The sequence below is a fragment of the Desulfobulbus alkaliphilus genome (genome assembly GCF_016918545.1).
Classification (GTDB): domain Bacteria; phylum Desulfobacterota; class Desulfobulbia; order Desulfobulbales; family Desulfobulbaceae; genus Desulfobulbus; species Desulfobulbus alkaliphilus.
The window spans coordinates 1-54,776 of the sequence record NZ_JAFFQC010000026.1; the positions used below are offsets into that span (position 1 = coordinate 1).

Annotated in this window: 42 protein-coding genes; 17 read left to right on the plus strand and 25 right to left on the minus strand. The window is 52.8% G+C overall.

What is annotated here, in order from left to right:
* Positions 1–421, plus strand: a 421-nt coding sequence (locus tag JWG43_RS13070) for a hypothetical protein (protein ID WP_205243388.1), incomplete at its 5' end; no start/stop codon positions are given.
* 92 nt (positions 422–513) lie between these two features.
* Positions 514–1,533, plus strand: a complete 1,020-nt coding sequence (locus tag JWG43_RS13075) for a site-specific integrase (protein WP_205243389.1) — start codon at positions 514–516, stop codon at positions 1,531–1,533.
* A gap of 129 nt (positions 1,534–1,662) precedes the next feature.
* Here JWG43_RS13075 and JWG43_RS13080 read toward each other — a convergent pair whose 3' ends face one another.
* Positions 1,663–5,028: a transglycosylase domain-containing protein gene (locus JWG43_RS13080; protein WP_205243390.1), complete on the minus strand. Its 3,366-nt coding sequence runs from the start codon at positions 5,026–5,028 to the stop codon at positions 1,663–1,665.
* Between the two features lie 733 nt (positions 5,029–5,761).
* Here JWG43_RS13080 and JWG43_RS13085 point away from each other — a divergent pair.
* The 4 genes from JWG43_RS13085 (at position 5,762) to yhbY (ending at position 12,114) form a co-directional block, all read left to right on the plus strand.
* Positions 5,762–7,504 (plus strand): LysM peptidoglycan-binding domain-containing protein, encoded by a 1,743-nt coding sequence (locus JWG43_RS13085; protein WP_205243391.1) that lies wholly within the window; start codon positions 5,762–5,764, stop codon positions 7,502–7,504.
* Positions 7,505–8,413: 909 nt separating this feature from the next.
* A complete protein-coding gene (locus JWG43_RS13090) occupies positions 8,414–9,880 on the plus strand; it encodes an SDR family oxidoreductase (protein ID WP_205243392.1) in 1,467 nt (488 codons plus the stop codon).
* 520 nt (positions 9,881–10,400) lie between these two features.
* Positions 10,401–11,597 (plus strand): TraB/GumN family protein, encoded by a 1,197-nt coding sequence (locus JWG43_RS13095; RefSeq protein ID WP_205243393.1) that lies wholly within the window; start codon positions 10,401–10,403, stop codon positions 11,595–11,597.
* A gap of 190 nt (positions 11,598–11,787) precedes the next feature.
* Positions 11,788–12,114: a ribosome assembly RNA-binding protein YhbY gene (yhbY, locus tag JWG43_RS13100; protein ID WP_205243394.1), complete on the plus strand. Its 327-nt coding sequence runs from the start codon at positions 11,788–11,790 to the stop codon at positions 12,112–12,114.
* A gap of 248 nt (positions 12,115–12,362) precedes the next feature.
* Here yhbY and JWG43_RS13105 read toward each other — a convergent pair whose 3' ends face one another.
* Positions 12,363–12,803 (minus strand): gamma-glutamylcyclotransferase family protein, encoded by a 441-nt coding sequence (locus tag JWG43_RS13105; RefSeq protein ID WP_205243395.1) that lies wholly within the window; start codon positions 12,801–12,803, stop codon positions 12,363–12,365.
* A 1,286-nt stretch (positions 12,804–14,089) separates the two neighbouring features.
* Here JWG43_RS13105 and glyA point away from each other — a divergent pair.
* Positions 14,090–15,340, plus strand: a complete 1,251-nt coding sequence (glyA, locus tag JWG43_RS13110) for a serine hydroxymethyltransferase (RefSeq protein WP_205243396.1) — start codon at positions 14,090–14,092, stop codon at positions 15,338–15,340.
* 298 nt (positions 15,341–15,638) lie between these two features.
* Here glyA and JWG43_RS13115 read toward each other — a convergent pair whose 3' ends face one another.
* The 13 genes from JWG43_RS13115 to JWG43_RS13175 form a co-directional block, all read right to left on the minus strand.
* Entirely contained in the window at positions 15,639–17,054 is a 1,416-nt protein-coding gene (locus tag JWG43_RS13115; RefSeq protein WP_205243397.1) for an NADH-quinone oxidoreductase subunit N, read from the minus strand.
* Positions 17,055–17,146: 92 nt separating this feature from the next.
* A complete protein-coding gene (locus JWG43_RS13120) occupies positions 17,147–18,664 on the minus strand; it encodes a complex I subunit 4 family protein (protein ID WP_205243398.1) in 1,518 nt (505 codons plus the stop codon).
* A 13-nt stretch (positions 18,665–18,677) separates the two neighbouring features.
* Positions 18,678–20,468, minus strand: a complete 1,791-nt coding sequence (locus tag JWG43_RS13125; protein WP_205243399.1) for a Na(+)/H(+) antiporter subunit D — start codon at positions 20,466–20,468, stop codon at positions 18,678–18,680.
* Positions 20,465–20,743, minus strand: coding sequence for a hypothetical protein (locus tag JWG43_RS13130; protein WP_205243400.1), 279 nt, complete (start codon positions 20,741–20,743; stop codon positions 20,465–20,467). The genes JWG43_RS13125 and JWG43_RS13130 overlap by 4 nt, the downstream gene beginning before the upstream one ends.
* A complete protein-coding gene (locus JWG43_RS13135) occupies positions 20,740–22,233 on the minus strand; it encodes a monovalent cation/H+ antiporter subunit D family protein (protein WP_205243401.1) in 1,494 nt (497 codons plus the stop codon). Before JWG43_RS13135 ends, JWG43_RS13130 begins: the two co-directional genes overlap by 4 nt.
* 15 nt (positions 22,234–22,248) lie before the next feature.
* Entirely contained in the window at positions 22,249–22,575 is a 327-nt protein-coding gene (gene nuoK, locus JWG43_RS13140) for an NADH-quinone oxidoreductase subunit NuoK (RefSeq protein ID WP_205243402.1), read from the minus strand.
* Positions 22,576–22,578: 3 nt separating this feature from the next.
* A complete protein-coding gene (locus JWG43_RS13145; protein ID WP_205243403.1) occupies positions 22,579–23,151 on the minus strand; it encodes an NADH-quinone oxidoreductase subunit J family protein in 573 nt (190 codons plus the stop codon).
* The gene (locus JWG43_RS13150) at positions 23,139–23,591 is read right to left on the minus strand and encodes a 4Fe-4S binding protein (RefSeq protein ID WP_205243404.1); all 453 of its coding nucleotides are present in this window, start codon (positions 23,589–23,591) and stop codon (positions 23,139–23,141) included. The genes JWG43_RS13145 and JWG43_RS13150 overlap by 13 nt, the downstream gene beginning before the upstream one ends.
* Position 23,592: 1 nt before the next feature.
* Positions 23,593–24,585, minus strand: a complete 993-nt coding sequence (nuoH, locus tag JWG43_RS13155; RefSeq protein WP_205243405.1) for an NADH-quinone oxidoreductase subunit NuoH — start codon at positions 24,583–24,585, stop codon at positions 23,593–23,595.
* Between the two features lie 18 nt (positions 24,586–24,603).
* The gene (locus JWG43_RS13160; protein ID WP_205243406.1) at positions 24,604–25,722 is read right to left on the minus strand and encodes an NADH-quinone oxidoreductase subunit D; all 1,119 of its coding nucleotides are present in this window, start codon (positions 25,720–25,722) and stop codon (positions 24,604–24,606) included.
* A complete protein-coding gene (locus JWG43_RS13165) occupies positions 25,719–26,234 on the minus strand; it encodes an NADH-quinone oxidoreductase subunit C (RefSeq protein ID WP_205243407.1) in 516 nt (171 codons plus the stop codon). The genes JWG43_RS13160 and JWG43_RS13165 overlap by 4 nt, the downstream gene beginning before the upstream one ends.
* A 13-nt stretch (positions 26,235–26,247) precedes the next feature.
* On the minus strand, positions 26,248–26,745 hold the full coding sequence (locus JWG43_RS13170) for an NADH-quinone oxidoreductase subunit B (RefSeq protein WP_338033269.1): 498 nt from the start codon (positions 26,743–26,745) through the stop codon (positions 26,248–26,250).
* Positions 26,715–27,122, minus strand: a complete 408-nt coding sequence (locus tag JWG43_RS13175) for an NADH-quinone oxidoreductase subunit A (protein WP_205243408.1) — start codon at positions 27,120–27,122, stop codon at positions 26,715–26,717. The genes JWG43_RS13170 and JWG43_RS13175 overlap by 31 nt, the downstream gene beginning before the upstream one ends.
* Positions 27,123–27,382: 260 nt before the next feature.
* Between JWG43_RS13175 and JWG43_RS13180 the strand changes: the two genes are divergently transcribed.
* Positions 27,383–28,363, plus strand: a complete 981-nt coding sequence (locus JWG43_RS13180; RefSeq protein WP_205243409.1) for a LysR substrate-binding domain-containing protein — start codon at positions 27,383–27,385, stop codon at positions 28,361–28,363.
* 316 nt (positions 28,364–28,679) lie between these two features.
* Here the strand turns inward: JWG43_RS13180 and JWG43_RS13185 are convergent, their stop codons facing one another.
* From JWG43_RS13185 to lon, 6 genes are all read right to left on the minus strand, one after another.
* Positions 28,680–29,888: a pyridoxal phosphate-dependent aminotransferase gene (locus JWG43_RS13185; protein ID WP_205243410.1), complete on the minus strand. Its 1,209-nt coding sequence runs from the start codon at positions 29,886–29,888 to the stop codon at positions 28,680–28,682.
* A gap of 252 nt (positions 29,889–30,140) precedes the next feature.
* A complete protein-coding gene (locus JWG43_RS13190; protein ID WP_205243411.1) occupies positions 30,141–31,913 on the minus strand; it encodes a hypothetical protein in 1,773 nt (590 codons plus the stop codon).
* Between the two features lie 114 nt (positions 31,914–32,027).
* Positions 32,028–33,653: an NAD+ synthase gene (locus JWG43_RS13195; RefSeq protein ID WP_205243412.1), complete on the minus strand. Its 1,626-nt coding sequence runs from the start codon at positions 33,651–33,653 to the stop codon at positions 32,028–32,030.
* A gap of 207 nt (positions 33,654–33,860) precedes the next feature.
* The gene (locus JWG43_RS13200; protein WP_205243413.1) at positions 33,861–34,061 is read right to left on the minus strand and encodes a cold-shock protein; all 201 of its coding nucleotides are present in this window, start codon (positions 34,059–34,061) and stop codon (positions 33,861–33,863) included.
* 479 nt (positions 34,062–34,540) lie between these two features.
* Positions 34,541–35,530, minus strand: coding sequence for an endolytic transglycosylase MltG (gene mltG / locus JWG43_RS13205; RefSeq protein WP_205243414.1), 990 nt, complete (start codon positions 35,528–35,530; stop codon positions 34,541–34,543).
* A gap of 341 nt (positions 35,531–35,871) precedes the next feature.
* Positions 35,872–38,301 (minus strand): endopeptidase La, encoded by a 2,430-nt coding sequence (gene lon / locus JWG43_RS13210; RefSeq protein ID WP_205243415.1) that lies wholly within the window; start codon positions 38,299–38,301, stop codon positions 35,872–35,874.
* A gap of 196 nt (positions 38,302–38,497) precedes the next feature.
* Here lon and JWG43_RS13215 point away from each other — a divergent pair, with 196 nt between their 5' ends.
* The gene (locus JWG43_RS13215; protein WP_205243416.1) at positions 38,498–39,298 is read left to right on the plus strand and encodes an LbetaH domain-containing protein; all 801 of its coding nucleotides are present in this window, start codon (positions 38,498–38,500) and stop codon (positions 39,296–39,298) included.
* A gap of 439 nt (positions 39,299–39,737) precedes the next feature.
* Here JWG43_RS13215 and JWG43_RS13220 read toward each other — a convergent pair whose 3' ends face one another.
* Positions 39,738–40,037 carry a hypothetical protein gene (locus JWG43_RS13220; protein ID WP_205243417.1) on the minus strand — a complete coding sequence of 100 codons (300 nt, stop codon included), beginning with the start codon at positions 40,035–40,037 and terminating at the stop codon, positions 39,738–39,740.
* On the opposite strand from JWG43_RS13220, the gene JWG43_RS13225 reads away from it, so the two are divergent.
* The gene (locus JWG43_RS13225; RefSeq protein ID WP_205243418.1) at positions 40,038–41,129 is read left to right on the plus strand and encodes a hypothetical protein; all 1,092 of its coding nucleotides are present in this window, start codon (positions 40,038–40,040) and stop codon (positions 41,127–41,129) included.
* Between the two features lie 189 nt (positions 41,130–41,318).
* On the opposite strand, the gene JWG43_RS13230 is transcribed toward JWG43_RS13225, so the two are convergent.
* Both JWG43_RS13230 and JWG43_RS13235 read right to left on the minus strand, forming a co-directional pair.
* Complete coding sequence (locus JWG43_RS13230) at positions 41,319–41,684, minus strand: hypothetical protein (protein ID WP_205243419.1); 366 nt, start codon at positions 41,682–41,684, stop codon at positions 41,319–41,321.
* 129 nt (positions 41,685–41,813) lie between these two features.
* Positions 41,814–42,299 (minus strand): universal stress protein, encoded by a 486-nt coding sequence (locus JWG43_RS13235; RefSeq protein ID WP_205243420.1) that lies wholly within the window; start codon positions 42,297–42,299, stop codon positions 41,814–41,816.
* A 620-nt stretch (positions 42,300–42,919) separates the two neighbouring features.
* On the opposite strand from JWG43_RS13235, the gene JWG43_RS13240 reads away from it, so the two are divergent.
* The 7 genes from JWG43_RS13240 (at position 42,920) to JWG43_RS13270 (ending at position 52,410) form a co-directional block, all read left to right on the plus strand.
* Positions 42,920–43,972 carry a radical SAM/SPASM domain-containing protein gene (locus JWG43_RS13240; protein ID WP_205243421.1) on the plus strand — a complete coding sequence of 351 codons (1,053 nt, stop codon included), beginning with the start codon at positions 42,920–42,922 and terminating at the stop codon, positions 43,970–43,972.
* 110 nt (positions 43,973–44,082) lie between these two features.
* Positions 44,083–45,105: a uroporphyrinogen decarboxylase gene (gene hemE / locus JWG43_RS13245; RefSeq protein WP_205243422.1), complete on the plus strand. Its 1,023-nt coding sequence runs from the start codon at positions 44,083–44,085 to the stop codon at positions 45,103–45,105.
* Positions 45,106–45,544: 439 nt separating this feature from the next.
* Positions 45,545–46,153: an HDIG domain-containing metalloprotein gene (locus JWG43_RS13250; protein ID WP_205243423.1), complete on the plus strand. Its 609-nt coding sequence runs from the start codon at positions 45,545–45,547 to the stop codon at positions 46,151–46,153.
* Between the two features lie 141 nt (positions 46,154–46,294).
* Positions 46,295–47,377 carry an OmpA family protein gene (locus JWG43_RS13255; RefSeq protein ID WP_205243424.1) on the plus strand — a complete coding sequence of 361 codons (1,083 nt, stop codon included), beginning with the start codon at positions 46,295–46,297 and terminating at the stop codon, positions 47,375–47,377.
* Between the two features lie 286 nt (positions 47,378–47,663).
* Complete coding sequence (locus JWG43_RS13260) at positions 47,664–49,052, plus strand: MBL fold metallo-hydrolase (RefSeq protein WP_205243425.1); 1,389 nt, start codon at positions 47,664–47,666, stop codon at positions 49,050–49,052.
* Positions 49,053–49,346: 294 nt separating this feature from the next.
* Positions 49,347–50,087, plus strand: a complete 741-nt coding sequence (locus tag JWG43_RS13265; protein ID WP_205243426.1) for a protein-L-isoaspartate(D-aspartate) O-methyltransferase — start codon at positions 49,347–49,349, stop codon at positions 50,085–50,087.
* A gap of 10 nt (positions 50,088–50,097) precedes the next feature.
* The gene (locus JWG43_RS13270) at positions 50,098–52,410 is read left to right on the plus strand and encodes a spermidine synthase family protein (RefSeq protein WP_205243427.1); all 2,313 of its coding nucleotides are present in this window, start codon (positions 50,098–50,100) and stop codon (positions 52,408–52,410) included.
* Positions 52,411–52,535: 125 nt separating this feature from the next.
* On the opposite strand, the gene JWG43_RS13275 is transcribed toward JWG43_RS13270, so the two are convergent.
* Positions 52,536–54,104 carry a serine hydrolase gene (locus tag JWG43_RS13275; RefSeq protein WP_205243428.1) on the minus strand — a complete coding sequence of 523 codons (1,569 nt, stop codon included), beginning with the start codon at positions 54,102–54,104 and terminating at the stop codon, positions 52,536–52,538.
* Positions 54,105–54,776: the final 672 nt, after the last annotated feature.

Consider the following 54,776-nt stretch of genomic DNA (forward strand, 5'->3'; position numbering starts at 1 on the left):
CGGCGCGGTGGAGTGCGGTTGCAAGGAGTTCAAAAACGTCTTCTACACCCAGTGGGAATCACGTCCGGCAACTGCGGCGGATAAAGAAAAAAATCTGCTTGAACAGGCCATCGAGGTGGCGGCGACCACCGTCCACCTCCTCAATGAGGTCATCCCCAGGCCGGCGCTGGGAGGGGTGACGCCAGCCGATGTGCAGCGGGGTGAAGAGGAAAGCCGCCGACGGGAAATAGAGCGGTATCGCCAGGAGGAAGAGGACAAACCGCAGCCACCCCCTCCATCAAGGCCCATCTGGGAGGTGGTCAAACAGGCAGTGAAGGCAGAGGCGATGAGCACCAAGGAAGTGCTCACCAGACTCGCCTTCTTCGGCATGCGGCCCCTGCGAAGGGTCGCTCAACTTAACCGGGAGGTGTGGGGGAATTAAGGTGTTTTTTTGTCCGATTTATCTTGCGCCACTGCAATTAGCACCGTCTTGGATCAAACGTGCGCACATGTGATACCGGAGGTGGTATGGGAATGAAACCAACTGATTTTGCTTACCATCTGACAACCTATCTTTCCAAATATCTTCCGGGAGTAACCGGTGCCAGCCACAATACCATCTGTTCGTACCGTGATACGTTCTCGCTTCTGTTGCGTTTTTGCTCCGAAGTGAAGGCCATGAAGGTTGAGAAAATTACGCTTGAAACCTTGCAGAAACCCCTCATTGACGAATTTATGACCTGGATTGAGACCGGGCGTGGCTGTTCTATTTCTACTCGAAACCAGAGACTTGCGGCCATTCACGCGTTCTTTCGATATGTACAACTGGAAGAGCCTGGTTGCCTGTTTCTGTGCCAGCAAATCCTGGCGATACCGATGAAACGCTCAGCCAGCAAAAGCATCCACTATCTGACACTGGAAGCCATAAAAACGATCCTTAAAGCTCCTGACACAACTCGTTTTATTGGCCGGAGAGATATTGTTTTGCTCAGCCTGATGTACGATACGGGGGCCAGAGTACAAGAGATTGCCGATTTGACTGTAGCGGATGCCCGTTTGAATTCTCCACCAACCATCAAAATAACGGGAAAGGGGAACAAAAGCAGACTGGTCCCCCTGATGACTCCAACAGCCAAGTTGCTTGACCAGTATATATCTGAACATGATTTGCAATCAGTTGCCTGTGGTTCCTATCCTCTTTTTCAAAACAGATCTCGCAGGAAATTGACGCGCGCCGGTATTGCTTACATTCTTGATAAATATGTAGAGGAAGCCAGACGTGTCCATCCGGAACTCATCCCGAAAGTAGTCTCGCCGCATACTTTTCGCCACTCGAAGGCGATGCATTTGTTACAGTCCGGAGTAAATCTGATTTACATTCGAGATTTGTTAGGACATGTAAGCATTAAAACAACGGAAGTTTATGCAAGGGTGGATAGTATGATGAAGCGCATGGCACTGGAAAATGCGTACCAAGCCACATCACCCGAAGAGCTACCTGTTTGGCAGCAAAACCGGGACTTACTGAAATGGCTGCAGGATTTGGGGCGCTAAGGAACGACCCTTATGTAAAGTTATTCATTTGAAATGCCGCTACTGATAAACATCGTGCCTTACAACTTTACATAACGACTACCTTTGCATAACCGCGTTTATGTGAACCTTCACATAAACGCGGAAAGGTCAGCGGTTTTTCCAGTATGGCTGAAACCATCGCTCCGGTTCGAAATGACCTGACTCGCCCAAACTACCAAAACCGAGAATGGATGGACCAGCGGGCGGAACATCCTGGCGAAAAAGTTGACCGGCAGGTATCGCCGCCCCTCCCTGTTGAGGGGCCGCCGGGATAAACACCTGCTCCATCCCGGGATATTGCAGGGATAAGCCGTTGAAGGTCAGATCCACCATATCCAGACGTTCTCCGAGTTCTTCCATGTCCACCAGGGCCTGGGCAATATCGGACCACACCGGCAGTGCGCCTTGGGAGCCGGTAATCCGGGTCCCGGTTCGCACCATGGGGTGATTAAAATCATACCCAGTATATACCCCCACGGTATACCCATCCTCAAGGGCCAGAAGAGAATGGCTCTCCTTTGCCGGGACCGGAACATAGCCGACGAAAGCTGCGTTGCGGTATCGATTGGCTGTACCGGTTTTCCCCAGAAGAGGCACCGGCAGGTTCAGCGCGTCCAGTGACTTCTGCCGGGCGGCATCCCTGCTGTGAAGGCGAACAGTATCCCTGGCATATCGGCCGGTCCCATGGGAGACCGCATTTTCAAGAATATGGGCGAGCACCGCTGAGCTTTTCGGGTCAAAAACCGCTGTCTGATGAACCTGACGGGAATACACTACGCGTCCTTCCGGCGTTTCGATCCGTTCGATAATCGCCGCTCCATCCTGATCGACCGGCCCCTCAAGGGCCATTACGGCAAGTGTAGCCGCGTCAATGGAATCATGCCGTTTGCCGGTGACCAGCGTTTCGTACATGCGGGTTATTTCGGCCAGGGTGACCACATTTGAGCCCAGCGGAAGCGAAAGCACCGGTTCAAAGGGACTGTTCACCCCGCATTCCCGAGCCAAGTGGATAAGGTATTGTAAACCGAGCATGAGGCGAAAATCCCGAACCTCTCCCAGAATGTCGAGGGTGTAGGGCCGGGCCACCAGAAACCTGGTCTGTTCGCTGCGGATCTGGTCTTCAACCAGGTCCAGGGTTGCAGCGGTGAGAACCCCCTCGATGGACACCTGTCGCCAGAAGGCTTCAATCTGTCCGGGGCTCAGGAAGGCAAGATACCCGCGCACATCTCCGGGAGCGATGGGTATCCAATTGGGGGGCAGCGTCGGCTTCAGGGTGAAAATAAAACCGCCTGCCGTGTCCCGGACCATTCTGCCTGCCGGCGATGCGATCGGCTGGTTGTTGAAAACCCGATCAGGGTCAGCCGGCATAGACCAATCTTCCACATGCTGCCTGTAGGTATGAAAACGATTCAGGACAGAACGTAATTGCAGATAATTGGGCTGAAACAGGGAAACGTCACGATCGCGATCAGCCCGTGCACCACCGTCCCGACCGGAAAGAATATCCGCGGCGAATCGTTCAAAATGCAGGCCGTATTTCAATCGTTCAAGCTTCGCATACTCGGCGGTCCGATTGTCAAAAAGAAAATCGGCTTTCAACATCCTGACAGCGCTGGCAAAAGCCGCCTCCTCAAGCACATCGCGTGTCAACACTATACCGAAATCATCGCGGATACGTTCCATGTACTGCTGATACCCCTCCGTCCGTCCGCCTATCTCCCGCGGCGCCATATCCAGCCTGGCGGCCAGGTCCCGCAATCTCGGCGGTGTCAGATGATCAGTGAGGTGGTACAGCAGCCAGACCGTTGCCAGATTTTCAGAGGTGACCCCGGCCCAGCTCATGGAAACGGCCTCAAAAGGGCTGTCATGTATGGGTTGAGGGAAATACGGCCGATTCATGAAAATAAAAACATCGCGCTGGTTACGCAGCATGTCCACCGGACTCCAGCCGAGCTGCAGGGCAGCACCATACAGAAAAGGCTTGACCGCTGAACCCATCAACCGTTTGGCACTGGTGGCCCGGTTGAAGTAAATGTTGGCCATCCCGCCGCTCATGGCCCGTATTGCCCCTTGCTGCAGGACAAGGGCCGCACCCTCGACCTGGGGATACCGCTCAAGATCAAGGAGCATCTCTCCCTGATCGTTGACAGACCTGATGTGCACATAAACCCTGTCCTCAGGCTGCAGCGCACCAATGAGCTCCCTGCGGTCTGCCGCCCCGGGTGTGGTCCAGGCATTCCGCTTATATTTGGCCACAGCCTCCACCAGACGCTCGATGCCTTTATCGTCGATGATGCCTTCTGCCTGACCGCGATGAAAACTCACCCGCACCTGTAAACCGCTGTCGCGGGTATCGGTGACCTCCTCCACGGTTCCGAATACAAAGGCTCCGGGAAGGAGGTCTCGATCTCCGTGATAATCAAGTTCCCCATACTCTGCCTGCACTTTGTCGCGCTGGTACCCCCTGAGTCGAACATCAAGCAAAGATAAATGTTTGCGAAGGGCCAGGACGGTTTTCTCCTGCACATCCCTGTCCAGGGTGGTGATGATCCGGGCACCGGATGTTGAAATGTTCGATATACCATTCCTTTCCAGGATATCTACGATAAACCTCGCCTCCAACCCTTCTTTGACCAGGTCCATACCGGTGTTGTGGGAAAAAGTTGTTCTGCCTTGGGTAAACACCAGCTCATCGAGATTGATGGCAGCGTACTCTTCCTCACTGATCGTCCCGGCTTTGCGCATCTGGCCAAGGACATAGCGCACACGTCGTTCAATCCGCGCCCTGACCTGTTCGCTGTTCTCGACATTTCTTCGCAAAAAAGGGTTGTAAAAATTAGGCCGTTGGACACTGCCGGCAATGAAAGCACACTCCAACAATGTCAGTTCATCAGGTTGCTTGTCGAAATAATAGCGGGCCGCCACCCCGAGGCCATGGCCGTTGCCGCTGACAAAAAACTGGTTGCTGTAAAATTCAAAGATTTTTTCCTTGCTGTACCGGTGTTCAAGACGAAGCGCAAACAGCAGTTCTTTGAGTTTTTCTCGAAAACTTCTTGATTCCCTTTTGAAAAGGTTTTTTGCCGTCTGCTGGGTGATGGTACTACCACCCTGGACAATTCGACCAGCTCTGAGATTGGCAATCGCCGCCCGGGTGATGCCGAATATATCCACTCCGAAATGTTGAAAAAAACGGTCATCCTCCGAGGCGATCATAGCGTGGACAAAGGATTCCGGTATTTGATCAAAGCTGATGTACTGCCTGTGAATACCTTCGAACAACACACCGAGCCTGGTTTCTCCATCCCGATACAATACCGGACTTTCCCGACCAAGAATTTCATTGATGTACGATTCTTCTATTTCCGGCCCGGGCTCAACAACCACCAGGTAGTAGAGACCTCCGGCAAGAACCGCTACAGTGAGAAGAGTGAAAAAAAACAGGGAAATGAAAATGTAGGCAATGAATCTCAACATAATATCCAGGTCAAAACCGGTTGCCCGGCTCTGAACACCGTTCTCTGAACAAGCACCATTTAGAAGGTGGGTTTAAAAAAAGATTAAGGAATATACAGGATCGACAAAACAATCAAATCATCGGTCCCCAAAAACAGACTCCCGTAATCGATAGGCTGTGTCCACCAGGAACTAGTATTATCAGGTAATTCTTCGTTGTGTTATCCCTTCAGGCCCAAGGAGATAACAGACCTGAATCCGTGACGGCTGGACGCGTGCTTTGGATATATCTTGCTTTCATCTAATTATAATTGCAACGGAATCCTTGATAATACCCTTCACCGGTTGTCCTTTGGGGCGTCTTGCTTCAGAGCAAAATACCTTGAGCCTGGATGGTTACCGGGCAACAAAGAGCCTGGCTTGGTATCAATGGCGTCATCGACTAAACATATATTGTACTGATCATACCAGGAACAAACCAGAAAAAAACAACCGTCCGCAACACCGGTCCGATCCTAGGATGGTGATGATCGTTATCTGAACAACCGATCGATACGGAACTACCACGGGAACATTCATCGAGGACCTCTTAAAAAAAAACAACAGATTCAGATAGTTTTCCTTGTCACGGGTTTTGATTTAATGGTAATTATAGCAGGTTTATTGATTACTCAATATTCCATCGATTCCGTTGATTGCAGAAAACAAGAGCATTTCAATGCGATATCACCTCACAACAGCTTAAAAATCCCTCATGAAACGCATATTCACTCTGCTGGCTCATGCCTGTGTAGCCATTGTCCTGCTTTCCCTTACGGCATGCGCACCTCAGCTCGACCAATCGACCCTGGATCAACATGCGGCCCGGCACCATGTGCAAGACAGCGAAACCTGCACCGACGAAGGAAATTTTTCACTCTCGATGGACCCGGACCAATGGGCCTTGGAGGACCTTGCCGTCCTCAACGATCCTGATTTCTGGGAATTCGAGACCTCCGGGGAGCAAAGCGCATCACCGGTGCAAACCGGATTTGATCTTTCCTCCTACGATTTTCCCATCACCATCAACAAACAGGTTCTCTACTTTCTCGAACTTTTCCAGGGCAGACACAGAAATACCTTCAGCCAATGGCTGGCCCGGTCCACTATATACCTTCCCTCTATTCAATCTGAATTGAAACAAGCCGGCCTGCCCCTTGATCTGGCCTATCTGGCGATGATTGAATCCGGCTACAATCCCTCGGCTTACTCACATGCCCACGCAGCCGGCCTCTGGCAGTTTATTCCCGGAACAGGGCGCGACTATGGTCTACGTATCGATTCCTGGGTCGATGAGCGCCGTGAACCGGAAAAAGCGACCAAAGCCGCCATCCAATACCTGTCCCGCCTGTACCGTGATTTCGACGACTGGTATCTTGCGGTGGCTGCCTACAATGGCGGAGAAAACAGAGTGGAACGAGCTATTCAAACCTACAACACTCGATGTTTTTGGGAACTGGCCGGCACCAAGGGTATTTACCTGGAAACCAAACAGTATGTTCCAAAACTGATCGCCGCCATTCTTATTGCCCGGCAACCTGAAAAATTCGGTTTCACCGACATCCAATACCAAAAACCGGTTCAATATGACCTGATCAACGTCCCCGGCGGGACGGATCTGGAAGCCGTGGCGGTCTCCGCCAGCACCACGGTCAAACTCTTACGCACCCTCAACAACGAACTGAACAGAAACCAGACACCGCCGAGACTAGACCAGTATACTTTGCGGATACCCGCGGGTTCACGCAACCTGGTTGCAGCCAACCTCGAAAAACTGGTTCCGGTCACGACCACGACCTTCGTCACCCACACCGTAAAAAGTGGCGACACTCTGACATCTATCTGTAATTACTATAATATCAACAAGACCACCCTGCTCAAGGCCAATAATCTCCGCACCGCCTCCTTGAGAAGAGGTCACCGCCTGCAGATCCCCACCACGACGACCAGGTATGTACTCCTGAAAGATGGTGAAAGTATGGAAACACTTCTGGCCAGCGGTGGATCCGGCAACCGACACATGGTGCTGCACCAGATTAAACCCGGTGACACCTTGTCAAAAATTGCTCTCCAGTATCAGGTTCCCACCCAAACGATCATGCTATGGAACAACATTTCCAACCCGCGTACCATCAGAGCTGGTCAGCAAATCGCCCTGTACCTTGATCGACCCGCCCCTGAAGCAATGACAGTCATTGCCGATGCGGCTAAAATGATCGTGACACCCGTGGCCAGTGCCCCGGCCACCACCGATCTGCTCACCCTCAGCGACACGAAAAAACGAAGCGCCCAGGCCCCTGAGCCACAGCAGTTGGCCTGGTATGTGGTCCAAAGAGGTGACTCACTGTGGACCATTGCCAGGAAATTCCAGGTCTCCACCCAGGACCTGCGCCAATGGAACAACCTCAACAGTACTCATCTGCAGGTCGGCAACAGGCTGATCGTCAGAAAGGGATGATACCCCTCTGGATCAGTGAGCGTTCGTCCGTGCGTCAGTTTTATTGTCTGTGACCGTTCTATTAAAATCCACTTTATCGGACGGGTACGGGCCAGGAGGATGGTGTGCGGCCAGACTCCCCAAAGGGCGGCTGGTGAAAGGTACTGTCAAGGATTCGCCTGCAATTAATACCTGATCACAGCAAGATATATGTAAAACAAGCACCCAGCGGTCACGGATTCACGCAACCATGAGCGATCGCCGGCCCCCTCTCTTTGCACGGTCCGGATCCTACCTGGAGGATTGGAGCAGGCAGCCACGTCCGGGAAAATCCGGACATCAGCGACTGTTGTCTACAACGGTCACTGCGAACAGAGAAAAACTGCCCAGCGGAGAAATGAAGCCGTTTACCAACCTCTTGATTGGTCAGGATTAATCCGCAGCGGTGGAATACTTCGCCTGTTTTCCGATACAACCGCAACTCCCGGGTCACGGCCAGTGTGTTCTTCAGCTGGCAAACGGTTTCTTTTTCCAGATCATGCCGTCCCCTCTGTACCCTAACGAACGGGTACGCCAAGAAGCGCGACCCCCCTGGAAGGCATCTTCAGCCTATGACACTCTACATCTATCCATCGGTAGTTTCTTCGTCACCATGCATTCGTTCTCCGGCTCTCGCCGATCAGTCTATTCTGAACAGACGCAACCTGTGCCTGGCGCGGCACCTGCTTTTTCGCCCATGGGACCCTGTTCAACGGCGGCAGGGTAACGAAACCATACGGGCACCTCGCGGTGACAGGTTCCACTGCAAATACCGGCCACCACCATTGTTCACCTGCATCAATATTCGTCTACTATCTGCCATTACCTTGCTTTACCAGTGAATAATCAATATAGTATAGGCTTACTACCCATTGGAGGTCGACCCTACCCATGCACAATGTCCTACTCACCGGAGCCACCGGTTACATTGGCAGACGCCTGGAAAAAGTACTCAGGGAGCGAGAAGACCTGCGCTTGCGTCTGTTGGTCCGTAATACGCGTAAACTGACGGAAAAAACCCGCCAGCACGCCGAAATCATCGAGGGCGACAGTTTCAGCCCCGAAACGCTCCGGCAAGCGCTTTTTGAGGTTGACACTGCTGTCTACCTGATCCACTCCATGGGGGCTGAGCGCGATTTCAGTCAACTCGACCGGGAGAGCGCGGAGAAATTTTACAATGCCTGTCTGGAACAAGGCGTAAAAAGAATTGTATATCTCGGCGGCCTGGGCCTGCGAGAGTCAGCCTCACCCCATCTGGCCAGCCGCCTGGAAACCGGAGACATTCTTTCAAGTCGCCCCGACCGTATCCGCACCATCTGGTTGCGGGCCGGCGTGATCATCGGTTCAGGGAGTACCAGCTTTGAAATTATTCGTCACCTGGTGGAAAAGCTGCCGGTCATGACCACGCCCAAGTGGGTCAACACCATGACCCAGCCCATCGGTATCGAGGATGTCGTAGCTTATCTGAGCGCCGCCATCAGCCTTGATCCACCCGATAATGTGGTGGTCGATATCGGCGTTGCACCCATTTCTTTTCAGGAGATGTTGCAACAGACAGCCGAGGTCATGCGCCTGCGCCGATGGATTGTTCCGGTGCCCGTCCTTACACCCAGGCTGAGCTCCTACTGGTTGACACTCATGACACCGGTCCCTTATCGGATCGGTGCAGCTCTCGTTGAAGGGCTTAAATCAGAGACACTGGTCCAGAATGACCATGCGCAACGTTTCTTTCCACAAATTCAACCGCAACCGTTCCGCGAAACAGTACAACAGGCCCTCAATGAGCTGGAACAGGACTTGGTGATCAGTCGCTGGTGCGATTCCAGTGGAGGGGCTGTCTGCGATATCAGCGATGCTGCTTCCCCGGCGGACTCGGTTTACCGAGATGTCCGCATCGCCCCGCTCCAGGGTATTCCAGCAGAGCATGTCTTTGCCGCCATCACCAGCCTTGGCGGAAAAACCGGCTGGTTCTCCCATTCTCTCCTCTGGCGGACGCGCGGTCTGATCGATAAGGCTGTGGGTGGGTACGGATTGAATCGTGGCCGCAGAATGCACGGAGAACTACGGATCGGAGACGCGCTTGATTTCTGGAAAGTTGTTGACCTTGTCCCCGGCAAACGCCTGCTCCTTGTTGCCCAGATGCGAGTTCCCGGAAAAGCCTGGCTGGAATTTGACCTTCAGAACGACACCCTGGTACAGACCGCTCACTTCATCCCGCACGGCCTGTACGGTCGACTGTACTGGTATGCACTTATTCCTTTTCATTATTTTATCTTTCCTGGCCTGATTAAAAAAATCCTGGCCAAGGCCGGTGAAATGGAGCAAGAAGCACGCCATACCCAATCACGGGAGGTGTAACTGGTTGGGCCGTCATGCCTCTGCACCGTACTCGGTCAAAGGTGCTGGAAAGTACACGACAAGGAAGTTCGACTCGTCCCTCCAGGCAGACAGCCGAAACCGTATCAAGACTGCGCGCCAATGATTGCCCAGGAGAGATCGACCGGACGTTGACCAAGGCCGCCTGATCGAGAGCCCTGGTATCGCGGGCCCTTAAAACCACCAAGGGTATCAGCCTGCACAGAAACCGTTCATCGGCTGTTTGAACACAAGTTCCCGGCCGGCACCTGGCAGACCGTTTTTCACCAGATCCTGAATCCGTGATGGTTGGACGCTTGTTTTGGATATATCTTGCTGTCATCATATTATAATTGCAGTGGAATCCTTGACGCTCACCTTCACCAGCCGCCCTTCAGGACCTTGGTCCGCACGCCATCTTCATGGTCCGTGATTGCCCGATCAAGTCTCCATTAATCGAACGGTCACAGACAATATTGCTGACGCGTGGACGAACGCTCACGGGTCCAGACAGATAAAAATCATGATCGACACCTGTTTTCCAAAACATCAATATTCCGAAGACGTAACCGTACTCACCGCAGCCGACAAGACTATCCTCCTTATCGGCACGGCACATATCTCTCAACAGTCCGCTGAACTGGTGCAACAGGTCATCGAACAGGAGCTGCCCGATGCGGTCTGCGTCGAACTGGACGAAAAGCGCTTTGCCGCCCTTTCCAAACGGAGCAACTGGGAGAACCTCGACCTCAAGCAGCTGGTACGCAACAGACAGTTGGCCACTCTTCTGGTCAACCTGATCCTGGCCACATATCAGAAAAAACTCGGAGGACAATTAGGAGTCCTACCCGGAGCCGAATTACTGGCCGCCGCCCGCACCGCGGAGCGACTGGGAATTCCGGTGCAACTCTGCGACCGGGATGTCAGGATCACACTTCGCCGCGCCTGGAGCGCGACCCCTTTCCATAAAAAAGGGCACCTTGTTTTTTCCCTGCTTGCCTCGCTGTTTGATAAAACCGATCTCACCGAGGAAAAACTGGCAGCCATGCGGCGCAAGGACTCCTTGTCTGAATTGATCAGTGAACTGGGAACGGCGCTGCCCCACACCAAGAGAGTACTCATTGATGAGCGCGACATCTACATGGCCGAAAGGATAAAATCCGCGCCCGGGCAAAAGATCGTGGCTGTAGTCGGCGCCGGTCACATGGAAGGTATCGCCAGGGTGATCAAATATGACAATCGCAACCAGCTCACTCCCATCAGTACGGTGGACCCCGTCTCTTCTTTCTGGAAATTCTTGGGGTGGGTCATTCCCGTTCTGATCATTTCGGCCTTGGTCCTCATCGGCCTCCGCCATGGTGCCACGGAATTCTCAGCCAACGCCCTGTATTGGATTCTGGCCAATGGTATTCCCTCGGCTGTCGGCGCTGCTCTCGCCTTTGCTCACCCGGCCACTATTGTTTCCGCCTTTGCCGCTGCTCCCTTTACCAGTTTGACACCAGTCATCGGTGCAGGATACGTCTGTGCTTTTATCCAGGTCATGACCTGCCCGCCTCTGGTGCGGGAACTGGAAAACGCAGGCCGTGATATCTCTACAGTGTCCGGCTGGTGGAAAAATAAATTGCTCAGAATTTTTCTGGTGTTCCTGTTCACCTCCCTGGGCTCGGGGGTTGGCACCTGGTTGGGCGGCTACCGAATTGTCACGACCCTGTTCAGCTGAACCAAGGTCATCGTTGCTGTGCACCCACGCACAATGAAGAGTCTTCGGACCCGGTATCAGCAAGACTTCTGGTATCGAGAAGGATGAGCATAATGCATGCAGCTGAGAAACAATTGCACAACGTCAAGGGATACTTGAAGAAGAGAGACCACCGGGTACAGCGGAATTGATTATAGCAGAGGAAATGTCCATGACCGAATCAACAGAGACAGAAGAGGTGGTATTGAGCAGTGGTCAAAAAAGAGCCCTGCGCAGCATGGGCCATCATCTTGAACCGACAGTTTATGTCGGCAGGGAGGGTTTATCGCCGCCCCTGATCAAGTCGGCGGATGCAGCGCTCAGAGCGCATGAACTGATTAAAATAAAATTGGGAAGGAACTGCCCGTTGGAGCGAAATGAGGCGGCAGGAGAACTGGCACGGACCACGGGATCATTGCTGGTGCAGGTCATCGGGCGTATGATCCTGCTCTATCGGGCTAACCCCGACCTGGCCGCGGGGAAGCGGATTACAGTTTAACATTGAACAGACTGCGCTGAGATGTCTCCCTTTTCCTTGGAAAGTCAGCTGTACTCGGGAGACATGACTTTTGCCTTAACGTCACCTGGCGTCACCCGGCGTCACCCGGCGGCACGCGGCAGAACTGCTCGACAGTCACCCGAAAACATGTCGCCCTGATATTCTGCTCCCACGGAACAGGGCGGCATCATGGCCGAAAAACCTTGTCCAAACAAGTAATTCCAACCATAAAGAATTGATTGTTGGCTTTACAAATCACCACGATCAAACAAATCGCGGCGATCCTCAACAAACCAGTGGATGAATTTTTCCAGCCCATTCTGCATGAACCGGTCAAAATCCCAGGGATCCTTGGAAAGAAACTGTTGGCAATCTTCTTTGATTGCATAAACATACGCGTCTTCATACGATCCGTCAGCCTTGGCGACCTGGACAATAACTCTCTCGTACTTGTCTCCTTCAAAGGCATCCAGCTTTTTCATGGCCTCATCACTCAGCCCCCAGTACAATTTTCCCGAAACGAGGGAATCCTGCTGGGGTATGATGCCGGGATATTCCGAGTCACGAACGCGAAATCGTGCCCAATTGTTCAATGTCGCTTCCTGGCCGGAAAACTCCTGGCCGGTGACGGCCTTCATGACCAGGGACGACTGTAGTGTTCCATAACAAAACAACGCGATTTTCTCCATTATCCTTCCTGCCTGGTGATTCACGAACTTTTCAAAAATGCCTCATATCTTGTTCCTGTTCGAACATGAACTGGGGGTGAGAGCAATAAAAGCGTTTCGCTCCCGGCAGCACGCTGAAAAGGGCTATAGCGGCCTACCGGGTCTGCAAAATCTGGAGTTCCCGTGGCCGCTTACTGTACAGGTGCATGGTACGCCAGGCAGTTACACTCCCAGTAACCGGTTATATGCCTATCGGCAATCCAGTATTGTGACGCATTTGCCAAGAGCACCCAAGACAACGCATTCCACTGGATACATTGAATAGTAGAATGTACCAGACCACAGTCATTTTTCCAAGAGCAGAAGCATTGGACCAGCGAAAAAGACCTCAGCTCAACGGAAACAGGAAACTCTAAAAAAACATGAATTCATATAGATAGCCTGGACCAGCAAGCATTCTTCGGCGCGTCAGCTTCGTTGTCCGTAACCGTTTGCATAAAGTACACTTTATCGGACGGTTACAGGCATTTCAGACAATAAAAATGACGTGCGGAGGGACCCCCGAAGGACAACGGCTGAAAGGTACTACCTGCCAAGGATCTATATGCAAAAACAACCTGAGTACAGAAAATAAAACTCGGCAGAATGGACCCACTGTGAACGAGATGATCGGCTGATCCTGTTTTTCTGCTGTTCAACTCCTGTTCGGTTGATTACTATGTGCAACACTCGACAACTGGCAGGTTCATTGGAAGGGACTTCTTTATTATTGCGTTCTGAAGACCGGGGCTGCACTGTTCGACCCTGATCCGCTATAACCTGTCACTTGAATTCTTACAGGGTTCCCATCTGTGCCCGGTCGTGACCACCTGCATAGGGGGGTATTACCTGAACCTGAATCCGTGACGGCTGGATGCTTGCTCTGGATATATATAATTATAATTACTTTGTAATTGCGAATAAATCCTTGGCAATAACTTTTACCAGCCGCCATTTGTGGCTTCCATCCGCAGGCCATCTACATTGCTCTACCGTCCGATAAAGTATCCATTAATCGAACGGTCACAGACAATAAAGCTGACATACGGACAAACGCTTACGGATCCAGGCTGAAGACAAGCTTGGTACCCATACAGAGCACTTGGAAGACCGTGCGCAATAGAGGAGTGCGTTATACAACTCACTACCTCCCCTTGGCTGTTTACTACGTCACTGCGGATCACCCGTCAGGAGACACTCACAATCCTTTGCCGGTTCAACTCTCTTTTTCAGCCTGCCGGGATTTTTATCACATTTAAGGAGTCAATATGAACAGTTTGGAACAACACGATCCGGAGATCCTCGACCTGATCCGACAGGAAGAAGTACGCCAGAAAAACAAAGTTCGTCTTATCGCTTCGGAGAATTATGTTTCTGCAGCGGTTATGGCTGCCACCGGTTCAGTCCTTACCAACAAATATTCGGAAGGGTATCCCGGCAAACGCTATTATGAGGGACAACAATTTATAGATCAGGTTGAAAACCTGGCCATTCATCGGGCCAAGGAACTGTTCGGAGCTGAACACGTCAATGTCCAGCCTTATTCAGGTTCACCCGCCAATCTGGCGGTGTATTTTGCTTTTCTCAACCCCGGCGACACTATCCTCGGCATGGCACTCCCCCATGGAGGGCATCTCACCCATGGAGCCAAGGTCTCCATTTCGGGCAAATTTTTTCAAGCCGAATCCTATTCCCTGGATGAAAAAACCGGCCTGCTCAACTATGACAGTATCCACGAGAAAGCTTTGTCCTGCCGCCCGAGAATTCTCATTGCCGGTCACTCTGCTTATCCGCGAATTCTCGATTTCGCCCGCTTCCGTGAGATAGCAGACGCCTGTGGCTCCCTGTTGCTGGTGGACATGGCCCATTTTTCCGGCCTGGTGGCCGGTGGCGCCCATCCATCGCCTGTTCCTTATGCGGATGTGATCACCACCACCACCCATAAATCCCTGCGTGGCCCTCGTGGCGCCATGATTTTCTGCAAGCAGGAGCATGCAGCAGCCATTGATAAAGCTGTTTTCCCTGGTCTTCAAGGCGGCCCGCATAACAACACCACCGCTGCGATTGCCGTGGCCCTGAAAGAGGCGGCCACCAGCGAGTTCAAACAATATGCGGCTCAAATCGTCAAGAACGCCCAGGTCCTTGCCGCGGCCCTCACGGACCAGGGGTTCAACCTGGTCACCGGTGGCACGGAAAACCATCTTATGCTCATCGATCTCACCAACAAAGGCGTCACCGGAAAAATTGCAGCCAAGGCCCTGGATCAGGCCGGCATTGTCCTCAATTACAACGCCGTTCCTTTCGATCCTCGCAAGCCCTTCGACCCCAGCGGCATCCGTCTAGGAACAGCAGCGGTGACCTCACGGGGATTTGGCGCAGAGGAAATGGTCCGGATTGGTGAGTGGATCGGGAAGGTTGTCGCTGCCCCTGATGACAACAGCCTGCAAACCCGGATCAGAGAGGATGTCGCAACCCTCTGTGCCGCTTTCCCCGCTCCAGGCCTGGAGCACCTGCACTGAAAACATCCCCAATCACCTCTCCGAGGTGGGCGCGAGGATCTGCGACGGCGAACACTGTGGAAAGCGGCCGCGCATCAGGCCGGACAAACGATATTCGGCCTGGATCACACACGGTAGAATCTCGTCTTCATGGACGGGTCATCCAAATAAAAAAGGGAATCCTCAAGGATTCCCTTTTTTTGTCTGGATGTAACTGACTACAACAGTCTGCGGATGTACAAATGGAACGTCGGCAAGCGGCGCAGCTTTCAGCAGGTCATGCTGCCATATTCCTCCTGCACCCGGTGCACGTGGACATTCATGGCAGAATCCCCACCACCGTGCTGACAAAATCGATCAACTTGGCCGGAAAAATTCCCATGAGAATAATAAGACTCGCCAATACGATGCCGGAAATCTGAATAAAGGGGTTGACAGTCACCGCGGGACGATTTTCGGGGTCAGTCGTGTAGACCGCCTTGACCACGGAAAGGTAGTAATAAATTGCGATGGCGGTATTGATGGCGGCCAGACAGACTATCAGCAGATAGTCAGCGCGCAGAGCCGAGGTCAGGATCATGAACTTGCCCATAAAACCGACAAAGGGCGGAATACCAGCGAGGGAAAAAAGACCGACAGCCATGGTAAAGGCTAACACAGGTTGTCGTTTATACAAGCCGTTACAATCCTTGATACTGAGATTTTGTCCTTCCGACGCAAGAGAACAGATCACCAAAAAACAGGCCAGATTCATAACCACGTACCCCGCGGTATAGTAAATGGCAAGCGCATACCCTTCGCTGGTCATGGTCATCAGGGCAAGAATGATGAAGCCGGCATGGGCGATTCCCGAAAATCCGAGCATACGTTTCAGGTCTTTCTGCACTAAGGCACTCAAATTACCGTAAAACATGGACAGAACCGCTAACACAGCCATCAACTCGATCAAAAACTGGGGATGACCGGTGGGAACAGTCAGAAACCTGATCAACAGGGCGACAGCTCCAATTTTCGGTATAGTGGCAACAAATGCTGCTGTCTCGTTGGATGCCCCCTGATAGATATCGGGAACCCAGAAATGGAAAGGAAAGACAGCCAGCTTGAAGAAAAAACCGGTCAAAACCATGAGTACGGCAACGACCGCCACGGGCTGGTGGCCGTTAATCGCCAAAAAGGCGATGATGTCCGTCAAGTAGGTAGAACCGGTCAGACCGAAGAGGTAACTCATACCGTACAGCATGAACCCGGTCGCCATCACCCCGAAAAGAACGTACTTAATACCGGCTTCCATCTGGTAACGGACCCCACCACGCTCATCCCGCATGGGAACCATCAGGTAGAGGGCAAAAGAGGACAGCTCCAGGGCAACGAAAATGGTGATCAATTCCACCGAACTGACCATGATCATCAATCCGAGGACGCTGAGCATGAGAAACATGTAGTATTCCGGCCGCATTCGTGGAGCGATACCACGGGGATTATGGCCGAACACGAGAAGAAAAGCCAGGGAACAGCCGATAAGCACTTTAAAAACTTGCGAATACTGATCAACTACATAGGTTCCGTGGAACAGGATTCCCTGCGCGGAAAAGGAAAAACAGGCCGCCGCAAACGTTGCGATACCGAAAAAAATCGCAAGGTATTTGATGACATTCTGATCAGGCGTTTTGCTCAGGCTGACCGCAAAAAACGCCAGTGCTCCGGCCACCAGCACCAGTTCGGGAAAGATAACCATATATTTCGCCTTCCTACTTGTTTCCTCAACATGCACCGACCGCACAAGCGGTTGGGATGTTGGCGTGGTTTGCAGAGTTCATACTCATGGGCCTATCGCCACAGGGTGGCGGTCACCTGATGTTGGTCATGCCAGCCGTGAAACTGTTCCAGCAAATGCTGGACAGAGGTGTGCATCAGGTCGATAAACGGTTGCGGTCCTAACCCAATCCAAAAAACAAAGATCAAAAATGGTGTCAGGATCACGATTTCACGGACAGTAAGATCGGTGAGGTTGGACTGATCGGGATTGTTGACTCCCCCCCAAACAACTTTCTGCAACATGCGCAACATATAGGCAGCAGCCAGAACCGCGCCGGGGATGGCGGCAAGGGCCAGCACAATACTGTACTCGAAGGCCCCGGCCAGTACCAGGAGTTCACTGATAAAGGCGTTGGTCCCCGGGAAACCGAAGGCAGCCAGGGAGAAAACAACTAGAAAAGTAGCCATCCAGGGCATGTATTTGCCCAGTCCGGCGGCAAGCGACAGTTCCCGGCTATGAATACGCTCGTATATCATACCCACGCAGAGGAAGAGAGCACCGGTGGTCACGCCATGATTGATCATCTGCAGAATGGCCCCTTCCAGCCCCCGGCTATTGAGCACGAAAATCCCCAGGGTCACAAAACCCATGTGGCCGACTGAGGAATACGCTATCAATTTTTTCATATCCTGCTGCGCCAGCGCGGTGAAACCGCCGTAGAGGATGCCGGCAATGGACAACCAGAGAATCGGCGTTGCCAGGAGCAGGGTGGCTTCCGGAGTGATGGGTAAACAGAAACGCAGCATGCCATAGGTACCCATTTTCAATAAAATCGATGCAAGCAGCACGGATCCGGCGGTTGGTGCCTCCACATGGGCGGCTGGCAACCAGGTATGAAAGGGAAACATGGGGACCTTGATGGCAAAGGCCAGAAAAAAAGCGAGAAAAACAAGAACCTGAAAAATGGTTGTATAGGACTGCCACATCATGTCCGGGATGAAAAAGCTGCCGGTCTGCAGATAAAGGGCGATGATGGCCACCAGCAGGAGCACAGATCCGGCCAAGGTGTAGATAAAAAACTTGATCGACGCATAGACCTTGCGCGGCCCGCCCCAGATGGCGATGAGCAGATACATGGGAATGAGCATGAATTCCCAGAAAATAAAGAAAAGGATGAAATCCAGGGCCACGAAAACACCGATCATGGCCATCTCCATGATCAGTAGACAGAACATGAACAGTGCCACTCTGGTCTTGATGTATTTCCAGGAGGCAAGGACGCAGAAGGGCATGATCAAGGTGGTGAGGACAACCAGCAGGATGGAGATGCCATCGATACCGACAATGTAACTGATATCAAAGCGTGGGATCCAATCATAGACTTCGGCAAACTGATACTTCGGGGTGGATCTATCGAACCCAATGATGAGTAGAAGCGAAAAGAGCGCGGTCACCGAGGTGATGGCAAGCGTCCACAGCCGGGCAAATTTCTCTCCCTGGTAGAGCAGGAGGACAACCGCCCCGGCCAAGGGCAGGAAAATCAGGAAAGTAAGGAGGGGAAAACCCTCTTTGATCAGTAACAGATCCATTCTCTATGTCCCCTTAAAGCAACTGAAAAAAGATGAAGGTGACGAGCAGAATCGCGGCCAGGGAAAAAGCGCAGAAAAGGGTCATCTGAATTTGACCGCTTTGCAGGAGGCGTACCTTCCCGCCCAAAGCACGCACGGAGCGGGCCAGTCCATCAACAACACCATCAATAGCATGCCAGTCAAACCAGCTCCAGAATCGACTGACCACCATTAATGAATGGAGCCCGACCACCCGATATGCCTCGCCCCACACGGTATCGAACCACTGCAGCGGCTTATTGACCACCCAGAGAAAAGCACTGCCGGCCTGACGATAGAGCCAGTCGATATCAAGGCAGATGCTGTCCACAGGCTCGAGGTATTTTTGCAAGAGAAAGAAGGCCAGGGCGGCAAAACCGAGGAGTTGGAGTGTTTCCAGCAGATGATACAATGTGTGGGGATTATAGACGGCCTCGTAGGGCAGCATCGCATACAGGAAACCTGGGGCGGTTCCAGCCAGAACACAGAGAGTGGCCCCGATGGTCATGGCGATCATCATATTCCAGGTGGGGTCACCGGCTCTATTCCAGGTCTCCTCACTGCAGTTATTGGTGCCGAAAAAAAGAAAATAAGGAAGCTTGAGCCCGTTGTAGAGGAAAGTACCGGTCGCACCAAACATGAGCAGCCAGGACGTCCAGGTAAAATGGCTGTCGAATCCGGCGTTGATGATCATCGATTTACTTGCATAGGCGGCAAAAAAAGGAGCTGCGGATATGGACAGGCAACCGATGATGGTGAAAAAGAAAGTTGCCGGCATTCTGGAGTACAACCCACCCAGTTCGGTGAACTTGGATTTTCCGGTCATATACAGAACCGTACCGGCACCCATAAAAAGCAGGCTTTTATATAAAATGTGCACAACGGCGTGGGCTACCGCACCGTTGACAGCCATGGCCGTGCCAATACCGATTCCGGCAATCATATACCCCACCTGGGAGACTATCGACCAGGCCAGCAGTTTGCGAATGTCATTTTCCATCACCGCGTACACGACGCCATACAAGGCCATGATCACGCCGATCACCACCAGGATTTCCATGCCAGCACAGCCCCGGACCAGGGTATAGACCGCGGTTTTTGTAGTGATGGCACAGAGGAAGACCGAGCCATTGAAGGTCGCCTCGGCATAGGACTCGGGCAACCAGGTATGCAGAGGCACAATGGCGGCGTTGAGGCCGAAACCGATCATGATCAACCATGTATACAGCTCCGGATGAGCGACATCCATCAAATCAAAGGTGATATCTCCCACGGCCTGATAGCGTAGCAGAATGCCGGCGAGCAGGATGACCCCGCCGATGGTGTGCATGATGAGGTACCGATATCCGATTCGCAATGATTGGGCTCCTCGCCGGTACCAGATAAGGAAAACCGAAGCAAAGGCCATCATCTCCCAGAACAGGAAAAGACTCAGATAATCACCGCTGTATATCACCCCCAGGGAGCCGGCAACATAAAACCAGGCCGCAATGTGTTCACCGGCTCGATCGACATGTAATCCATACAAGGTGCCCAGGACAGCGATAACAGCCATTATCAGGGCAAACACGGTGGTAAGTTTATCGATCCGGCCGAAAACCAGCTGCCAGTCAAGAAAAGTCACCAGCCCATGGTTGCCGGCAAGCGTCCCATTAACCATGACAACCAGCAGGGTCAGTAATGGAATGAGAAAAAGATAGGGTCTTCTCAACGGTCCCTGAACAAAAGGCAGCAGCAGCGCTCCCAGGATCAGGATAAGAGAGGGATGAATGAAACCGGTCGTCATTGTTCTTCCTCACGGTCGGTGGCGTCAGAACGGTCGTAAAAGGTGGTCGGTGCCTGGATGCCGGCGCGTCGCAGCACATGGGTAATACCGATGATGGCAGCGGCAGCGGCAAAGCCGAAAAAAGACCAGAAAAAAGGGATATACCGATCAGCCCAGGAGTGGGCGTGGCTACTGTCAATCAGCAATGACAGGCCAGATATAACGGCAAGCAGGGCCAGGCAAATCACCACCACCGTTTTGAGATGATTCCGCAGCTTTTCAATGAGGTTCGTCATCCTGTCACCATCCTGACAAATTGCATCATGAAGTTAGGGAAGATTCCAATGATCACCGAGACAGTTACGGCAATCAGCAGAGGGATGAGCATGCTGAGGGGAGCCTCCCTGATGCCGGTTTCTGTCTCGCCGGGCGGACGTTTGCCAAAAAAAGCCTTATAGGTTACCGGGGCGAAATACCCGACATTCAAGACCGTCGAAACGATAAGAATCACCAGAATGCCGACCTGGTGCGCATCCATGGACCCGACCAGCAGGTACCATTTTGAGACAAATCCGGCAACCGGCGGCACACCAATCATCGACAGAGAGGCGACAGCAAAGGCCCCGAAGGTGAAAGGCATGATCCGCCCCAGCCCACTCATTTCAGAGATGTATTTTTTATGCGCGGCAATATAAATGGCTCCGGCACAGAAAAACAGGGTGATCTTGGCAAAAGCGTGGTTGACGATGTGGATCAGGCCGCCCTCGATGGCAGCCGGTGTCAACAAGGCCACGCCAAGGATAATATATGATAATTGGCTGACCGTGGAGTAGGCCAACCGAGCCTTGAGATTGTCCTTGGACAGGGCGATGATCGAGGCCATGATAATGGTGAAGCCAACGAAATAGGCGGTGAAAATACCAAGATTCAGGTCGGTCATGATTTCGACCCCAAAGACGTAGAGCATGACCCGGGTCGTACAGAAGACGCCGACCTTGACCACGGCCACCGCATGGAGCAAGGCGGAAACCGGCGTAGGAGCAACCATGGCGCTCGGTAGCCAGTGATGGAACGGCATGATGCCGTTTTTGGCAAAACCGAAGAGGCAGAAGAAGTAAAGCATGATCACCAACCAGTCGGCGGTGTCGGCGGGAAGGATCCCGGTGGAGATTGTGTGGGGAAAATCGAGGTTGCCGACCAGAACATAGATGAGAATAAGGGCCGGAAGGAGAAAGAGTTTTGCCGTGGTGGTCAGATAGACAATATATTTTCGCGCCCCGTCATAGGATTCCTTGTCCTGGTGATGAGCGACCAACGGATAGGTACAGACCGAGACAATCTCATAAAAAAGGTAAAGGGTGAGCAGGTTGTCTGCAAAGGCGACACCGATGGCCCCGAAAATGGCCAGGGCAAAACAGGCATTAAATCTGGTCTGACAGGGTTCGTCGTGGGCCCGCATGTACCCCATGGAATAAAAGACGGCAATGACCCACAGTGATGAGGCAACCAAGGCGAAAATCATGGAAAAACCGTCCGCCCGCAAGGTGATGGAGAGACCGGGTAGAAGTTGAAAAATCGGAAAGACCAGGGTCTGACCAGCCTTCAGCGCCGGGATAAAGGAAAGAACAACAAGAAAAAGCAGCACCGAAGAGCAGGAAGAGACGAGTTCCCGCAGGTTGGGGCGGTTCTTCTGGGTCATAACCACCAGACTGCCGACCAGCGGGATCAGTACCGCCAGGAGCAGGTAGAAGCTTTTGACAGTATGGGTGGTGGAAACAGCTTCCATAATCATTTCCTCCGGTTACCTCTGTAGATCAACAAGATCGTCGGTATCGATGCTTTTATAGTTCCGATAAACGGCGATCATGATGCTGATAGCGATGGCTGCCTCGGCAGCGGCAATGGCCATGATAAACAGCGCGAATACCTGACCAATGGTTGGGTCCGGAGCGAGAAAACGGTTGAAGGCCATGAAATTGGTAGCGGCCGCGGCCAGGATGAGTTCAGCGGATATCAGCATGCCAATCACTGTGCGGCGGATGATCAGGCCATAAACACCGAAAGAGAAAAGCAGGGCACTGATCAACATATAGGCTGGCAGGCAATTATACAGATTCAGTAGTTGCATGGATTAATTTCTCCCTCTCTGGGCGAGGACCAGGGCGCCGATAATGGCCATGACCAGAACGATGGATATGAGTTCAAATACCATTCCATGGGTGGTGAGCAGGGTTATGCCAACGGCGTGTATATCACCCTCTCCTTCCCGGGGAAAGACCTGCCACTGTGTTTTCAACCCCAGGATAGCCAGCGATGCAAACAGCAAACCCGCGATACTGGCCGCCAGCGGTCCGGCAAGAACGGATCGATGTTTGATGTCCGTTGTTGGTTTCTCGTCAACGGGTGCGGCTTCCTCGGGAGAGGCCAGCATGATGCCGAGGACGATGAGGACAGAAACTGCACCGACATATATTAAAAGCTGCATCATGGCAACAATGGGACTCAGCAGGAAATAATAGACCCCTGCCAAACCAGTGAAGCAGAGAGCCAATCCAGCAACCGCTCGCACCAAGCGCTGGGCATGCACCGCTATCAGACCACCGATGACCACCATGGCGATGGTCACCAGAAAAATGACACCAACCACTCCCTCGGCGGTAAAAAGAGCCGGAGTCGTGGCCGGCTGGCAGATTATTGTTTGCATCTGTTCTGTTCCTCCAACCGTTTCATCAGATCGATGATAAAGTCATCTTTATTGAAACTGACCAGATTATATTCGTGGGAATACCGCAGGGCATCGAATTTACAGCTTTCCACGCAGGAACCGCACAGGCTGCATTTGGTAAAATCGAGAATATAGGAGGTCAGAACCTTGCCCTTGCCTCCTTCGGCTTTCTTCCCCCCCAGGCTGATGCAATCCGATGGGCAGGCACGCTGGCACATCATGCAGACAACACAGTTGGGCAGGCCGGATTCCGCATTGCCGATCAATTCGATATGGCCTCGGAACAAGGGAGGCAAGGTGGGGGTTTCATAGGGATACTGTTCGGTGACCACTGGTTTGAAAAATTGCCGGCCGGTAATCAGCATTCCCTTGATCAGGCTCTTGCTGCCGTAAAAAATGTCGCGCCAGTAAGCACTCATATCAGAACACCTTGATCAGAACCGCTGTGATCAGCAGGTTCACCATTGAGAATGGGATCAGTATTTTCCAATTCAGATTCAAGAGTTTGTAGATCTGGGTCCGTGGGAAGGTCCAGCGTATCCAGATGAAAGTGAAGATGAGAATATAAATTTTTATGAGAAACCACCACACACCCGGGATCAGTCCCAATGGGCAGTCCCAGCCACCGAGAAACAGGACTGTTGTCAGGCAGGCCGCCACGACAATGTTGAGATATTCACCCATCATGAACAGACCAAAACCCATGGAGCCATATTCGGTCATGAATCCAGCCACCAGTTCGCTCTCCGCTTCCGCCATGTCAAAAGGAGCACGATTTGTTTCGGCTATCGTACATATAAAAAAGATGAGAAACGAAATCCACATGGTCAGGAAATGGCCGTTTTCTATCCGGAAGATATTCCAGCGCCAGAAACCACCCTGCTGATCAAGGGCAATATCCTGCAGGTTCAGGGAGCCAGAAATCAGGACCACGGTGATGACGGTGAATAACATCGGAATTTCGTAGGCCAGGGTCTGGGAAACAGCCCGAGTTGACGAGATGAGGGCATATTTATTGCCCGATGCCCAGCCGCCGAGAAGAATGGCGAACATGGCCAGAGCGGCCAGGGCAAAGAGTAGCAGCACCGATAGTTCCATGGCCCGGGCCTGAATGTTGCCGGAAAAGGGAATTACCGCCATGGAGGTGATCGCCGGGACCATTGCAAGAATCGGAGCCGCCCGGAAAATAATTCCGTCAACACCCTTGGGGACGAGCAACTGTTTGCTCATCAGTTTGATACCATCGGCCAGGGGTTGCAGCAGTCCGGCATAGCCAACTTCCGTGGGGCCGCTCCGCCTCTGGATCCGGGCGGCGCCCTTTCGCTCGCAATAACCGAGATAAGCGGCATTGAGGCCGGCAAAAGCCAGGATGCCCACCAGATATAGCAGAGCATGCCAAATACTCGTTTCCATACAGTTCACCTCCGCCGATCAGCGGTCAATCTCGGGGATAACCAGATCCAGGCTGCCCAGAAAAGCCAGGGCGTCCGCAAGCAGCATACCCTGGGTTACTTCACCGAACAGGCTCAGGTTGGAGAAGGTCGGCGAGCGCAATTTCAATTTATAGGGATTCTTGTCACCATTGCAGACCAGACGATGCCCAAGCAATCCCCGGGCGGTTTCCACTGCCGAATAATAATATCCGGCCTCGGGTTTGAGCATTTTCGGCACCTTGGCCATGATGGGACCGTCGGGCAAGGCGTCGAGGGCCTGTTCGATAATGCGCATGGACTGTTCCATTTCCTGCACCCGCACCATGTATCTGGCCATGGAATCACATTCATGGAAGACCGGGACATCAAAATCGAAATGCGGATACACTGAATAGGGTTCATCCTTGCGGACATCGTAGTTGATTCCTGAGCCACGTGCCACCGGCCCGGTAACCCCGTAGCGGCGGCACATTTCGGGGGTGATAATGCCTATGTCTTTAACCCTTTTGATGAAAATGATATTGCTGGTGACCAGGTCATGGTAAAAGACGGGCATCCGTTCCCGGAGTCGAACCAGAAAAGCACGGGTGCCGGCGATGAAGTCTTCGTCGATATCATTTAACACCCCACCAAAGCGCATATAGGAATAAGTCAGCCGAGAACCGGTGACCCGCTCAAGCAGATCGATCACCTGTTCCCGATCATCAAAGGCGTACAGCAGGGGGGTGAATGCACCGAGGTCAAGGAGATTCGCGGCCCACCAGAGCAGATGACTGTGTATCCGATTGAGTTCGACCGTAATGACCCGAATGTATTCAGCCCGCGGCGGAACTTCAATGCCGGCGGCTTTTTCCACAACCAGGGCCCAGCCGTGATTAAAAGCCAGGGCATGGAGGTAATCCATGCGGGCTGTGTTGGGCATGAATTGGGCAAAGGTCCCTGCCTCGGCCATTTTTTCATGCATACGATGGATATAGCCCAGCACGGGTTCCGCTTTAACAATATACTCACCATCCATGGTGAGTTTGACACGTAAAACACCATGGGTAGCGGGATGCTGGGGCCCCAGGTTAAGCACAAAGGTTTCATCATGCCGTGGGGATATGGGGACGGTCATGGCATAAAATCCTTTAAAAGTGGATGATAATCAGCGTCTTCAGGTAGAAGAATGCGGGTCAGATCCGGGTGACCTTGAAAATGAAGCCCGTAGAAGTCAAAAGTTTCGCGTTCGTGCCAGTCAGCAGCCGGAAAAATTCCCGTAAGCGTCGGAACCACCGGCTCGCTGCGATCGACAAAAGTCCGAACCATAACCCGGCACTGATCACCGCCGAGGAGATTAAAATCATAGATAATTTCCAGTTGGCCCTGCTCCAGCCAGTCAACTCCGGCAATTGATTCGAGGAAAAACCCTTCATCCTCGAGAACCCCGGCTACGGCCATCAACTGATCGGGAAGACAAACAACATCGAGATGGCTGCCGGTGCGGCTGTACTCGGTAACCACAACTCCCGGTAACCGCTGCTGTGGCGAAGAATCGGCTTCACTTTCCTCGGTACCAACTGCCTCTGACTCGTGCCCTGATGGAAACAAGGGGGAAAGAGCGCTCCGGGTTTTTTCGTATCTCTCCATGAAAGCCTCCAGCTCAGCTCGCGTAGACCCGGGGCCAACGCCGTTTTCCGGTAATCTTTTCCTCAAGAGTTATGATCCCTTCCAGCAGGGCTTCCGGTCTGGGTGGACAACCGGGTATATAAACGTCAACGGGAAACAGTTTATCCACTCCTTCAATCACGTTGTAATTTCCCTTGAATTTGAAAGGTCCGCCGGAAATGGCGCAGTTACCCATGGCGATCACCCATTTGGGCTCAGGCATCTGGTCGTACAGGGTTTTGACAGCAAGCTCCAATTTTTTGTTGACCGTGCCGGCGACAATCATCACATCGCTTTGTCGGGGTGAAGGGCGAAAGACTTCGGCACCGAAGCGGGAGAGGTCATAGCGCGATCCGCCAGTGCACATCATCTCAATGGCGCAGCAGGCCAGCCCGAAGGTCATGGGCCAGAGAGAGTTGGCCCGGCCGAGGTTGAGCAGTTTGTCGAGTTGGGCGAACCGTACTATTGATGTTGGTAGGTTTTCCGTTCCCACGTGAACACTCCTTTGCGCCAGGCATAGACAACAGCCAAGGACAGAATAGAAACAAACAGAACAATTTCGATGAGATCCAGGTATCCGAGTTCCGGGCTGTTATAAGCAACGGCAACGGGAAAAAGAAAGAGAATATCGACGGCAAAGGCAAGGAAAATCAGCGCATAGAGGTAATAGACAATGCCATAGCGGACCCAGGCGCTGCCAATGGGTTCCATGCCGCACTCGATCAACTGACCGGTTCGACCGGCTGATTCCCGGGTATGCGAAGAAGGGCTGAGGAGTTTGACGATGATGATGGGACCGAAGCCGAACGTAAGGGCTCCGATCAGAAAAAGAGTAATGTAGATGATATTGGTGAGAACAACCTGATCCATTTTTCTCTCCTGAATATATCGACGACAACATCAATCAGAATGATGCAATTGATCAGCACCTTTTATCAAGCTACCGAATTGCACCTGCGATGTCAAGCATAATAGCCATGAATGATTACTCAATCATTTTCGTGCAGCGATGAAAATATTTTTTAATTCCCTAGAAAAATCGTTGACCTAATTTTATGAAATGTTAGTTTAACGAGTCCTTTCAATTGAAATCATACACTTGTTCAGCCGCACTGATACGAGACTGTCTCATGGCTATAACCTTTCGTCAACTGGAAATTTTTATTGCCGTCGCTGAAACGCAACAGGTGACCAGGGCCAGTAAACGGCTTCTTTTAACGCAATCCGCTGTCAGTATGGCCCTGGGAGAATTGGAAAATCAACTGGGAGGACCTCTCTTTGACCGCCATGGTCGCAGCCTGCTGCTCAACGATCGCGGCCGCTATCTCCTTCCCCTTGCTAAAACCATTCTCCATCAGGTAGCAAATATCGAAACCGTTCTTACCGAACAGCACGGTGCGGTTGCCGGAGTGCTCGAGATCGTCGCCAGTTCCACCATCGGCAACTATGTTCTCCCTTTCCTTATCGGCGCTTTCATGCGCATGCACCCCGAAGCTCATATCAACATGCTGGTGGTCAACACCATGACTGCGGAAAAACTGGTTGCTTCCGGGCAGGCGGACTTTGGTTTTGTTGAGGGAGATATCAATGTGGAGTCGCTGGTGGCGACGCCCTGGTTTGAAGATGAGCTCGGGATCATCGTCAGTTCAACCCATGCCTTGGCCGAACGCGAATCTTTCGTGGTCCCTGACGATTTGAAGGAAACCAGCTGGGTCATGCGGGAGGAAGGTTCAGGAACAGCAGAAATTTTCACCAAAAAACTTGGTCGCCATGCCTCGCTGCTCAAGGTAGCCACCAAAACCGGTCATACAGAGGCTATCAAAAAGGCGGTGGAATCCGGGGTGGGTGCAGCCTGCCTGTCCATGCTGACGGTCTGCCGGGAAGCAGAAGAAGGCTGGTTGATAATCCTGCCCATTGAGGGAATCGACACCAGCCGGCAGCTTTGGATCATCCAGCACAAGGACAAGATCATCACCCGGCTCATGGCCGAGTTTCTCAATTTCTGCGAGGTGGTCGCTAAAGAACACCTCGGTCAGGAGTGTCTCTCCTCACCATGGAGACTGCAGGCTCTGCTGAATAAAGTCAAAATAAACAAAGACCTGAATCCGTGACGGCTGGGTTCTTGTTTTGAATATATCGTGCTGTACTCATCTTATAATTGTAGCCGAATCCTTGACAATACCCTTCACCAGCCGCTCTTCGGGGCATCCGTCCGTACGCGATCTTCATTGCCGTACCCATCCGATAAGGTTTACTTTAATCGAACGCTCACGGATCCAGGCAGAGGAAAGATAAAGGGACCAGTAAACCCGGTACATGATGTCCTTCATGTACACCGAAGAGCCGTTCCCTGGCTCAGCAGGAAAGGGAGCTGCTGGAAAATGGCAGCCCCCTGATCCTCCGCACTCCGCTCCCCTTCAAAGTGTGTCACTGCAGCACTTTGAGTGCCTGCTTGATGCGCTCCATACCCTTGCCAATCACTTCCAGTGAGGTGGCAAAAGAAAAACGGATGAAGTCATCAGCCCCGAAGGCTGCCCCCGGGACACTGGCGACCCTGGCCTCGCTGAGAAAATAATCGGCAAGAGCAACAGAACCATCGATGGTCTTCCCTTGGCACGTTTTGCCGTAATAAGCCGAAAAATTAGGAAAAACGTAAAAAGCTCCCATGGGAGTGACGCAGCTCACCCCTTCCAGCGCCTGCAGTTCACGAACAAAAAAAGACCGGCGTGGCAGGAAGGCTTCCCGCAGAAGAGCGGGGAAGTCCTGGGGTCCCGTCAAGGCAGCCAGTGCCGCGTACTGAGATGGCGCGGCCGGATTCGAGGTGGACTGACTCTGGATCTTGTTCATCGCTTTGATCACGTCCAGAGGCCCGGCTGTGTACCCTATCCTCCAGCCGGTCATGGCATACGACTTTGATACGCCGTTGGAAATCAACACCTGATCACGCAACCGCGGGTCCACATGAAGGATATGGGGAATCTTCCCTTCTGTGTAGGAAATTTCCTCATACATGTCATCGGACACGACCAGCCAGCCATGCTCCAGTGCCATGGCGGCAACCACCTCCAAAGCGGCCAGGGAAAGGACGGCCCCGGTGGGATTTGAGGGACTGTTGAGAATGATGGCCTTGGTTTTAGAGGTAGCGTATTGCTCCAGGACCGACGGCTCGAGATCAAATCCATTTTCTTCTCTGAGAGGGACAAAGACCGGTGTGCCGCCCGCGAGTTGGACCATCGGTGGATACGAAACCCAGTACGGCAAAGGAATGAGCACTTCGTCACCGGGATTCAATATCGCCTGGAAAATATTGTAGAGTCCGTGCTTGCCGCCGCAACTGACTTGTATCTCATCGGGAGTGTATTCCCACCCCTGCTCCCTTTTGAACCGGGCGCAGATCGCTTCACGCAACTCGAGAATTCCTGGGACCGGTGTATAGCGAGTGTGCCCATCGTAGATGGCCTGCTTTCCAGCGTTGCACACGTGGGTCGGCGTTGGCAGATCGGGTTCACCGACACTGAAGTTGAGAATATCCGCTCCGGCAGCCCGCAGGGCCTTGGCCTTTGCATTAACGGCAAGGGTCGGCGACGGGGGGATTTGCAAGACCCGGTCCGCCAGCACAATTTTTCCAATCGACATCACTATGCTCCTTCCTTGAATACCTTTCCGATTGATGAAAACATTGCGCTCTAACGCGTTTGGATTTTTTTAACAAGGACAAAAAGCAGGAAATGGGAGTCCATTCTCCCAGGCACAACCCGTTCAGGGCTTTTTGAACCTGGACTCGTGATCGTTCGCCGCGAAGGGCGGCTGGTGAAGGTTATCATCAAGGATTCCAATGCAATTATAATCTTATTACAGCACGATATATCCAAAACAATCGTCAAGCCGTCACGGATTCAGGTTGAAGACCGGACAGGGTTTCTCCCGGTCATACTCCTGATACACGGGATCGTCCAGAGTGGTATGACAATCAAGGCAAAGACCGACACGCAGTATTCTCCGCAATTCCTCGCCATTGAAAGGACGCACGTCCTGCCGCGAACCATACTGGAGAGGTTCTCCATCGATGGTGACATAGGTATCAAATCCCGGCGTGAGCCCTGCATCGGTTGACAAGCCGCGATCCACCGGAAAAAATTCCCAGACCCCATCTTTTTTGACCACCGTTCCCTCGCCAAGTCCAACAGTTTTTGGTGAAGCATGACAATCCTTACATGTCCGGCCCTGCGCCTGGGTGGTATGCGGGCTGATGGCCGCCATGGTGAATCGGTTAAAACCACCCGTGATGTTTCCCTCTTCATCAACCAGGGTCACCAGGTCCTGGCAACCCGGGGTCATAACCACTATTTTGTCACCCCAGACTCCGAGCATGGGTTTTTCATAACGGATGTAGGATCGCCCCTCTTCCCACCAGCCCTGAGTTTCTTCCAGGGTCAGCTTGTCCAGGTGTGTTTCCCTATCATCCCGTTTCACGTGACAGCCGTAACACTGGGGCACCCAAGTGGAATGGCAGGCATCGCAGCTCACCCGTTCGTGGCCGGGATATCGGCAGGCTTGCTCGTGGGGAGCCCGGAGCAGCCGCTCTTTGCCATCATTTTTCCCGCGGAGCATGAACACCCCGTCGTCTCTTGCAAACACATTGGTCAATTGGTTCTGCTTGCGCGTCAAGCCAGGTTGTTCGTCATGACAGCTCTGGCAGGTGATCTCGATAGCCTCTTCATAATGCGCATAGTATTCACCATCCCCCATGACCTCATCCCGGGTATGACAATCAATACAGGACATACCTCTTTTGTGGTGTATGTCCTCGGGCAATCGCAGATAATAACGATCACCAACCAAACGCTGCGAAGAATGTTCACCCTGTTCATAAGGGGTACCATACCCTTCGGCTTCATACAGGCCGGTGTAGGAGAGGCCAAGACGGCCAGAGCGGTTATGACAACGGATACAGTTGTCATCCGGGACCTCTTTGATTATCAGGGGATGTGGCCTATCAACGTCATCCCAGATGTCATCGGGTATCTCCGTAGTCACCGTGTTCTGGGGTGTCCCTTCCGGCAGCACATAATGACAGGCAGAGCATCCACCACCTTTTTCATTGAAAAAAGCCGGTGCACCGGGAAGATCGTTCTTCTGTTTCCAGAGATGGCATGTGGCGCAGAGCTTGCGGAAATAATCAATGGCCAGGGAGTTTTCCCCGGTTTCAAGCAATTGTTCCACCGAGATGTCCGCATCCTGCGTGTCCCGCTCACCCCAATAATACAGCAAGGTTGCCAGGATGCCTCTATTAGTGGCCATCAGGGATTTCTTCACCTTGTCGGTATCCTCGGGATGACAGCCCGTTACGCCGCAGGTTCGGTGGACAACGCGCAAATCACCAGGATTGAGAACCATGCCGATATGGGCTTTGTCCTTGTCAATAGCCAAAGGATCACCCAGATGGCAGGGAGAACAGCCGATGACCAAGCGGTCATGGGCTCCATCCAGCACCTCGGTGGTATGGCACTCGATACACATCTCCACCATACCGGCAGTGGTGATGGATAACTGCTCCGGCCGTTCGGTAGCCTGCTCGCGAACAACCAGGTAGCCAATCAGCGCCAGAATGACAGGTAAAAAGAGAACAGCAGAAATTCGACCGTGAAAAGACCGACTCATATGACGTTCCACCCCTTTTCAGGCCGGAAAAAAGCTGGTTTCAGGCAAGATATATCCAATTGGAAAAGAAAAGAAAACTCTGTCACCGAACGTACCGAGGAACAAAGGTTGCCTTCACTCGACAAATCCCTGCGCCAATGGATAACGACGGCCGGGTCCGAAGGCTTTGCTGGTTACTTTAATGCCAAGTGGCGCCTGCGTTCGCTTGTACTCATTGAGCCGGATTCGCCGGATTATATCCCGTACCACCCGGATATCGTACCCCTGGGCGGCTATTTCAGAGGCGCTTTTCAACTCTTCCAGATAGGCATGCAGGACAGCGTCAAGAACCGGATAGGGAGGCAGGTCATCCTGATCAAGTTGATCAGGTCTCAATTCAGCTGTCGGTGGTCGCATGATGATACTCTCAGGGATCACCTCACCTTCCCGGTTGACCTGGCGAGCCAGAGCATACACCATGGCTTTGGGGACATCGGCAAGGACGGCCAGCCCGCCGCACATGTCACCGTACAGGGTGCAATACCCTACAGCCATTTCTGATTTGTTGCCGGTTGACAAGAGCAACCAATTGAATTTATTAGCCAAGGCCATGAGCAAGTTGCCTCGGATTCGAGCCTGGATGTTCTGCTCGGTTATATCTTCAGGATACCCGGCGAACAGGTGCGCCAGTATCTCGCGATAAGAATCCATGGCATGAGCAATGGGCAGCACCTCAAAACCGCAGAGCAGGTTTTTTGCCAGCCTGGTGGCATCGTCTACAGACTGTTGCGATGTATAAGGCGAGGGCATGGCAACACAAAGGACATTTTCAGGCCCCAGGGCTTGACAGGCAATCACCGCTGTCACTGCTGAATCAATCCCGCCTGAAGACCCTACCACCACTTTGCCGAAACCGGTTTTGTGCAGATAATCACGTACCCCGGTTACCAGAGCCGTTGCAACGTGGGCCACGGAATCTTCAATTGAACAGCAACCGTCATCGTCCCAATTGTCGCTGTCCGTAATCAACATCTCTTCACTAAAACCGGCGGCAACATGCTGGGTATTGCCGGACCTATTGATGACCATGGAATGCCCGTCAAAAACCAGCCCATCCTGACCACCGATCTGATTGACATAGAGCAGAGGCAGCGAATTCCTTTGACACATTTCCCCAAAAACACGGCGCCGTTCATTGATTTTGCCGTGATAATAGGGCGAAGCGGAAATATTAATGAGGCAGTCCGGAACAACCGGACCAACAGCAAGATCACGAAGGGGATCATGAGGGTAGGCCTGATGGTTCCACCAGATGTCTTCGCAGACGGTCAATCCGAAGTGCAGCCCTTTGAAGGGAAAAACCGTCAACACGGTTCCAGCTTCAAAATACCGGGTTTCATCGAAAACATCATAGGTTGGTAGCAGCTGTTTGCGGGCCCGGAAAGCAATATGGTTCCTCTCAACAACAAATGCCGAATTATACAGCCCCTTCCCGGGCTCCTGTCGCCGTTCCAGCACCCCGACAATACAGGTGATGCCGTTCAGTCCGGTGATCAACTGCTCCAGAACGCGGTCATGAGCATCAAGAAAATCGGGACGTTCCAATAAGTCACGGGGAGGATAGCCGCACAACGACAATTCAGGAAAAACAACAAGATCGCAATGTGCCTGACGGGCTTTTTCGATCCATGTAAAAATATGCCCCAAATTTTGCTCAAAGGCTCCGATAATCGGATTTGTCTGGACTAGGGCTATTTTCAAAATGGAAACAACGTTTGATGAAATCTGGAGTTCGATTGCGGCTGAAGTATTTTTTTATCAGACCGCTTGAGGTTCGAGCGAAAGAAGATACTTGAACCGGGCGAGCGGGGCGTTTGCTTGCGGAGGCATTGTCTGTCACTGCCCTCCGAAACCAAAAGTGAACCCGGCAGAGATCACCCTGCCGGGCAGGATACGTCATATATATATTTATGACTTCAGGACGTTGGCAGCGGCCGGTCCCTTGGGGCCGTCAACGATTTCGAACTCTACTTTATCGCCTTCGTTGAGGGTTTTGAATCCCGATCCATTAATAGCCGAGTAATGGACAAAGACATCCTTGCCATCTTCCTGTTCGATAAAGCCAAAACCCTTGGATTCATTAAACCATTTTACTGTTCCTTTCAACATCGCTCCCTTGTTCTCCTTGTATTGGGCTGATCATTCTCTCCATACAGAATTGCCGGCCACGCTCAACGAGATACAACAGCAACGCGACAGGAACACATCCGTATGATCTACTCCTGGGCGGAGAATAACACTAAAAAAATTAAAAACAAGGATTTTAACGATATCGTCAGCAAGGGCTTTTGATTTTATTTGACCAGCACTTGTTATGGATGATCATCGCGGCACATTCCTGCTGAAAGTCGGCAGGCCATTGTATCCTCCTGGATCCGTGAGCGTTCGTCCGTGCGTCAGCTTTATTGTCTGTGACCGTTCGATTAAAGTAAACTTTATCGGACTGTTACGGGCAATAAAGCTGACGCACGGACGCTCCGAAGGGCGGCTGGTGAAGGTTCTCTTTAAGGATTCTGCTGAAATTATAATATGATTACAGCAAGATATATCCAAAACAAGCGTCCAGTCGTCACGGATTCAGGATCCTGTCAACGACTGCGCTGATACTTGTACACTGCCCGGTTATGATCCTTCAGGTTAGTGGAAAAAACATGAGTACCGTCATTTCTGGAAACAAAATACAGGGCATTGGATTCAACGGGATTCAGAACAGCCTCCAGAGCGGCCTGCCCAGGATTGCAGATCGGCCCCGGTGGCAAAGCGGAAATGACATAGGTATTGTACGGTGTCTCCCGCCGGAGGTCCGCCCGGGTCAGGGGGCCGGTGAAATCCACCAGGCCATAACTGACGGTTGGATCTGATTGCAGACGCATGCCGCGCTCCAGACGATTATAAAAAACCCGGGCGATCAACGGGCGCTCAGACGCTGTTCCGGTCTCCTTCTCAACAATCGAGGCGAGAGTAACCACCTGGTGCCGATTTAATCCCCTGGGATTCTCCGACTCTATCTCGCTCCAGACTCGCTGAAAATTGTTCACCATTGCACGAATGAGGATTTCTTCGTCCGTTTCGAGTCGACTCAGGGTATAGGTCTCCGGAAACAGATATCCCTCGAGATGGGGGACATCCAACCCCAACGTCTCAATGAAGCGGGAGTCCCAGGTGAGTTCAAGAAAACGATCTCTGTCAACCCAACCGTCCCTGGCAAAAATGGAGGCCACCTGTTCGACCGTCATGCCCTCGGGGATCGTGATCTGGTGGCGAAGCGTTTCACCTCGACTGAGCATGCGCAGAACTTCAGGAGGAGTCAGGTTTCGGGGGATACGGTACTCCCCCGCCCGAAGACCTGGCCCGAGCCCGGTCAAGCGCACATAAGCAAGAAAGCGGATATCATTATCGAGGACACCGTTCAATTCGAGAATTCTACCGATGTCTCGCACGCCGGCGCCTCTGGGAATAAAGACGACGACCTCACCCTCTCCAGAGGCGGTTGAAATCAGGTAGGACCAGAACCAGAAACCAATTCCAAGACCGGCCGAAAGCAAAACAACGAACAACGACAGGATCAATGTACGCATCAATATACCGGTAACAGATTCCAGACAGCAGAAAATAACCTGTCATCATTGAAGAAAATCAGCTGACCATCACAGCGCAACCGGTGTGTTGGCGTGGAATATCGTTTCTCAAACAAAACTCTGGGCCGGCGAAGGGCACCCAGCGCGCGACAGTGCCCAACTCACGAGATTCTTTGTCACTAAGGCGACAACCAAACAGGTGTCGCTATCACCGTGAAGATATCGATGCATATCGTCCACTACAACTCGATGTCCCACTGTTCAAGAAAGAGTGAATACATGCTGATCAACAGAGAAAGCCGGAGGGTAAGGAATCCCTTCGGCCGTTGCTTTTCAAGGTCTCACTTCGTAATCGGTACCGTGTTTTTTTTCGCTTTGCGACTCTGCTCGGTGATTTTCCCCAAGGTCAGCTCAATAACCTGATCCATGTGGCTGACCGGAAAAAAGGTGATTTTCTTGCGCAGCTCTTCTGGAATTTCAACAAGATCTTTTTGATTTTCCTCGGGAATGAGCACCTTGGAAATACCGGCTCGCAAGGCTGCCAGAGCCTTGTCTTTCAATCCACCGATGGGCAGAACCCGGCCGCGCAGAGTGACTTCACCGGTCATGGCAATACCCCGACGAACCCCTTTACCGCTGATGGCGGAAAAAAGGGCGGTGGTCATCGTTATGCCCGCCGAAGGCCCATCTTTTGGGATGGCTCCCGCGGGAACATGAACATGGACATCCACATTGTCAAAATATTCAGGCTCTACTTTCAAATCAGCATAACGACTGCGGCAGTAACTGAGAGCAGCCTGAGCTGATTCCTTCATCACCTCTCCCAATTGCCCAGTAAGTAGTAATTTCCCCTTACCAGGCAATACTGAAGTTTCGATGTGGAGCAACTCACCGCCAACCTCGGTCCAGGCCAGGCCAACAGCCAATCCCGGTTGGGTGCTGGTATCAATTTCAGCCTCAGGGAGATATTTGGGTGGCCCAAGGTATTTCTCCATGGTTTTTTCTGAAATCACATAGGGTCCTTTGCCGCCCTCCGCGACCTTGCGTGCGATTTTTCGACACACTTTACCAAGAGCGCGCTCAAGATTTCTTACCCCGGCTTCATGGGTGTATTTCCTGATGATGGCTTCCAGCGTCAGGTCATTGATCCTGATCTGATTGGTTTTAATTCCGTTTTCACTGATCTGACGGGGCAGGAGATACTTTGTGGCGATCACCATTTTCTCTTCAAGGGTATACCCGGAGAGTTGGATCACCTCCATGCGGTCAAGCAAGGGACCGGGAATTGTATCGCTTCTGTTGGCGGTGGTGATGAACATGACCTTGGAAAGATCAAAGGGCAGATTCATATAATGATCGGAAAAGGCATTGTTCTGCTCAGGATCCAAAACCTCGAGCAAGGCAGAGGAGGGATCACCACGATAATCCTCACCGACCTTATCAATCTCATCCATCATGAAGACCGGGTTATTGGCACCGACATTCTTCAGCCCCTGGAGGATACGCCCGGGCAGAGCACCTATGTAGGTCCGGCGGTGCCCCCGTATTTCGGCCTCGTCCCGCATGCCCCCCAGGGAGAGTCGGTAGAACTTGCGCCCCATGGCTTTGGCAATAGCCTGGCCCAGAGAGGTTTTCCCCACACCGGGAGGACCGACAAAACAGATGATAGGTCCCTTGGTTTTGGTATTGAGCTTACGTACCGCCAGATATTCAAGGATACGCTCCTTGATAGTCTCCAGCCCGTGGTGATCTTCGTCGAGCACCTGGGCAGCGATCTTGAGGTCAAGCATATCTTTGGAAGATTCGCGCCAGGGCAGATCGAGAAACCAGTCAAGATAGGTGCGGACAATGGTGGCCTCGGAAGCGTCCGGATGCATCATCTCCAGTCGCTTCAACTGTTTACGCGCCTCTTTCTTGGCATATTTGGGCATCTTTTTCTTGCGCAACTGTTTACGAAGATCATCTATTTCCTGTGAGTAGCCATCTTCGTCTCCCAGTTCGCGCTTCAATGCCTGGATCTGTTCCCTGATGAAATACTCCCGCTGACTACGCGACATTTCCTCCTTGGCATCTGACTGAATCTTGGCTTGGACCGTGGAGACCTCCAGTTCCTTGTGGAGCAGATCAGCGACCAGACGTAAACGTTCATTAGGTTCTATGGTTTCAAGGATTTTTTGCGATTCCGATATTTTCAAGCGCAAATTGGATCCAACCAGATCGGCCAATCTCCCCGGCTCCTCAATATTATTGATAATCATCATTAAATCTGAGGAAAGAATACCGCGCAGCGACATAATCTTTTCCGTCTGCTCTCGCACGGTGCGCATCAGTGCCTCGATTTCCACCGTAATCTCACCGGGTTCGGGTTCTTCGATCAAATCGACCTCGACCCGATAAAACGGTTTATCTTGAAGAATGGTGCGGATACGAGCCTTGGCGAGCGCCTGAACCAGGACTTTCAGCCGACCGTCGGGCAGTTTAAGTGTCCGCATGATCATGGACACCATACCCACTCTGTAGAGGTCTTTCTCTTCCGGCTCATCTTTGGTCGGGTCTTTCTGCGTCACCAGCATTAACAGCTTGTTGTTGCTCAGGCCATCGTTCACAGCGTCAATGGAACCAGACCGACCGACAAACAGCGGAATAATCATATAATTAAAGACGACAACATCTCGAACCGCCATCATGGGCAGAGAATCGGGGATTTCCAGATCCTGCGCATGTTCCCCGAAGTCTCCCATGCTGGTCGATAAAGAATCATCAAACTCCACGTTTTTCCTCCTTGAAATGGCCATAAATGCCTCTATTTCCACTGAGCGGTTTCTCGACAGTAAACACAACCCAATCCGAAGTCAAGGCGATGGCAGCCCCTTGGCGACAAAGAATATTTTCCTTGAATAATTGCCAGCGGCTCAATATAGAAGATCAGTTATTCTTCTCCCTGTCTCCACAGTCCAGGAGCCGCACATGCTGACCATGGATTCCTTTTTCGACTTGAGTGACTGCCCGTTTGCAGATCTTTTCAACGGCTGCGTCTACCCGTGGGAACCGTTAAAAAAACTCAAAGATCATATGACCCTTTACACGACCCCGGCCTTTCAGCACCTTTGTCTGGCCGACGGTGTTCCCCTGCCCAGTCCGTACATTTTTCTCAACGGCAAATTGCGCAACGCCAGAGAATGCATCATCAGTTATGGCGACATCACCAGGGGCGGACTTACTGTCTGGGAAAATGGTCAGATTCTGGAGGGCGCCTCGGTGATCATGGCCGGAGCGGTTCTGATGGGGAGGAACATCAATATCGGCAAGGGGGTGCTCATCGAATCAGGAGCCCTGATCAAGGCGCCGGCCATCATTGGCGATTATTCTGAAATCCGGCAGGGAGCCTATCTCCGCGGTCATTGCCTGATCGGTAGACGATGCGTCGTCGGCCACACCACGGAATGCAAGCACTCCATCTTTTTCAATGACGCCAAAGCCGGACACTTTGCCTATCTGGGCGATTCGATCCTTGGGAACAACGTCAATCTGGGCGCTGGAACAAAATGTGCCAACCTGCGTTTTCTTCCGGGCAACGTTGTGGTAAAAACACCTGTCGGCTCTCTGGACAGCGGTCTTCGTAAACTCGGAGCCATCATGGGCGACAATACCCAAACCGGCTGCAATGCCGTCACCAGTCCCGGAACACTCATGAAGCCTGACTGTATTCTCATGCCCAACACGACCGCAGCCGCCGGACTCTATATGCAGAAAACCGTGATCCGTTGAGATCCAGCAGTGTTTTTCATTTGCTGGTGCAAGGATGACGATCTACTCAGCAGCCTGGATTCTGACCATTCACAGGGTACGTGCAAAAGACTCCATGACTTGGAGGCTCAAACCCTTTTCCAGCGATACATAAACGCCTGGATCCGTAAGCGTTCGTCCGTACGTCAGGTTCGTTGTGCATATCTGTTCGATTAAAGCTGACTTTATCGGACGGTTACGGGCAATGAAAATGGTGTGCTGCCGAATGCCCCGAAGGGCGGCTGGAGAAAGGTATTGTCAACGATTCCGCTGCAATTATTAGATGAGTACAGCAGGATATATCCAGAAGAAGAGTCAAACCGTCACAAATTCAGGTCAGAAAAAAATTTCTTTCCCGGACTGGCATTATCAACGGCAATCTGATCGCCCGTCTATGAAGTGCTGGTGAGCAAGCCCTTTGCTATAACGGCAGTTCACCTTGACCTGCATACTCATACAAAGCAAAAAAAAAGGCGAACAAAATGCCTATGGTGAAAAAAATGCGGAACAGCCTGTCCCAGGGCAACCAGACACCGCCGTATGCTCGTCGAAAAATCACAGCGATAATATAGGTGAAGCCTAGTGCATAGGGAACAGTGAGCATCAACTGATACAGTGTCCCCATAACAGTACTCCCCACCTCATCCCCCACCCGCAGGTGAAAAAGGAGGTAGGCCAGGCCTGTCAACATCAATGAAATCTTTTCCCGTAACGTACTCATATGAACACAACCACCGCCTGTATCTTTCCTGAAACATTTCCCGAGGAAGAATTCCTGTTTCCCCTTGTACAGGTTTTCGAAGTCCTCGTCTACCTGCAACCAGTTGAAAACGGCCCTCATTCAGCGCAAGATACGCCTTTCGTCCAGGAACTTCGCCACAGCAAAAAGCTCCAGGCATACACGCCACTCCCACTTGGCGACCAACGTGAGCACTTCCTTACCCTGGCAAAAGATATTGCCACGCGAGGTCATGCGTACATCAATCAACTCACCATGCTCACCCTGGCAGAAATACATCAGCAGAAATCCGTGGAAAGCAGGCATTCAATCATTACCGCTCTTCTGCACGGCAACGATGATCACCAGGAAGACAAGGAGCAAGCCCTCCTCTGGCAGGCCCGCTTGATCCTCAACCTTGCGGAGACATGGGATCAAGAGCAGAGGGCTGTTGAAAAAGGACTGCAGACCATCGACAGACGGCAAAAGGCTCTTCTGGCCGAACTACGCGAAGAAACAGAAACTCTTTTCTCAGAGGGTACCCAACCCATCGTCCGGGAATTGGATGCAACCCTGCGTTATCGTCTCAGGGCCTGGAGTCGCCTGTTTTTCCATCATCCATCCTCCAGGCCACCCGAATTGCTGGTGACCAGGCATGAGGAGGCGATGACCAGACTGCAGGACATGTACGAGAAAAATCACGACCGTGCCTCTCAACAGCTTGCTATCCTGGATCTGCCCCTTGCACCCCGGTCGTGGCCCATGGAGCCAGCGATTCCAGGGCAACTCTACGAGGGCTGCCCGCAATTGCGCTCATTCCTGAGTGCATTGTTGGCAAGCACCCATGAACTGCAAAAACACAACGAGGCAGTGGCAAAGCACGACAAGCAGAATCTTGAGCAGCAATGGCAACAACAATGTGAAAGGCAGTTTCCCGCCAGGGACTACGGGCGATGTCGGCTTGAACTTTCTGTTTTTCCCGGGATCTCTCCCCGATGCCTGTTCATGGAAAGCTTTGCAGGAGAAGCGCCCTCAAAAAAACCTGGAACGCCAGGAGCAGGGCCGAAAACCATCGTTGGTTTTCTCAGGATATAAAAAACATCAGCCCCCTTCTCTCAAACGGTTGGAAAAATGTCTTTATCTCACTTGTCCCGAATAGGTACGGTCGAGCAAGGATTGCCAGCACCCTTTCCTCATACGGACGCGATTAGCCAAGCTTGAGGGTTCGAGGTTCCAGCGAGTTGCCACGTCTGGATAAATCCGGAACACCTGTGCCCGCGGAGCCTAGGAAAGCTGGGCAAATCCGCGGTTTCCTCCCCCGCGGTTACGTTCAGGGCCGAGAAAATGCTCCAGCGAAAGGATGTATTCCGTCCATTGACGCGGTACCTCATCAATTTCGACCCCGATGTTCTTACTCAAACGGCCAATTTTTTCCCATCGGGGCTTGACCTTGAACTTGAAATACTTTTCACCCTGAGAAGCGACCACTGTATACGTCGTTGTCCTTGTTCCCAATCGTTTTGGAATCCGCGTCAGACACAGGCCAGCCTGGGAAACATCCCGGACCGCCCCCGAGCAGCAACCGATTCCATCAGAAACGTCGTACTGCATACCTTGAATGAAAATTCTTGGATATTTTCGTTTTTCCATGCTGACATCCATCGTCCGCCGGTTGTTCACCGGTTGCCTTTTCCGGTTTGCAGCGAAACACACCTCTACAGCGAAACCTTACCCTCCACCGGGCCTGTGCAATCATAAACACCCCCTACATCATCAAGCTCAGGTGACATTTTCCTCGCACTCTTCACGGTAAGGATTAATGGTCATCACCGGACAGCAGGCGGTCTTGACCACTTTTTCGGCAACGCTGCCAAACATGATCCGCTCGAGTCCCTTGTATCCATGCGTTCCCATGATGATCATCTGAATTTTCTTCCGGGCTGCATACTTCAGAATTTCTTCGGCAATATCACCGGACACCACCTTGCTGGTCACAGCGGGTACACCGGCTGTTTTCAGCATCTCGCCGTATTCTTCAACAAAGGCTTCCATCTGCTGCTGCGCCGAGGCAAACAACTCCTCTTCGAGATTGGGCAGATTGACGGGGGGCACAAAAAAACCGCTGTAATCTTCAAAATTCTGCACTACAAAAACCAGATGTAGTTCCGCCTTGAAAGAACCGGCCACATAGGCGGCTGCCTTGACGATCTTACCGGCATTGTCGGAAAAATCAATAGGGGTAAGAATACTCCTGACTGGCTGCATAAATGACCTCCTTGAAGATGGCCTGAATCCGTGACGGCTGGACGCTTATCTTGGATATATCTTGCTGTACTCAGATTATAAGTGCAGTAGAATCCCTGACTATAAAACCTTCACCAGCCGACCTTCGGGGCGTCCGTCCGCACGCCATCTATATTGCCCGTACCCGTCCGATAAAGTCTCCATTAATCGAAAAGGCACAGACAATACAGCTGACGCACGGACGAACGCTCACGGATCCAAGGATATGGGGCACCTGAAAATAATTTCCAACAATTTATTTAAAAGATATACCTTTTCCCAAATATTGCCAATAGTGATTATGACAGGACGGATGTTTCATTTCTCTCGGGACCGGTAACCGACAAAGCGGTTGACCCGATTGATCAAGGAACCTATATTCATTACTGTTGTCTTGGTATCGGACTCAGGCTCACCCGCAACCTCGCGGTACCCTGAATCCGTGACAGCTGGACTCTTTTTTGAATATATCTTACTGTAATCACAGTGCAATTGCAGTTGAACTCTTGACAATACCCTTCACCAGCCGCCCTTCGGGGCATTCGTCCGCACGGACGAACGCTCACGGATTCAGGTCTTTTTTTACAGGTTATATTAACGTCATGGAATATACGCCAAAATGGATCGCCTGGGAGATAACCCGCCGCTGTAATCTCCATTGTGTCCATTGCCGCTCCTCTTCCGACCTCGAGGTTGCCGATCATCCCGATTTCTCCTTTGGTGAGGCCAAACGGATACTGGAGGAAATCCGCAGCTACGCCAATCCAGTCATGGTTCTTTCCGGCGGGGAGCCTTTGCTGCGGCCTGATGTCTTTGATATCGCCGCCCACGGCACCTCCCTTGGATTGCGGATGTGCCTGGCGACCAATGGCTCTTTAGTCACGGAAACAACCTGCAAACTCATCAAGGAATCGGGCATTAAAATGGTTTCTCTCAGTCTGGACGGATCAACTGCCGCTGTCCATGACAACTTCCGCAGCCAGCCCGGAGCCTATGCCGGCGTCATGAACGCCATTCGTCTTTTCAACGAAAACAAGATCGATTTCCTCATCAACTCCTCCTTTACCAAGCGCAATCAGGGTGAAGCGGCCAGAATATACCCGCTGGTCAAATCCCTGGGGGCTACGGCCTGGTATCTGTTTATGATCGTCCCCACCGGCCGCGGCGAGGAAATCATGGAAGAATTAATCCCCGCCGATGAGTACGAAAACATACTCAACTGGCATTACGAGATGGAAAAAGAGGAACACGAACTTCTGGTTCGTCCCACCTGCGCACCTCAGTATTACCGGATCGTTCTGCAGCGATCCAAACAGGAGGGCGAACGTTTTCGGCGGCGCAGTCTGAAATTCTCCACCGGCGGCTCCAAGGGCTGCCTCGCAGGCCAGTTGATCTGCTTGATTGATGTTGACGGCAATGTCCTGCCCTGCAGTTATTTCCCCTTGGCCGCCGGTAACATCCGCACCCGGTCATTTCGCGACATCTGGGAACAATCCGACCTGTTCCTGAACCTTCGTACTTTTGCCGATTATGGAGGCAGTTGCGGCCGCTGTGAATATGTCAATGTCTGCGGTGGCTGTAGAGCCCGAGCCTATGCCGTGACCGGTGACTATATGGCGGCCGAGCCTTTCTGCACTTACCAGCCCGGACGCTGAGGAATGATTCCGCTGACCTCACGGTATCGGAAGAATACAGCACCGGCCGGAGGCACTGTCACCCGTGCCAGACCAGTCGGATTCCATCCACATTCAACCTGCAAAGAGCGATGAACGATACTTTTCTCAAGGCCTGTCGAGGCGAACAAACCCCCTACACTCCTGTCTGGTTTATGCGGCAGGCTGGCAGATATCTGCCTGAATACCAGAAAATACGCAGTAAAGTCAGCTTTCTGGAGCTATGCAAAAGACCTGAACTGTGCACGGAAGTTACCCTGCAGCCCGTTGATATTTTCGGCTTCGACGCCGCCATTCTCTTCTCAGACATCCTCATTCCCATGGAGGCCATGGGTCTCGCCCTGGAATTTCACGAAGGGCGAGGGCCGGTCTTTCCCCAGCCTGTCCGTGACCGACAAGCGGTGGACGCCCTGGTGGTTCCCGATCCTAAGGAGAGAGTTCCCTTTGTCATGGAAACCATCCGTCTGCTGCGCCGGGCATTGCAAGTGCCGCTGATCGGTTTTGCCGGTGCCCCCTTCACCCTGGCCACCTATCTGATCGAGGGCGGCAGTTCCCGGGTCTTCCTCCACACCAAAAAAATGATGTTCCAGGAACCGGAACTCTACCATGATCTGCTCGAAAAAATCACCGCCTGCACCAGCAGCTATCTGCAGGCACAGGCAAGAGCAGGGGCGCAGGCCCTGCAACTCTTCGATTCCTGGGCCGGCATTCTTGCTCCGTGCGATTATGAGCAGTTCGCCCTGCCCTATGTCCAGTCGATCATTGCCGACCTGCGTGCCATGACAGACATTCCCCTGATCTATTTTGCTAACAATGGGGCCACCCTGACTGGAATGACGGTGACCGCGGGCGCTGACGTGCTGGGGTTTGACTGGCGACTCCCCATCGGTGAGGCCATCCAGCGGGCGGGAGACCATGCTGTGCAGGGCAACCTCGATCCTCTGGCTCTTTTTCTACCAGCGGACCGCCTGGAACAGCGGGTCAAAGGCATGTTGTCGGAAGCCAGAGCCGCCCGGGGCTATATTTTTAACCTTGGCCATGGTATTCAGCCGGAAACCCCTCCAGATCAGGTCCGTATCGTGGTCGACGCTGTTCATCGCCACAGCGGCAGATAAGTCGTAACCGCTTACCTGCACATCATTTTTGCACCGTCGCCACTGCCTCCATCAAGGAGGCTCAAACGGACAGCACCATGTCTCGACAAACCCAAGAGATCTGTGACCGCTGCCAATGAGGTTAGGAACATGGCCAACTGCACAGGTGCACCCACCAGTGATGGGTTACGATAAGCCTGTATCCGTGAGTATTCGTCCGTGCGTCAGATGTATTGTCTGTGACCGTTCGATGAAAGGACACTTTATCGAAAGGTTACCGACAATGAAGATGGCGTGCGGACGGACGCCCTGAAGGGCGGCTGGGGAAGGGTATTATCAAGGATCCCGCTTCATTTATAATTTGAGTACAGCAAGATATATCCAATACAAGGGTCCAGCCGTCACGGATTCAGGATAAAGTGATGTCCCGTCCTGTCCCGTTCGCCACAAAGGTGCCAGTATGCGAATCCCTTCGCTTGCCCAGTCGCTGCAACTGATGGATCAGTACGGCATGCTGGTCAATATCCGTCATCACTCCCTGGTTGTCGCCCGCCTGGTCGACCGTATTCACGCCGGGTTGTGCGCAACCGCCCCGGATCGTCACCAGTGCGACCGCAACCTGGTCGTTACCGGGGCGCTCTTGCATGATATTGCCAAAACTCCTTGTCTGCGCGACAATCGGGACCATGCCAAGGTGGGCGCTGATATCTGCCGGCAAGAAGGTTTTGCGGAAATTGCCGTCATCGTCGCGGAACATGTCATTCTCGGTCAATTCGAACCACAACGCTATCAAAACGGGACCTTTAATGCCCGAGAAATTGTTTATTATGCTGACAAGCGGGTCCGCCATCATCTGGTGGTGGACCTGAACGAACGTCTGCAGTACATTCTGGACCATTACGGTCGTGGCAATGCGACACGGGAAACTCGGATCCGTGAAAATTTCGACAGGTGTTTCACCCTTGAACGTTACCTGTTCCAGTGGTTGCCCTTTCCCCCGGGTGAACTCGGTGCTTTTTCAGCACCAGTATCTCCCGGCCTGGCATGCGAAGAATCCATCAGGCCGTGAGAGAACAAAAGCACGCATCTCCATCTGGTCAAAATCATTCCCAATGCTTGACAGGTCAACTCCGACGGGTATACTCGAACATATAAGGACATGTGAATATTGGAGGTCCCCTCCATAATGCTCATAAATTCAGGAGCCGACATGACGCCCTCCCGCCCAACCGCCCTGTCACTCTGCATCTTTTTTCTGCTCACCCTGACCATCGGACCATCCTGGAGCAGTACCCCACCCCTGGCAGCGAACGATCCAGCCATTCCTGCTGATCAGGGACGATTCATCCGCATGGCTGATAATTTTTTCATTGTCTATGATCCGTCCACCACCATGGCAACGCCATACAAAGACACCGGCCTGACTCGGTTGGAGGCTTCTCAAATCATCCTGCGCAAGAGCAACGCATCCCTGCCTGACTTAAGATGGCAGGCCGGGCTGTATCCGCACTGGAAAGGCGGCCTGTGGCTGCATGGTTCTCCCATGGCCTTTAAACCCTATTATCGGCTGCAAAATTACGAAAAAGATGCCTTTGCCAGGGCTATCGAGCAATTGCCGGTAACGCCGCAAAGCCCCCCCATGCTCCAGACCGGCTTGATGAAACTGGAACATCTCCTTGGTCTCTCGGGGCGAACTGAAATTTTCCTGTTCTCTGATGGCAAGGATTCCACCTTCGCCGGCCTGGAACCACATCCACTGGATCAGGCCAGAATGCTGGCCGCCCGATATGATATCTGCCTGAATATTATCTCCAGTGCCGTTGAGGAAGAGGCCCGTTCTTTGCTCGAACAGATCGCCTCAGTCAACTCGTGCTCACAGGTCATCGATTTCGATACCGTTTTTGAAAGACCGGAACACCTGCTGGGAAAACTCTATATGTACACAGCGGCAAACGGATTCGACAACGTGCTTTTCGATTTTGACAAATCCGACATCAGACCTGAATTCAATGCCCAACTGGACAGGCTGGGACACCTGCTTCGCACAAACCCCAACCTGTATGTGGTTCTTTCCGGATTCACCGATTCCATCGGCACCGAGGCCTATAATATCGGGCTCTCCCAACGCCGGGCTGAAAGTGTTCGCGCCTATCTGGAAAGGAACTTTGGCATCAGCCGTGATAACATGCTCCTCTACTGGTACGGGTATGCCAACCCGGTTGCCTCCAATGACACGGCAGAGGGCCGGCAGCAAAATCGTCGCGTGACCATTGTTCTTCGCGGTGAGAGATAGCCGGATGTGCAGAGGAGAGACGGAAAGCGAGGATCAACCCATGCAAACACAAACCTGGATCCGAAAGCATTCGTCCGTGCGTCAGCTGTATTGCCTGTGATTTCCCGATTAAAACAACCATTATCGGACATTTACGGGCAATGAAGATGAAGTACGGACGGATGCCCCAAAGGGCGGCTGGTGAAAGGTATCGTCAAGGATTCCGCTGTAATTATAATATGAATACAGCAAGATATATCCAAAACAAGCGTCCAGCCGTCACGGATTCAGGACAAAAGGAGCGGGTATGCATATTTCTTTTCACGGAGCAGCCGGTAATGTCACCGGTTCCTGTTTTCTGATCGAATGTCGAGGCAAGCGGGTCCTTATTGATTGCGGCCTGTACCAAGGCAAGCGGGAGTTGGAGGAAGACAACCGCAACGATTTTGGTTTTGATCCGGCAGCCATCGATTATCTGCTCCTGACCCACGCCCATCTCGACCATTGCGGCCGTATCCCCTTGCTGAGCAAGTGGGGGTTCACAGGCAAGATCATTACCACGGCGGCAACTCGTGAACTGGCCAGACTGGTCATGCTGGATTCAGCTCGCATCCAGGAAGAGGAAGCCAGATACCGTAATTACAAGGCAAGCAAAAAAAAAGACCGAGGCGAACCGGTTGAGCCCCTCTATGATACCCTTGATGCTCTCAACTGTCTGGACAATTTCAGCGGCACCGTTGATTTCATGACAGCCCACGATCTCTGTCCCGGCATTCGTGCCAGCTTTTTCAATGCCGGCCATATTCTCGGTTCAGCCGGCATTCTTCTGGAACTCGAGGATACCGGTCGGCGAAGCCGGGTACTGTTTTCCGGTGACCTCGGCTATGACGATCGAGCGCTTCTTCCCGACCCAGCCCCTCCGCCCCATGCTGATACCGTGATCATGGAGACCACCTACGGCAACCGGGAGCATAAGCGGCTGGACCCTTCGCTCGATGAACTGTATCAGGCCATCAACACGACCGTAGCCCGAAGAGGAAATGTGCTTATTCCCAGCTTTGCTCTGGAGCGAGCCCAGGAAATCCTTTATTATCTCCGCGAGGGCATCGAAAAAGGCCTGCTGGATCGTAACCTGCCGGTCTATCTCGACTCTCCCATGGCCATTTCCGCCACCCAGATTTTCCTCCGTCATCGAGAGTGCTTTGATGAGGAGACCTGGGAGGTCATTTCATCGGGTCGCGACCCTTTTGCTCTCCCCGGTTTACACATGGTCCGCGATGCCGCCGAATCCATGGCCTTAAAGCAGGCCCGCGGTGCGGTTATCATTGCCGGCAGCGGCATGTGCACCGGCGGCAGGATTCGCCACCACCTGCGCCACAACCTGTGGCGCCCGGAATCATCGGTTATCTTCGTCGGCTTTGCCGCGAACGGCACCTTGGCTCGACGCATCATCAACGGCCATGATGAGGTTCGTATATTCCAGGAGGAGGTCGAGGTCAACGCTGAAGTGTACACCATCGGTGGTTTTTCCGCCCACGCCGATCAACGGGAATTGCTCAACTGGCATGCCCGAACCGGAGGTCCCGAACAGACCTTTCTCGTCCACGGCGAGGAGATCGCCCGTCAGTCCTTTGCCGCCCTTCTCACCAACACTGAGGTCCACTTGCCCACACTGCACCAGAAATTTGCCCTCTGATCCGGACTCGTTCATCCGAGACAACCGGCCTTGGCCCTCGGAAACGCTCTGCAGTAAACAGACAGCGACATTTCCGTTTAACCGGAGGGCTGGACCATATCACCTGACCCTTGAATCCGTGACGGCTGGGCTCTTGTTCGGGTTCAATTTTTTCTGTAATCAGCATTTGCCATGGTTCCGTTTTCTGCCGGTACGCTGATACAAAGTGCCTCCCTGCTCATCAGCTGAATGGGATTGCCGGCGCTGCAAGCAGGCTCGGACCAGCACACTCTGAACATAAGGAGGAGAGCAGTCATGATTCACCCAAAGCTCGTCTTAATCCCTTTCCTTGGCGCCGCTATAATGGCCGCACTCATTCTCGCGGGTTCGGCAGCGTTTGCTCAGGCCGATCCGACCGAAACTGCCCGGCAGGAAATGGTCCGAACCCAGATCGCCGGCCGCGATATCCACGACCCTTTGGTGCTGGCGGCCATGCGTAATACCAAACGACACCTGTTCGTACCGGAAGCGCAGCAACGTCATGCCTACGAGGATCGCCCCCTGGCCATTGGTCACGGTCAGACCATTTCTCAGCCCTATATCGTGGCCTTGATGACAGAGTTGGTTCGCCCCCGGGCTGATGCCAGGGTGTTGGAAATAGGTTCAGGCTCCGGTTATCAGGCAGCGGTGCTGGCGGAAATCGTCGCCCAGGTCTACACCATCGAAATCATCCCCCCCCTTGCCAAGTGGGCCGCGGAGCGCCTCGAACTGGCTGGGTACACCAATGTCTCCGTGCAACATGGCGACGGGTATTACGGCTGGGAGGAACACGCCCCATTTGACGCCATCGTAGTAACCGCGGCGGCACCGCACATTCCGCCGCCGCTCATTGCCCAACTCAAGGATGGCGGCCGGATGATTATCCCGGTCGGCTCCCCTTTCCGGACCCAGCAACTGGTCCTGGTGGAAAAAGAGGGTGACCATATTACCACCCGTAATATGCTGCCGGTTCGTTTTGTGCCGTTCACCCGGGCTGTTGAACAGACCGAACATTAACCTTGCCGCCATGTCGGCACTTTCCGTCGCGTTCATTTCCTTCCTGCTCCTGGCACTGCAGATTGTCTGGATGCAGGCGCTTGGCTATGCCCAGGGACATCATCTTGCCTATGTGGTGCTTTCCATCGCTCTGCTCGGCTTTGGTGCCGGCGGTTCGGTTCTGACTCTGTGGTCCAGACCAGCCAGCCTCAAAAGGCTGTTTGCCCCCTGCCTGCTGCTCTGCGCCCTGGCCACCGCTCTAGTTCCCCAATTGGCTCACCCCCTGCTCATGGGCCTGGAAGTGGACCTGCTCCATGTCGACCACAGCCAATGGCTACGCCTGGTGATACTGGGTGGGGTCATGTTTCTTCCATTTTTTCTTGGTGCAGCCTCTCTCACGATCGCTTTTTCACTGGGGGCGGGCACGATCGGACCTTTGTATGCCGCCAACCTGGCAGGCTCTGCGGTCGGCGCTGTCGCCTCCCTTGGTCTCCTGCATTTTGCCCTTCCGGAACAGGTCATGCCATGGTTGGCCTGGATTGCTCTGCTGGCGGCATTGCCGGCTCGTCCCGGAAAAGCAGTCTTTTTCCTGACCATGCTGGCAGTGGGAGTAGCCCTTGCCTTATCCCCTCCTCTCCCCCGCTCACCATACAAGGCCTTGAGCTATGCCCTCCAGTTACCCGGAGTTGAACGGCAAGGTCCCCTGCCACATCCACTGGGGCGGGTGGACATTGCTCAATCCTCTGTGCTGCGTTTTGCGCCTGATCTCAGCCTGTATTATACCGGTCCCGTACCAGCTCCACCCCACCTCTTCATCGACGGCGAGGCCGCCGGTCATCTGCTCAATCCAGCTGATCCCGCCGCACTGATCCTGGCGGAAACACCCCGCGCCCTGGCTTTTGCAGCCGGACCAGTCCATACCCTGCTCTGTCTGGCTCCCGGAGGTACTCCTTTCCTCAACCTCGCCACCGCTCAAGGCGCACAGACCGTTGCCGTTGAACCGCATCCCCGGATCACGACTCTCATCACCCCCTTGATTGTTGCTGATCGCACCCGTCTCAAACAATCTGACCCCCGTCTGTTTCTGGCCCAGGCCGACCTGCCCCCCCTGGACCTGATCCTCTTCCCGGACCGCGGCATGTTCGGAGGCCCTACCGGTCTGCAGACCCTGGGTGAAGACACGCTCTTTACCGTGGAAGCGATCTCCAGTGCTCTGCGGATGCTGACTCCGACCGGTCGCCTGGCTTTCAACGTCTGGCTGGATGAGCCCCTGCGCCATGCACCCCGCATGGTGCATCTCATTGTCCAATCTCTGCGTGCAACAGGGATCGAACAGCCGGAAGACCATGTGACGATTATTCGCGGATGGGGCTCACTGTCCATCCTTGCCGACCGGCAACCATTATCTTTAGAAACTCTCGAGGCTGTCATCCATTTTGCCGAGGCCAAGGGCTTTGACGTGCTCTGGCCGCCTGGGTCTGGGGAGCGCCGGCACGGCAGGGCTGGCGATTCTCTCGAGTCAATGCTGGCACAACTCCTCAGTGGCCACCCTGAAAACCTGCTCCGCACCTATCCCTTCGACATTCGCGCCCCTACGGATGACCGCCCGTTTTTTCATCAGTTTCTTCGCCTGGGCACCTATGATGCTGATCTTGATTTTCTCAGTATCAGTGAAAGGGGGCCGATTTTTCTCCTGGCCCTGCTGCTGCTCCTGTTCATAGCGGTTGTCCTGGTGGTTTTTGCTCCTTTGTGGCCCCTGCGCGCCTCGTTGTCCCGTGCCCCATTCACCCTGCTCTATTTCGCCGGTCTCGGGGCCGGGTTCATGATTTTTGAAGTAGCGCTTATTCAGCGCTTCACCCTTCTGTGGGGTAGTCCGGTCACCAGTGCGGCCCTGGTGATCACAGCATTGCTCTGCGGCATGAGTGTCGGCAGCTGGTATAGTCGCAGGTTACCAGCCAGACCGGTCGTGCTCATGGGACTTGCCCTCGGCATTGCTACCCTGCAAGTACTGATGCCGATGATCCTGACCCCGATCATCACCTTCCTGCTTGCTACCGAAACGGTCATCCGCATCGGCGGGGGCATGGCTGTTCTGGTCCTCGCCGCTCTTCCCCTGGGCCTACCTTTTCCTCTGGGCATCCGCCTGCTGAACCGGGATACCCCGGGACAGATTCCCTGGGCCTGCGGTATCGACAGTGCCTTGGCTGTACTCGCAGCTCCGGCTGCAGCGCTGCTTGCCTTGCATGCCGGCTATTCAAGTCTTGCCATCGCCGCCACCCTCGCCTACCTGCTCGCCGCCCTGGGCGCTTTTTCCTTTATTTTTCGACCAAAAAGCAACAGATGATGATCCATTCGTGCACGATATTGGCACGTACCCCTATTTTGAATTCAGGGAGAAACCAGCCATCATAGATCTCCAGGCGACGCGGACAACCAATCACGGAAGCAGCGCTTCTGGTGTTGTGGTGTTCATTGCAGACGGTACTCCCCTTTCATTTCCTCATAAACCAGGGTTGAGACCTGTCTGATTACATTACCGCGGCTGAGCATCCAGCTTCCATAATCGGCTGGACGGGAACTGCGCTCAATAATGCCTACCACGGCATAGGGATAGCGGCGGCCATTGCTGTCACGGAGAACAAGAATACCCATATCACCGCAGAGATGCGCCGTTGTCCCGGTTTTATTGTAGACCAGGGTTCCCTGGGGAATGGGCGTATTGGTGTAGAGTCTGCTCCGAGCCGGCAAGGACATCAAACGGCGAATTTCCTTGCTGTACGGTACTTCGTCATTCCAGATAGCCCGCAGAAAGCGGATGTAATCAGAGGGCAGAGCTTTGTTTTTATAGGTTCTGCCTCCGGGAGGAATATACTCGACAATACTGGTGTTTTTGAAAATATGACCGTACTGATTGCGCAAAATCCCATCAACCCGGGCCGGTCCGCCGGCGGCTTTCATAACCCAGTTAGTGGCAGGATTGTTGCTGCGTTGAATCATGGCCTCCATATTGGCCCGACTCTGAGGACCATACCGCAAACTGCCTTCCTGGACCTGATGAAAAAAAGCCAGGGCGACAAAAGGCTTGATCATGCTCGCCGCCTGAAAAAATCGGTCGCCGTTGATCTGCACCACGCTTTCATCCCGGGTCAGATCATAAACCATCCAACCGGTGGCTTCGTCGCTCGAAATCACTCCTTTCCGCCGCAGGTCCTTGATAAACGCATCGATCTGCTGCTCGAGTCTTCGATTGGTGGAACGGGTGGATACAGCTGTTCTCCTGACGTTATCCGGCGCTCTTTTCACCACATCCGGGGACAATCGGACTACGGCCTGTCTCGGTTGAGCCTGCGGTGAGATCTTGGCCACTTTTGCCTCCGGTGGCGGGTTTGAGGCAACCTCGACGGATGGGAGCTCAGAATCGGAACCATCATCAAGAAACGAGGCTTCACCAAACACCACGGGATTGTTGTTTTCCCGAGCGATGGACGTTTGGATTTTTTTCCTTTGCAGTAGAGAACCATGTTTCCGAGCCACGGAAAGAGTCGATTCCCTGTCGCCCCGTCGCCGATAGATCAGCGTGTACCGCTCAGATCCTGTTTCTTCGATAAACAGATCCTTGCCCACTTCCTGGCCGAGAAACTGGTACACTTCGCCATAGACCTTTTTCAAGGCATCAAGATTGGGGCCCTGGCCGTAGCTGACGTTGTATAACCGGAAATACCCCCGCGTTGCCGTGACATAACACTCGGCAAGCCCGGCTTTACGAAGCGCCTCATTATGCTGCACTGCCAACTGAGCCGACTCCAGTGCACTACCATCCAGGTGGTAGACGACCCCGTATTCCCTTCCCTCCCGACCGACAATACGCAAACGGTTTCCCACTTCTGGTCCTAAAATCTCCTCAAGTTCCTGCTGATAATCAAGGATTGTTTCCAGATTCCGATCCCACAAATAGACCAGATCATAACCGGAATCACGGGCAAGAAGACTCCCCGGGCAATGGACAAGCATAACCAGTACACAAATAATTCGAAACATGCCGTCAACTCTGGAGGCTATTGTGGAATAGGAAAAAAGAAACAAATCTTCTTTTTCATTCACTCACGAAAAGATTCCCGCTTCAAGGGACCAGCAGTTTGCATCAAACCCCTCTGCTTGAGGCACGGGAAATACTTTTAACTCTAAATCTACCGTAACAATCCCGGCAGGAAAAGATTTTTTCATCCAAACCGAGCATGCCGACATTGATTCTTCGCAACGATACCGGGACCCCCTCCCTGCTCTTCAAGACCGACCATCGGGCATAAATCCATTTTTCCACAATTATTCAGGTGAGATACGCAATCACACCATGCATTGTTCGGTCAGAAGGGCACAGCCCTGCCCTTACGTTCCCCGGATGAAAAAATCTGCGCGGCTCAGCCAAACGGCTGCCGCTCAGGGTTGAGATAGTGTGATGGTGGACGGATACCACTTCTTGGTGAAATCCTGGATTCGTCAACGTCTGCTCAGGTGACAGCGAATTTCAATACCAGGATATGCGAGCTGAAAAGAGAACGGGTATCCACCAAACAGCAGGTAATTAGTGCCTGAACTAAAACTCAAAAACAACAATAAATCAAGTTGTTGTCACCATGCTCCAGACATGAAGAAAATGAGAGCATGAATAACGACGAGAGCCGTTAATAGTGTAACATATTGATTACTATG

Coding starts and splice junctions, on each gene's coding strand:
- JWG43_RS13230 (WP_205243419.1), bottom strand. CDS start 41,684: ATGGAAAAACGAAAATATCCAAGAATTTTCATTCAAGGTATGCAGTAC.
- JWG43_RS13165 (WP_205243407.1), bottom strand. CDS start 26,234: ATGGAGAGATACGAAAAAACCCGGAGCGCTCTTTCCCCCTTGTTTCCA.
- JWG43_RS13125 (WP_205243399.1), bottom strand. CDS start 20,468: ATGACGACCGGTTTCATTCATCCCTCTCTTATCCTGATCCTGGGAGCG.
- JWG43_RS13075 (WP_205243389.1), top strand. CDS start 514: ATGAAACCAACTGATTTTGCTTACCATCTGACAACCTATCTTTCCAAA.
- JWG43_RS13220 (WP_205243417.1), bottom strand. CDS start 40,037: ATGAGTACGTTACGGGAAAAGATTTCATTGATGTTGACAGGCCTGGCC.
- nuoH (WP_205243405.1), bottom strand. CDS start 24,585: ATGGAAACGAGTATTTGGCATGCTCTGCTATATCTGGTGGGCATCCTG.
- yhbY (WP_205243394.1), top strand. CDS start 11,788: ATGACCGAATCAACAGAGACAGAAGAGGTGGTATTGAGCAGTGGTCAA.
- JWG43_RS13090 (WP_205243392.1), top strand. CDS start 8,414: ATGCACAATGTCCTACTCACCGGAGCCACCGGTTACATTGGCAGACGC.
- JWG43_RS13185 (WP_205243410.1), bottom strand. CDS start 29,888: ATGTCGATTGGAAAAATTGTGCTGGCGGACCGGGTCTTGCAAATCCCC.
- JWG43_RS13260 (WP_205243425.1), top strand. CDS start 47,664: ATGCATATTTCTTTTCACGGAGCAGCCGGTAATGTCACCGGTTCCTGT.
- mltG (WP_205243414.1), bottom strand. CDS start 35,530: ATGCGTACATTGATCCTGTCGTTGTTCGTTGTTTTGCTTTCGGCCGGT.
- JWG43_RS13215 (WP_205243416.1), top strand. CDS start 38,498: ATGCTGACCATGGATTCCTTTTTCGACTTGAGTGACTGCCCGTTTGCA.
- JWG43_RS13120 (WP_205243398.1), bottom strand. CDS start 18,664: ATGGATCTGTTACTGATCAAAGAGGGTTTTCCCCTCCTTACTTTCCTG.
- JWG43_RS13240 (WP_205243421.1), top strand. CDS start 42,920: ATGGAATATACGCCAAAATGGATCGCCTGGGAGATAACCCGCCGCTGT.
- JWG43_RS13180 (WP_205243409.1), top strand. CDS start 27,383: ATGGCTATAACCTTTCGTCAACTGGAAATTTTTATTGCCGTCGCTGAA.
- JWG43_RS13225 (WP_205243418.1), top strand. CDS start 40,038: ATGAACACAACCACCGCCTGTATCTTTCCTGAAACATTTCCCGAGGAA.
- JWG43_RS13160 (WP_205243406.1), bottom strand. CDS start 25,722: ATGACCGTCCCCATATCCCCACGGCATGATGAAACCTTTGTGCTTAAC.
- JWG43_RS13265 (WP_205243426.1), top strand. CDS start 49,347: ATGATTCACCCAAAGCTCGTCTTAATCCCTTTCCTTGGCGCCGCTATA.
- JWG43_RS13200 (WP_205243413.1), bottom strand. CDS start 34,061: ATGTTGAAAGGAACAGTAAAATGGTTTAATGAATCCAAGGGTTTTGGC.
- JWG43_RS13190 (WP_205243411.1), bottom strand. CDS start 31,913: ATGAGTCGGTCTTTTCACGGTCGAATTTCTGCTGTTCTCTTTTTACCT.
- nuoK (WP_205243402.1), bottom strand. CDS start 22,575: ATGCAACTACTGAATCTGTATAATTGCCTGCCAGCCTATATGTTGATC.
- JWG43_RS13105 (WP_205243395.1), bottom strand. CDS start 12,803: ATGGAGAAAATCGCGTTGTTTTGTTATGGAACACTACAGTCGTCCCTG.
- hemE (WP_205243422.1), top strand. CDS start 44,083: ATGAACGATACTTTTCTCAAGGCCTGTCGAGGCGAACAAACCCCCTAC.
- JWG43_RS13135 (WP_205243401.1), bottom strand. CDS start 22,233: ATGGAAGCTGTTTCCACCACCCATACTGTCAAAAGCTTCTACCTGCTC.
- JWG43_RS13270 (WP_205243427.1), top strand. CDS start 50,098: ATGTCGGCACTTTCCGTCGCGTTCATTTCCTTCCTGCTCCTGGCACTG.
- JWG43_RS13085 (WP_205243391.1), top strand. CDS start 5,762: ATGAAACGCATATTCACTCTGCTGGCTCATGCCTGTGTAGCCATTGTC.
- JWG43_RS13095 (WP_205243393.1), top strand. CDS start 10,401: ATGATCGACACCTGTTTTCCAAAACATCAATATTCCGAAGACGTAACC.
- JWG43_RS13080 (WP_205243390.1), bottom strand. CDS start 5,028: ATGTTGAGATTCATTGCCTACATTTTCATTTCCCTGTTTTTTTTCACT.
- glyA (WP_205243396.1), top strand. CDS start 14,090: ATGAACAGTTTGGAACAACACGATCCGGAGATCCTCGACCTGATCCGA.
- JWG43_RS13115 (WP_205243397.1), bottom strand. CDS start 17,054: ATGGTTATCTTTCCCGAACTGGTGCTGGTGGCCGGAGCACTGGCGTTT.
- JWG43_RS13145 (WP_205243403.1), bottom strand. CDS start 23,151: ATGCAAACAATAATCTGCCAGCCGGCCACGACTCCGGCTCTTTTTACC.
- JWG43_RS13250 (WP_205243423.1), top strand. CDS start 45,545: ATGCGAATCCCTTCGCTTGCCCAGTCGCTGCAACTGATGGATCAGTAC.
- JWG43_RS13150 (WP_205243404.1), bottom strand. CDS start 23,591: ATGAGTGCTTACTGGCGCGACATTTTTTACGGCAGCAAGAGCCTGATC.
- JWG43_RS13175 (WP_205243408.1), bottom strand. CDS start 27,122: ATGGATCAGGTTGTTCTCACCAATATCATCTACATTACTCTTTTTCTG.
- JWG43_RS13130 (WP_205243400.1), bottom strand. CDS start 20,743: ATGACGAACCTCATTGAAAAGCTGCGGAATCATCTCAAAACGGTGGTG.
- JWG43_RS13235 (WP_205243420.1), bottom strand. CDS start 42,299: ATGCAGCCAGTCAGGAGTATTCTTACCCCTATTGATTTTTCCGACAAT.
- JWG43_RS13275 (WP_205243428.1), bottom strand. CDS start 54,104: ATGTTTCGAATTATTTGTGTACTGGTTATGCTTGTCCATTGCCCGGGG.
- JWG43_RS13255 (WP_205243424.1), top strand. CDS start 46,295: ATGACGCCCTCCCGCCCAACCGCCCTGTCACTCTGCATCTTTTTTCTG.